The organism is Mesorhizobium sp. M0960 (assembly GCF_040319055.1).
Lineage (GTDB): Bacteria > Pseudomonadota > Alphaproteobacteria > Rhizobiales > Rhizobiaceae > Mesorhizobium.
This window is the reverse complement of the sequence record NZ_JAMYNN010000013.1, coordinates 57672-112062: the sequence shown is the minus strand read 5'-3', so window position 1 is coordinate 112062 and position 54391 is coordinate 57672. Positions and strand designations below refer to the sequence as shown.

General features: G+C 63.5%; 59 protein-coding genes (1 of these 59 running past the window's edge). 27 read left to right on the top strand and 32 right to left on the bottom strand.

Annotation, left to right across the window (positions count from 1 at the left end):
• The 6 genes from NKH63_RS21975 to NKH63_RS21950 form a co-directional block, all read right to left on the bottom strand.
• On the bottom strand, positions 1–1598 hold the 5' portion of the coding sequence (locus tag NKH63_RS21975; RefSeq protein WP_352918712.1) for an ABC transporter ATP-binding protein. The gene continues 262 nt to the left of window position 1, outside the view; 1598 of the gene's 1860 nt are visible here — the first part of the coding sequence; it begins with the start codon at positions 1596–1598; its stop codon lies beyond the left edge, outside the window.
• A gap of 119 nt (positions 1599–1717) precedes the next feature.
• Entirely contained in the window at positions 1718–2743 is a 1026-nt protein-coding gene (locus tag NKH63_RS21970; protein ID WP_023718823.1) for a glucokinase, read from the bottom strand.
• Positions 2744–2864: 121 nt separating this feature from the next.
• Positions 2865–3956, bottom strand: coding sequence for a penicillin-insensitive murein endopeptidase (gene mepA, locus NKH63_RS21965; RefSeq protein WP_352789116.1), 1092 nt, complete (start codon positions 3954–3956; stop codon positions 2865–2867).
• Positions 3957–4012: 56 nt separating this feature from the next.
• On the bottom strand, positions 4013–4921 hold the full coding sequence (locus tag NKH63_RS21960) for an SDR family oxidoreductase (RefSeq protein ID WP_352495433.1): 909 nt from the start codon (positions 4919–4921) through the stop codon (positions 4013–4015).
• Positions 4918–6078 (bottom strand): tRNA epoxyqueuosine(34) reductase QueG, encoded by a 1161-nt coding sequence (queG, locus tag NKH63_RS21955; RefSeq protein WP_352918709.1) that lies wholly within the window; start codon positions 6076–6078, stop codon positions 4918–4920. The genes NKH63_RS21960 and queG overlap by 4 nt, the downstream gene beginning before the upstream one ends.
• A complete protein-coding gene (locus NKH63_RS21950; RefSeq protein WP_023678968.1) occupies positions 6059–6751 on the bottom strand; it encodes a glutathione S-transferase family protein in 693 nt (230 codons plus the stop codon). The genes queG and NKH63_RS21950 overlap by 20 nt, the downstream gene beginning before the upstream one ends.
• Before the next feature lie 161 nt (positions 6752–6912).
• Between NKH63_RS21950 and NKH63_RS21945 the strand changes: the two genes are divergently transcribed.
• Entirely contained in the window at positions 6913–7719 is an 807-nt protein-coding gene (locus NKH63_RS21945) for an undecaprenyl-diphosphate phosphatase (protein ID WP_023718827.1), read from the top strand.
• A 94-nt stretch (positions 7720–7813) separates the two neighbouring features.
• Entirely contained in the window at positions 7814–9049 is a 1236-nt protein-coding gene (locus NKH63_RS21940) for a flavin-containing monooxygenase (protein ID WP_352592275.1), read from the top strand.
• A 115-nt stretch (positions 9050–9164) separates the two neighbouring features.
• On the opposite strand, the gene NKH63_RS21935 is transcribed toward NKH63_RS21940, so the two are convergent.
• From NKH63_RS21935 to rsmI, 4 genes are all read right to left on the bottom strand, one after another.
• The gene (locus NKH63_RS21935) at positions 9165–9440 is read right to left on the bottom strand and encodes a metallothionein (RefSeq protein ID WP_352495436.1); all 276 of its coding nucleotides are present in this window, start codon (positions 9438–9440) and stop codon (positions 9165–9167) included.
• Positions 9441–9484: 44 nt separating this feature from the next.
• Positions 9485–10444 carry a complex I NDUFA9 subunit family protein gene (locus NKH63_RS21930; protein ID WP_023718830.1) on the bottom strand — a complete coding sequence of 320 codons (960 nt, stop codon included), beginning with the start codon at positions 10442–10444 and terminating at the stop codon, positions 9485–9487.
• A gap of 294 nt (positions 10445–10738) precedes the next feature.
• Positions 10739–11116, bottom strand: a complete 378-nt coding sequence (locus NKH63_RS21925; protein WP_023718831.1) for a YraN family protein — start codon at positions 11114–11116, stop codon at positions 10739–10741.
• Complete coding sequence (gene rsmI, locus NKH63_RS21920) at positions 11109–12035, bottom strand: 16S rRNA (cytidine(1402)-2'-O)-methyltransferase (RefSeq protein ID WP_352495438.1); 927 nt, start codon at positions 12033–12035, stop codon at positions 11109–11111. Before rsmI ends, NKH63_RS21925 begins: the two co-directional genes overlap by 8 nt.
• 175 nt (positions 12036–12210) lie before the next feature.
• On the opposite strand from rsmI, the gene NKH63_RS21915 reads away from it, so the two are divergent.
• Together NKH63_RS21915 and NKH63_RS21910 are read left to right on the top strand one after the other, a co-directional pair.
• Positions 12211–12393: a hypothetical protein gene (locus tag NKH63_RS21915; protein ID WP_352918706.1), complete on the top strand. Its 183-nt coding sequence runs from the start codon at positions 12211–12213 to the stop codon at positions 12391–12393.
• Positions 12394–12400: 7 nt separating this feature from the next.
• A complete protein-coding gene (locus NKH63_RS21910) occupies positions 12401–12589 on the top strand; it encodes a hypothetical protein (protein WP_023718834.1) in 189 nt (62 codons plus the stop codon).
• Positions 12590–12779: 190 nt separating this feature from the next.
• Here NKH63_RS21910 and NKH63_RS21905 read toward each other — a convergent pair whose 3' ends face one another.
• Genes NKH63_RS21905 through rph form a run of 5 tightly spaced genes read right to left on the bottom strand, consistent with a single transcriptional unit; the run spans position 12780 to position 16103 of the window.
• Positions 12780–13100 carry a low molecular weight protein tyrosine phosphatase family protein gene (locus NKH63_RS21905; protein WP_352918704.1) on the bottom strand — a complete coding sequence of 107 codons (321 nt, stop codon included), beginning with the start codon at positions 13098–13100 and terminating at the stop codon, positions 12780–12782.
• A 5-nt stretch (positions 13101–13105) separates the two neighbouring features.
• Positions 13106–14269 carry a radical SAM family heme chaperone HemW gene (gene hemW / locus NKH63_RS21900; RefSeq protein ID WP_023718836.1) on the bottom strand — a complete coding sequence of 388 codons (1164 nt, stop codon included), beginning with the start codon at positions 14267–14269 and terminating at the stop codon, positions 13106–13108.
• Positions 14266–14943 carry an RdgB/HAM1 family non-canonical purine NTP pyrophosphatase gene (rdgB, locus tag NKH63_RS21895; RefSeq protein WP_023718837.1) on the bottom strand — a complete coding sequence of 226 codons (678 nt, stop codon included), beginning with the start codon at positions 14941–14943 and terminating at the stop codon, positions 14266–14268. The genes hemW and rdgB overlap by 4 nt, the downstream gene beginning before the upstream one ends.
• Positions 14943–15353 (bottom strand): VOC family protein, encoded by a 411-nt coding sequence (locus NKH63_RS21890; protein WP_023718838.1) that lies wholly within the window; start codon positions 15351–15353, stop codon positions 14943–14945. The genes rdgB and NKH63_RS21890 overlap by 1 nt, the downstream gene beginning before the upstream one ends.
• 33 nt (positions 15354–15386) lie before the next feature.
• On the bottom strand, positions 15387–16103 hold the full coding sequence (gene rph, locus NKH63_RS21885) for a ribonuclease PH (protein WP_023718839.1): 717 nt from the start codon (positions 16101–16103) through the stop codon (positions 15387–15389).
• 132 nt (positions 16104–16235) lie between these two features.
• Here rph and hrcA point away from each other — a divergent pair, with 132 nt between their 5' ends.
• The 6 genes from hrcA (at position 16236) to NKH63_RS21855 (ending at position 21685) form a co-directional block, all read left to right on the top strand.
• Entirely contained in the window at positions 16236–17348 is a 1113-nt protein-coding gene (gene hrcA, locus NKH63_RS21880; protein WP_352481369.1) for a heat-inducible transcriptional repressor HrcA, read from the top strand.
• Positions 17349–17381: 33 nt separating this feature from the next.
• On the top strand, positions 17382–17579 hold the full coding sequence (locus NKH63_RS21875) for a hypothetical protein (RefSeq protein WP_023718841.1): 198 nt from the start codon (positions 17382–17384) through the stop codon (positions 17577–17579).
• A gap of 101 nt (positions 17580–17680) precedes the next feature.
• Positions 17681–19033 (top strand): PQQ-dependent sugar dehydrogenase, encoded by a 1353-nt coding sequence (locus tag NKH63_RS21870; protein WP_352592301.1) that lies wholly within the window; start codon positions 17681–17683, stop codon positions 19031–19033.
• 87 nt (positions 19034–19120) lie between these two features.
• Complete coding sequence (locus NKH63_RS21865) at positions 19121–19738, top strand: LysE family translocator (RefSeq protein ID WP_023718843.1); 618 nt, start codon at positions 19121–19123, stop codon at positions 19736–19738.
• A gap of 164 nt (positions 19739–19902) precedes the next feature.
• Positions 19903–20883 (top strand): cysteine synthase A, encoded by a 981-nt coding sequence (gene cysK / locus NKH63_RS21860; RefSeq protein WP_023718844.1) that lies wholly within the window; start codon positions 19903–19905, stop codon positions 20881–20883.
• Positions 20884–21061: 178 nt separating this feature from the next.
• Positions 21062–21685 carry a glutathione S-transferase family protein gene (locus tag NKH63_RS21855; RefSeq protein WP_023718845.1) on the top strand — a complete coding sequence of 208 codons (624 nt, stop codon included), beginning with the start codon at positions 21062–21064 and terminating at the stop codon, positions 21683–21685.
• A gap of 15 nt (positions 21686–21700) precedes the next feature.
• Here the strand turns inward: NKH63_RS21855 and NKH63_RS21850 are convergent, their stop codons facing one another.
• The gene (locus NKH63_RS21850) at positions 21701–22957 is read right to left on the bottom strand and encodes an RNA polymerase sigma factor (RefSeq protein ID WP_352495443.1); all 1257 of its coding nucleotides are present in this window, start codon (positions 22955–22957) and stop codon (positions 21701–21703) included.
• Positions 22957–23310: a YciI family protein gene (locus NKH63_RS21845; RefSeq protein ID WP_023718846.1), complete on the bottom strand. Its 354-nt coding sequence runs from the start codon at positions 23308–23310 to the stop codon at positions 22957–22959. Before NKH63_RS21845 ends, NKH63_RS21850 begins: the two co-directional genes overlap by 1 nt.
• 259 nt (positions 23311–23569) lie before the next feature.
• Between NKH63_RS21845 and NKH63_RS21840 the strand changes: the two genes are divergently transcribed.
• The 3 genes from NKH63_RS21840 (at position 23570) to NKH63_RS21830 (ending at position 27171) form a co-directional block, all read left to right on the top strand.
• Entirely contained in the window at positions 23570–24535 is a 966-nt protein-coding gene (locus NKH63_RS21840) for a TAXI family TRAP transporter solute-binding subunit (RefSeq protein ID WP_023718847.1), read from the top strand.
• Between the two features lie 159 nt (positions 24536–24694).
• The gene (locus NKH63_RS21835; protein WP_023718848.1) at positions 24695–26791 is read left to right on the top strand and encodes a TRAP transporter permease; all 2097 of its coding nucleotides are present in this window, start codon (positions 24695–24697) and stop codon (positions 26789–26791) included.
• Positions 26788–27171 carry a DUF1850 domain-containing protein gene (locus NKH63_RS21830; RefSeq protein ID WP_352592309.1) on the top strand — a complete coding sequence of 128 codons (384 nt, stop codon included), beginning with the start codon at positions 26788–26790 and terminating at the stop codon, positions 27169–27171. The genes NKH63_RS21835 and NKH63_RS21830 overlap by 4 nt, the downstream gene beginning before the upstream one ends.
• Here NKH63_RS21830 and NKH63_RS21825 read toward each other — a convergent pair.
• The 3 genes from NKH63_RS21825 to NKH63_RS21815 all read right to left on the bottom strand — a co-directional run bounded on the left by NKH63_RS21825 (position 27084) and on the right by NKH63_RS21815 (position 29646).
• Positions 27084–28811 carry a saccharopine dehydrogenase family protein gene (locus tag NKH63_RS21825; RefSeq protein WP_352918702.1) on the bottom strand — a complete coding sequence of 576 codons (1728 nt, stop codon included), beginning with the start codon at positions 28809–28811 and terminating at the stop codon, positions 27084–27086. The two genes, NKH63_RS21830 and NKH63_RS21825, sit on opposite strands and share 88 nt — an antisense overlap.
• Positions 28812–28861: 50 nt before the next feature.
• On the bottom strand, positions 28862–29242 hold the full coding sequence (locus tag NKH63_RS21820; protein WP_502895944.1) for a thiol-disulfide oxidoreductase DCC family protein: 381 nt from the start codon (positions 29240–29242) through the stop codon (positions 28862–28864).
• A gap of 257 nt (positions 29243–29499) precedes the next feature.
• Positions 29500–29646, bottom strand: coding sequence for a hypothetical protein (locus NKH63_RS21815; protein ID WP_023718851.1), 147 nt, complete (start codon positions 29644–29646; stop codon positions 29500–29502).
• Between the two features lie 407 nt (positions 29647–30053).
• Here NKH63_RS21815 and NKH63_RS21810 point away from each other — a divergent pair, with 407 nt between their 5' ends.
• From NKH63_RS21810 to ligD, 3 genes are all read left to right on the top strand, one after another.
• Positions 30054–30560, top strand: a complete 507-nt coding sequence (locus tag NKH63_RS21810; protein ID WP_023718852.1) for a YciE/YciF ferroxidase family protein — start codon at positions 30054–30056, stop codon at positions 30558–30560.
• Between the two features lie 125 nt (positions 30561–30685).
• Entirely contained in the window at positions 30686–31537 is an 852-nt protein-coding gene (gene ku, locus NKH63_RS21805; protein ID WP_023718853.1) for a non-homologous end joining protein Ku, read from the top strand.
• A gap of 9 nt (positions 31538–31546) precedes the next feature.
• Positions 31547–34048 (top strand): DNA ligase D, encoded by a 2502-nt coding sequence (ligD, locus tag NKH63_RS21800; RefSeq protein ID WP_352918699.1) that lies wholly within the window; start codon positions 31547–31549, stop codon positions 34046–34048.
• Positions 34049–34272: 224 nt separating this feature from the next.
• Here the strand turns inward: ligD and NKH63_RS21795 are convergent, their stop codons facing one another.
• Positions 34273–34947, bottom strand: a complete 675-nt coding sequence (locus tag NKH63_RS21795; RefSeq protein ID WP_352481377.1) for an ArsR/SmtB family transcription factor — start codon at positions 34945–34947, stop codon at positions 34273–34275.
• 68 nt (positions 34948–35015) lie between these two features.
• On the opposite strand from NKH63_RS21795, the gene NKH63_RS21790 reads away from it, so the two are divergent.
• From NKH63_RS21790 to NKH63_RS21780, 3 genes are all read left to right on the top strand, one after another.
• On the top strand, positions 35016–35231 hold the full coding sequence (locus NKH63_RS21790; protein WP_352481378.1) for a DUF1127 domain-containing protein: 216 nt from the start codon (positions 35016–35018) through the stop codon (positions 35229–35231).
• A 95-nt stretch (positions 35232–35326) separates the two neighbouring features.
• Positions 35327–35659, top strand: a complete 333-nt coding sequence (locus NKH63_RS21785) for an NIPSNAP family protein (protein ID WP_023718857.1) — start codon at positions 35327–35329, stop codon at positions 35657–35659.
• Entirely contained in the window at positions 35656–36000 is a 345-nt protein-coding gene (locus NKH63_RS21780) for an antibiotic biosynthesis monooxygenase family protein (RefSeq protein WP_352592326.1), read from the top strand. The genes NKH63_RS21785 and NKH63_RS21780 overlap by 4 nt, the downstream gene beginning before the upstream one ends.
• Before the next feature lie 6 nt (positions 36001–36006).
• Here the strand turns inward: NKH63_RS21780 and mbfA are convergent, their stop codons facing one another.
• Positions 36007–36990, bottom strand: a complete 984-nt coding sequence (mbfA, locus tag NKH63_RS21775) for an iron exporter MbfA (protein WP_023718859.1) — start codon at positions 36988–36990, stop codon at positions 36007–36009.
• Between the two features lie 181 nt (positions 36991–37171).
• Here mbfA and NKH63_RS21770 point away from each other — a divergent pair, with 181 nt between their 5' ends.
• The 3 genes from NKH63_RS21770 to NKH63_RS21760 all read left to right on the top strand — a co-directional run bounded on the left by NKH63_RS21770 (position 37172) and on the right by NKH63_RS21760 (position 39415).
• Positions 37172–37489, top strand: a complete 318-nt coding sequence (locus NKH63_RS21770; protein WP_023718860.1) for a hypothetical protein — start codon at positions 37172–37174, stop codon at positions 37487–37489.
• Between the two features lie 202 nt (positions 37490–37691).
• Positions 37692–38669: a threonine/serine dehydratase family protein gene (locus NKH63_RS21765; RefSeq protein ID WP_352495447.1), complete on the top strand. Its 978-nt coding sequence runs from the start codon at positions 37692–37694 to the stop codon at positions 38667–38669.
• A gap of 92 nt (positions 38670–38761) precedes the next feature.
• A complete protein-coding gene (locus NKH63_RS21760; protein ID WP_352495448.1) occupies positions 38762–39415 on the top strand; it encodes a glutathione S-transferase family protein in 654 nt (217 codons plus the stop codon).
• Between the two features lie 36 nt (positions 39416–39451).
• Here NKH63_RS21760 and NKH63_RS21755 read toward each other — a convergent pair whose 3' ends face one another.
• From NKH63_RS21755 to NKH63_RS21740, 4 genes are read right to left on the bottom strand one after another with little or no spacing between them, the layout of a single operon-like run.
• Positions 39452–40588: an ABC transporter permease gene (locus tag NKH63_RS21755; protein ID WP_023718863.1), complete on the bottom strand. Its 1137-nt coding sequence runs from the start codon at positions 40586–40588 to the stop codon at positions 39452–39454.
• Positions 40589–40596: 8 nt separating this feature from the next.
• Positions 40597–41517, bottom strand: a complete 921-nt coding sequence (locus tag NKH63_RS21750) for an ABC transporter ATP-binding protein (protein WP_352592329.1) — start codon at positions 41515–41517, stop codon at positions 40597–40599.
• On the bottom strand, positions 41514–42467 hold the full coding sequence (locus NKH63_RS21745) for an HlyD family secretion protein (protein WP_023718865.1): 954 nt from the start codon (positions 42465–42467) through the stop codon (positions 41514–41516). Before NKH63_RS21745 ends, NKH63_RS21750 begins: the two co-directional genes overlap by 4 nt.
• Positions 42464–43180 (bottom strand): CerR family C-terminal domain-containing protein, encoded by a 717-nt coding sequence (locus NKH63_RS21740; protein WP_023718866.1) that lies wholly within the window; start codon positions 43178–43180, stop codon positions 42464–42466. The genes NKH63_RS21745 and NKH63_RS21740 overlap by 4 nt, the downstream gene beginning before the upstream one ends.
• Positions 43181–43268: 88 nt before the next feature.
• Between NKH63_RS21740 and NKH63_RS21735 the strand changes: the two genes are divergently transcribed.
• From NKH63_RS21735 to NKH63_RS21725, 3 genes are read left to right on the top strand one after another with little or no spacing between them, the layout of a single operon-like run.
• Positions 43269–43742, top strand: coding sequence for a CYTH domain-containing protein (locus NKH63_RS21735; RefSeq protein ID WP_023718867.1), 474 nt, complete (start codon positions 43269–43271; stop codon positions 43740–43742).
• Entirely contained in the window at positions 43739–44683 is a 945-nt protein-coding gene (locus NKH63_RS21730; protein WP_023718868.1) for a CHAD domain-containing protein, read from the top strand. The genes NKH63_RS21735 and NKH63_RS21730 overlap by 4 nt, the downstream gene beginning before the upstream one ends.
• 41 nt (positions 44684–44724) lie before the next feature.
• The gene (locus NKH63_RS21725) at positions 44725–45537 is read left to right on the top strand and encodes a C40 family peptidase (RefSeq protein ID WP_023718869.1); all 813 of its coding nucleotides are present in this window, start codon (positions 44725–44727) and stop codon (positions 45535–45537) included.
• 109 nt (positions 45538–45646) lie between these two features.
• Here the strand turns inward: NKH63_RS21725 and NKH63_RS21720 are convergent, their stop codons facing one another.
• Positions 45647–46441: a DUF6647 family protein gene (locus NKH63_RS21720; protein WP_156948065.1), complete on the bottom strand. Its 795-nt coding sequence runs from the start codon at positions 46439–46441 to the stop codon at positions 45647–45649.
• Between the two features lie 345 nt (positions 46442–46786).
• Positions 46787–47590, bottom strand: coding sequence for a helix-turn-helix domain-containing protein (locus tag NKH63_RS21715; protein WP_023718872.1), 804 nt, complete (start codon positions 47588–47590; stop codon positions 46787–46789).
• A 115-nt stretch (positions 47591–47705) separates the two neighbouring features.
• On the opposite strand from NKH63_RS21715, the gene NKH63_RS21710 reads away from it, so the two are divergent.
• Positions 47706–48566 carry an SMP-30/gluconolactonase/LRE family protein gene (locus NKH63_RS21710; protein ID WP_023718873.1) on the top strand — a complete coding sequence of 287 codons (861 nt, stop codon included), beginning with the start codon at positions 47706–47708 and terminating at the stop codon, positions 48564–48566.
• A 13-nt stretch (positions 48567–48579) separates the two neighbouring features.
• Here the strand turns inward: NKH63_RS21710 and NKH63_RS21705 are convergent, their stop codons facing one another.
• From NKH63_RS21705 to NKH63_RS21690, 4 genes are all read right to left on the bottom strand, one after another.
• A complete protein-coding gene (locus NKH63_RS21705; RefSeq protein WP_352848288.1) occupies positions 48580–50292 on the bottom strand; it encodes a SulP family inorganic anion transporter in 1713 nt (570 codons plus the stop codon).
• A 181-nt stretch (positions 50293–50473) separates the two neighbouring features.
• On the bottom strand, positions 50474–50743 hold the full coding sequence (locus tag NKH63_RS21700) for a helix-turn-helix domain-containing protein (RefSeq protein ID WP_023718875.1): 270 nt from the start codon (positions 50741–50743) through the stop codon (positions 50474–50476).
• Positions 50744–51061: 318 nt separating this feature from the next.
• The gene (locus NKH63_RS21695; protein ID WP_352848291.1) at positions 51062–51763 is read right to left on the bottom strand and encodes a phosphatase PAP2 family protein; all 702 of its coding nucleotides are present in this window, start codon (positions 51761–51763) and stop codon (positions 51062–51064) included.
• A gap of 14 nt (positions 51764–51777) precedes the next feature.
• Positions 51778–52116 (bottom strand): hypothetical protein, encoded by a 339-nt coding sequence (locus NKH63_RS21690; protein ID WP_352918696.1) that lies wholly within the window; start codon positions 52114–52116, stop codon positions 51778–51780.
• A 202-nt stretch (positions 52117–52318) separates the two neighbouring features.
• On the opposite strand from NKH63_RS21690, the gene NKH63_RS21685 reads away from it, so the two are divergent.
• On the top strand, positions 52319–54310 hold the full coding sequence (locus NKH63_RS21685; protein ID WP_352918694.1) for a PhoX family protein: 1992 nt from the start codon (positions 52319–52321) through the stop codon (positions 54308–54310).
• Positions 54311–54391 lie beyond the last annotated feature (81 nt).

The following is a 54391-nucleotide window of genomic DNA, read 5'->3' as shown; positions in this document are numbered from 1 at the left end:
TGGGTCAGCGCTTCCTGGACGCGGGCCTCGGCCTCGTTGTCGAGCGCCGAGGTGGCTTCGTCGAGCAGCAGGATCGGCGCCTGCCGAACGATGGCGCGGGCAATCGATACGCGCTGGCGCTGGCCGCCCGACAGCGTCACGCCGTTCTCGCCGACGGGCGTGTCGTAGCCTTGCGGCTGCTGGCGAATGAAATCGTCGGCTGCGGCCTGTTGGGCGGCGCGTTCAATCTCGGCGGCGGTGGCGCTCAGCCTGCCGTAGCGGATGTTGTCGCGGATGGTGCCTTCGAACAGATAAGGCTGCTGCGAAACATAGGCGATCGAGCCGCGCAGCGAATGCTTGGTGACCTTTGAAATGTCCTGGCCATCGATATCGATGCTGCCCGACTCGACGTCGTAGAAGCGCTGCAGCAGCGCAACCAGCGTCGTCTTGCCGGCGCCCGAAGCTCCGACGATGGCGGTCACCTTGCCGGCAGCGGCGACAAAGCTCAGATCCTGCAGGACCGGCGCCTCTTCGACATAGCGGAAGGACACATTGTTGAAGCGCACTTCGCCAGAGGTGAATTTCGCCTCGGCGGCTCCCGGCACGTCACCCTGCTGCGGCTCGAGGTCGAGAAGCTCGTAGATCATGCGCGCATTGACCAGCGACTTTTCCATGCCGACCTGCATACGCGCCAGCCGCCTGGCGGGGTCATAGGCAAGCAGCAGGGCGGTGATGAAGGCAAACACCGCGCCCGGCGGCTGGCCGCCGACAGTCGCCCGGTAGCCGGAATAGGCGATGACGCCGGCGACGGCGAAGCCGGCCAGCATTTCGGAGATCGGCGTCAGCCGTTCCGAGACGCGGGCGATCTTGTTTGCCCGCTGCTCGGCGCCGGCGACGAGGCCGCCGATGCGCCGCGACAGCTCGTCCTCCAGGGTGAAGGCCTTGACGATAGCGATGCCTTGCGTCGCTTCCTGCATGGCGCCGATCAGCCGCGAGTTGATCTGCACCGATTCGCGAGTGATGCGACGTACCCGGCGCATCAGATAGGTGACACTGTAAATTAAAGGCGGCCCGATCAGCAGCGACATCGCCGAGAGCACCGGGTCCTGCCAGATCATGACGCCGACCAGCGCGACAAGCGATACGGCATCGCGTGCCAGCGATGTCAGCGTCATCGACAGGAGATCGCGGATGCCGTTGACGTTCTCGTTGATCTGCGCGGCGAGCCGGCCCGAACGGGTGTCGTTGAAGAAACTGACGCCGAGCTTCATCAGGTGGTCGAAGATGCGGCGCTGATAGCGCGCCACCAGATTGTTGCCGATCTTGGCCAGCGTCACTGCCTGGCCGTAGCTGGCCAGCCCGCGCAGCATGAAGGCGGCCAGAATCGACACGCTGATCAGCGCGATAAGATCGCCGCGCTGCTTGTAGAAGATCTGGTCGATGACATCCTTCATGATCCAGGCGGTGAAGGCGGTCGTCGCCGCGATCGTCACCAGGCACAGCACGGCAAGAACATAGTACCAGCGGTAATCGCGGCTGTTCTCGGCGATGATGCGGCGGATCACCGCCACGATCTCGCCGGGCCGGACTTTCCCTTTGGTTGGTGCTGGAAGTGTCAAGTTGGAGCGCTTTGTGGTTTTGGTTCGGCCGGGCTGCAATTCGGCAACGTCTTAACGCCGCAATGACGGCTTGCCTATGGCCGAGAATGGCGAAACTTCGTCGCGGCGCAGCGTGTATCCTAGACCCGCCAGCGCCGCCCCGCCGTCTGCACGCCGAACAGCGACGGATTTCTGGCATAGGCGGCCAGCCCTAAAAGCGCCGCCAGCGGATGGGTGATGACATAGACCGGCATGCTGCGCATCAGGGCACTGTGCGGCGCCTTGTCCTCGAAGGCGGCGCGGAAATTGCCGGTCCGCAGCGCCGGCAGGATTTTTTGCGCGATGCCGCCGGTGAGAAACACGCCGCCGCGGCTCATGAACACCAGAGCGAGGTCACCGGCGGTGCGTCCCAGGCAGGTGACGAAGATCGACAGCGCCTCTTCGGCCACCGGATCGTTCTTTGCCAGCGCCGCGGCGGTGATCTCGGCGGGCGTGGTAAAGGGCGACGGCTTGCCGTCCGCCTTGGCCACCGCCCGGTAGGCATTGACCAGGCCGCGCCCGGACAGGATCTGTTCGCCGGAGATGCGGCCCTCGAGCTTCTCGATATGCGGAAACACCTGGAAATCGCGCGGCGAGCGCGGGCCGATATCCATATGGCCGCCCTCGCCGGGCACCGGTATCCAGTGATGCAGCGCATAGACCAGCCCGGCGACGCCGAGCCCGGTTCCCGGGCCGAGCACTACCCGCCCGGAATTCGGTTCCGGCGCGTCACCGCCGATCTTTTCCATATGCTCTTCGCCGAGCGCGACGACGGCCAGCGCCTGCGCCTCGAAGTCGTTGAGCACCACGACGTCGCTGAGACCGAGACTGGCGAACATCTGTCTCGGCTTGACGATCCATGGGCAATTGGTAAGCGGGATCTCGTCGCTTTCGACAGGACCGGCTACCGCCAGCACAGCTGAATTCGGCCGGACCGACGAGCGGTCGAGCACGGCCGACTGGATCGCCTCGTCGATCGTATTGAAGTTGGCGGTCTGGACGATCGTCGGCTCGCCGGCTTCGGAATTCGCGTCAAGCACGATCGAGAAGCGCGCATTGGTGCCGCCTATGTCGCCGATCAGAATCGGAAACCGCAACAGAGTGTCGTCATCGCTTACGCCTGGCATGCTCTCGTCCGTTCCCGACGCGTATCGCCGTTCTCTCGTTGACTAGCGCATGACCGCAAAAAGGGAAATCGGTTTTCGAAGTGGAGATGCACGGATGCAGACAGCGAACACGCTGCCCGCATCAGTGCCCCGGTCGTGGCCGCGGCAGCGGAATGCGGATCTCGGGGGTCGCCACAAAGGCGTTCGCCGAGGCCGGAAGCGCTGCCGCGCCGGCTGCGACCGTCGGCGGCGGCGAAGGCTCTGCCGCGGGAGCGGGTACGGCCGCGATCGGCACGCCGTCGCCATAATAGGTGACTGCTTCCGCCGAGGCCGGAGCCAGCGCGTCGAGCACGAACTGGCATTGCCTGGGCAGGTTCGCCATCGTCATCACGTCGCGTGCCTTCGGCTTGTCCGGATTCTTGTTGGGGCGCCACGGCTCCTCGGTGAACCACCAGGCCAGCGCCTGGTCGCAGCCATCGCCTGGCGCCGTCGCTTCCTGCGCCTTGCAGTCGGGTGACCCAGGCTGGCAGCCGATACGAATGTGGAAGTGGTAATCGTGGCCCCAGAACGGCCTGACCTTGCGCAACCAGCTGCGGTCGCCTTTGACCGTGTCGCAGAGCTTCTTCTTGATCCCTGGATTGACCAGGATGCGCTCGACTTCGGGATAGCTCGCGGCGCGCCTCAACAGCCGCGTGTGCATCGGCGTCCACAGGCCATCCTTTACCAGATGGGTCTTTTCATCGACCATCAAGGTAGCGCTGATGTTTTCGCGCTCTTCGGTCGAAAGCTTGCGGTCGGGCATCGGCGTTAGCCAGATGTCGGCGTCGAGGCCGATCTGGTGCGAGGCATGGCCGGTAAGCATCGGTCCGCCGCGCGGTTGCGAGATGTCGCCGATCAGCAGGCCCGGCCAGCCGTCGGCTGCAGCATCGCGTGATAGTTTCTCGATTAGCGCGATCATTGCCGGATGGCCCCAACGGCGGTTGCGCGACGGTCGCATCACCTCCCAGTGCCGGCCGTCCATGGGCAGCGCGACGCCGCCGGAAAAACAGCCTTTGGAATAAAAGCCGATCGATTGCGCTGCTGCGAGTGCCGGCAGCTTTTTGGCGCCGAACAGCTCTTTTGCCCGTTGCTCAGCGCTCGCCGTTTGCGCGGCAAGCGTTAGGCCGGCGACGGCCAGTGCTGCCGTCAGCAGCAGTGTTTTTCCCGGCAAGGCTCGCTTTAACGTCTTCCCCAAGCTGGACCCCTCCGCGATTTGAACCGCATCATACCACGCCCCGCGCAACGTATCGATCACGACCGTTTCATCGGACTGCGCGCCTCGCCGTCGCGCCAGTCGCCGCTCGCCCACATGGCGTCGAGAGCCGAGCGGTAGTCGGGGAAGCGAAAGCCATAGCCGGCCGCCTTGATCGCCGCGTTGGCGACACGCTTGTTCTCGCCATAGAAGGACCGCGCCATGGGCGAAAGTTGGGCGGTCTCGAACGGAATTTCGGGCGGCGGCTCGATGCCCATCAACCTGGCGGCATAGGCGACGACGTCCTGCGGCGGCGCCGGCAGGTCGTCGGTGACGTTGAAGATGCCGCCGCGATCGCCTTCGGCTAGATGCCAGAGAGCGCCGGCAATATCGTCGCAATGGATGCGGTTGAACACCTGGCCCGGCTTGACCAGTCGCCGGGCGGTGCCGTTTTCGAGATTGACCAGGGCGTTGCGGCCCGGCCCATAAATGCCGGAAAGCCGCAGGATCGCCACCGGCCGGTGGATGTCGTGGCCCAGTTGCAGCCAATCCTGCTCGGCTGCGACACGCATCACCGACCGCTTCGACAACGGCCGGCATTCGGCGGCCTCGTCCACCCAGTTGCCGCCATGGTCGCCATAGACGCCGACGGTGGAGAGATAGGCGATCCATTCGAGCTCCGGCATGTTGGCCACGATCACCTCGCGTGCCGCGCCCAGCACCGGGTCGCCGGCCTCGTCCGGCGCGACCGAGACGACGAGATGGGTTGTCTTCCCAAGCGCATCGCCGATTTCGGAAGTCAGCGTGCCATCGAAACGCAGCGGCACGATACCGGCTTGCCGCAGCGCCGCGAATTTTTCCAGCGACCGTGTTGTACCGAAGATCGTTGTGTCGGCATCCCTGTTGGCGCCGGCGAAGGCCCTGCCCGAATAACCGGCGCCGAAGATGAAAATCTGCTTTTTTGTCATATATGGGCCTCGATCGGCTTTGGCAGGGCCAGAAGCCATTCGCCTCTTACCGCCTCGTCACCTTCTACTTGCAAAGCGGCTGCGGCACGTTCGGCAAATTCCTGACCCGGCACTAGCCGCGACAGCGCGCATACCGCGGCGCCGCGAACCAGCGGCGAGGCATCGTCGAGCAGCGCGCGGACGGCGCCGGCCAGCGACAAGTCCTGGGAATTGCCGGCCGCGATCAGCACGTTGCGGATAAAACGGTCACGGCCGATGCGCTTGACCGGCGAGCCCGAAAAAAGCGCGCGGAAGGCAGCGTCGTTCAGGCAAAGCAGCTCGGCGAGCGGCGGTTCGCGCAAGTCCGCGCGGGCGGCAAGCTTAGCCTCGGAGGCAGCTTGGGCGAACTTGTTCCACGGACAGGCGGCCAGGCAGTCGTCGCAGCCATAGATGCGATTGCCGATCTTTTCCCGGAACTCATGTGGGATCGGTCCTTTGTTCTCGATGGTGAGGTATGAAATGCAGCGCCGCGCATCGAGCCGGTAAGGCGCCGGAAAGGCGTCCGTCGGGCAGGCGTCGAGACAGGCGCGGCAGGAGCCGCAATGATCGTCCTCAGGCGCGTCCGGCACCAGCTCGGCCGTCGTGAAGATGGTGCCGAGGAACAGCCAGGAACCATGGGCGCGGCTGACCAGGTTGGTGTGCTTGCCTTGCCAACCGAGGCCGGCCGCCTCGGCCAGCGGCTTTTCCATCACCGGCGCGGTGTCGACAAACACTTTGACGTCGCCGCCGGCGCGCGCAACAAGCTTGCCGGCGATCGCCTTCAGCCGGCCTTTCATGACGTCATGATAATCGCGGTTCTGCGCATAGGCGGAGATCGCGCCGCGATCGCGTTTTGCCAGGATGTCGCGCGGGTCGCGGTCGGGGCCGTAATTCATCGCCAGCACGATGATCGAGCGGACCTCTGGCCAGAGCGCCGCTGGTTTGCCTCGCCGCTCGAGCGTTTCGGCAATCCAGCCCATCGAGCCGTGAAAGCCGTCGGCAACGAATTCGGCCAGCCGTTCCGGCGCCCGCGGAATCGCATCGGGCGTTGTGACGGCGACGGCGTCAAAGCCGGCGTTCCGCGCCTCGCGGTCGATCAGCGCGCGCAGCTTTGCCGTATCAGAAATCGAGGTCCGCATAATGTGACACCGGCGACAGGCCACGCACCCGGTCGGACAGAAGCGGCCGGAACGAAGGCCGTGATTTCACCCTTGTATACCATTCGCGCGCGGCGCTGTGTTCGCGCCAGTCGATCTCGCCGAGATAGTCGAGCACCGACAGTGCCGCCGCCGCCGCGAGATCGGCATAGGTGACCTTGTTGCCGGCCAGCCAATGACGGGTGCCGGCCAGCCAGTTGGTGTATTTCATGTGCTGGCGGATATTGGCGCGGGCGGCGCGGATCGCCGCCGAATCGGGCGAGCCGCCGCCCGCTGTTTCCGGCATGACCGGCTTCAGAACGCGCTCGCGCACCAGATGCCGGGTAACCTCGCTTTCCGCCTTGTTGAGGTACCAGTCGGTCAGCCGGCGGATTTCGGCGCGTTCCATCGGGTCTTCGGCGAATAGCCGCTTGTCGCGCTTGAGTACGCCGCGCGTCTCGTCGAGATATTCGGCAATGACCACTGCGCCAACAATCGGCACGTCGCCCTCGGCAAGCAGGATCGGCAGCGTGCCGGCCGGGTTCAGCGCCAGGAACTCCTTGCGCCGCGTCCACGGCTTCTCTTCGATCAGTGCCAGTTCCTCGCCATACTCGCCAAAGGCGAGGCGGACGAAGCGGCAGCTGGCGAACATCGGATGGTGGAAAAGCGTTAGCATGGTCCCGCGATAATAGAGCGCACTGGCAAATCGCCGGCTGCGCCGGTAAGTCTTGGCCGCCCGATTCAGGGGCTGTCAGGGTGCTGCGACCTATAGGGGGAGTTCCGCGCCGTGACAAGCAAGCCGTTTTCTCAAGCCCTCCCTCCAACGCCGAGGTTGCCATGGAAAGCCAGACCGTCGTCGAAGCGCTGCTGCTCGGCATGCTCGAGGGCCTGACCGAGTTTATTCCGGTGTCTTCGACCGGTCATATCCTGCTCGCCGGCCATTTCCTCGGCTTTCATTCGACCGGCAAGGCCTTCGAGATCCTGATCCAGCTCGGCGCCATATTGGCGATCCTCAGCGTCTATTTCCACCGGCTCTGGAAGATGCTGCTCGAACTGCCATACGATCGGCTGACGCGGCATTTCGTCCTTGGCATTCTCATCGCGTTCCTGCCGGCGGCCGTCGTCGGCGCGCTGGCGCATGATTTCATCAAGACGGTGCTGTTCGAATCGCCGCGGCTGATCTGCATCATGCTGATCATCGGCGGCGTCATCCTGCTGCTGGTCGATCGCATGAAGCCGAAGCCATATTACCACGATGTCGAGCGGTTCCCGACCAGGCTCTATCTGCAGATCGGGCTGTTCCAGTGCTTGTCGCTGATCCCCGGCACATCGCGCTCGGGTTCGACCATCGTCGGCGCGCTGCTGCTCGGGGTCGACAAACGGGCGGCGGCGGAATTCTCCTTCTTCCTTGCCATCCCGACCATGGTCGGCGCCTTCGCCTTCGACCTGTTCAAGAACCGCAATGTGCTGAGCAGTGCCGACCTGCCTATCATCGCCGTCGGCTTCGTCGCCGCCTTCGTCACCGCGCTAATCGTCGTGCGCTTCCTGCTCGACTATGTCTCGCGCCATGGCTATGCGCTGTTCGGCTGGTGGCGGCTGGTCGTGGGCATCGTCGGCCTGGCGGGGCTGGCAATCTGGGGGTGAGCCGGCGCGGATAGCGCAATCCCAGCCGGAACTCTGTTCTTGCCCGAAGCCGAGCCATACGATCTTGTGGACGTATGGTTCGCAGGGGGAATGCATGAGCGAAGTTCTTGACGCCCTCGTTATTGGCGCCGGTCCGGCGGGGCTCGGCGTCAGCTACTTCTTGAAACGGCAGGGCCGCGACCACCGTGTGCTCGATCGAGGCCGGATCGGCGAAACGTGGCGAACGCAGCGATGGAATTCGTTTCGACTGAATTCGCCGACCATTCGCTCCATCTTACCCGGTGATTCCTACGAGGGGCCGGAGCCCTGGGGCGCGATAACCCACCACGAATTTGTCGCGTATCTCGAAGGCTATGCCGAGCGGCACCGCCTGCCGGTAAGCACCCAAACTCCGGTTCAAGAGCTGACGAGAGACGATGGGATCTTTCGCGTCACTACGGCGGCTCGTGGCGTGCTTCTGGCGCGCAATGTGGTGATCGCCACCGGCGACCAGAACCGACAGGTCCGGCCACCAGGGTCGGCGGACTTGCCGGCGGCAGTTCGCCAAGTCGATTCTTCGGCTTATCGCAACCCGGCCGAGTTCGAGAATGGCGCGGTGCTGGTGGTCGGCAGCGGCCAGTCGGGCGGCCAGATCGCCGAGGATCTGGCGGTGGCCGGACGTGCGGTCTTTTTGGCGACCAGCCGCAACGGCCGTTGGGTGCGGCGCTACCGCGGGGGCAACATACTTAAATGGCTGACGCTGTCCGGTTTTCTCGACGTTCCGCGCAAGGAACTCGTCCTCCCCTCCGGCAAGCTGCAGGCCCGCGCGCTGGTCGGCGCGACCCATACAATCAGCCTGCAATCGCTGAGTGCACAGGGCGTGGTGCTGCTCGGCCGCTTCAGGGGCGTGGAGAATGGCAGCCTCGTCTTCGGCGACGAACTCGACGACCATATGCGATTTGCCGACGAGGTTTCGGCGAATGCCAAGCGCCTGGTCGACGAGTACATTGAGCGCGCCGGCCTCGATGCGCCCCTGGCCGAGGATGATCCAGCCGAGACGGTTGCCCCGCGCTTGCCCGATCCTCCGATCCGCTCCCTCGACTGGACGGCGAGCGGCATCAGATCAGTGATCTGGTGCACGGGTTTCACCGGCGATTTCTCATGGGTCCGGCTTCCTGGCGCGCTCGATGCGGCCGGCCAGCCCGTCCACGAGGATGGCGTCGGCGCTGTTCCAGGTCTCTTTTTCGCCGGCCTCGATTTCGGGTCGACACGGAAATCGGGCACCATACCGGCCATTCCAGAGGAGGTGGCTGGCATTGTGGAGCGACTTGTCCAGGTGCGGCGGCCTTGACCTCGGCGCGTCTGGACCTCGGCTGGTCGTCGTCGGGCTGACAGCACTGGCCATATGGGGATGAGCCGGCGCAGTCATTCGGAATGGTCGCCCTGGAGACGCCAAAGGAGGTGCATCAAGGCGCGCGATCGGTCAGCGCGCTCGCACCTTCCTCAGCGGCGCAATGTGCGCAGCAGTAGATGATGTCATCCTGTTCGACGCCATGTCCGATGATCCGGCATCCGCAATGCGGACACGTCGGAGCAAGTTTCTGGACCGCGCATTCGAAGCTGTCGAATGTGTAGGTCTCCTCGGCCATCGTCACTTTGAAAGCCTTGTCGTAGTCATTCCCGCATTGATCGCATCTGGCCATGGTTCTTTTCCTTCTTTCATTGGCTTCAAGCTCGACCAACCTGTCGCGCGGCGATAGGTTCCCGCCAGGATCAGAGGGCCGTCCTAAGGCGGAGACGAGCGCGAGCCTACGCCACGGCGCTGTTCGATCACGCGGATCACCTCGTCGATATCCCGCGGCTCGATGTCGAGTTCCTTCAGGCCCGGCGCGTCGATTGCTGCCACATTATCCTGACGCATAAGATCGATCTGGTTGCGCGTTATGGGGGCAGCCGGGAGGAGTTCCGCGACGCCAGCCAAGGCGTTCCATACAGCAAACGGCACCGGCATCAGCTTTACGTGCGTATCGAGCTGTCGGGCGATCTCCCGAAGCAATTCCTTATAGGTATAGATACGCGGGCCCCCGAATTCGAATATGGATGAACCCTTGTGGCTTCGCCCGTCGATCAGCCGGCTCACTGCTTCCGCGACGTCGGCCACATAGACCGGCTGAAGCCGTGTGCCACCATCGCCGAACAGCGGATAGACCGGCAGGAGGCGTATCAGCCTCACAATGGTCGTGAGGAAAGCGTCGTCAGGTCCTGTCATGACGGCGGGACGCACAATGAAAGCGCCGGGAAATGCGTTTCCCACGGCAACTTCTCCGCGCCCACGTGCCCTTATATAATTCGAATCCGATTGAGGATCGGAGCCGATCCCTGAAATCTGGACGAACTGATCGATCTCGACCTTGCGCGACACGGCAGCGAGATCGGCCGCGGCTTTCACATGGACGCGTTCAAAGGTCTGGACGCCCTGCTCGACGTAAAGACTGATAGCATTCACGACCGCCTGTGATCCGGTAATGGCCGACCCAATCGAGGACGCATCCAATATATCCGCCTCGACTGCTTCGGGCATCCTTGTAATCGAGGAAAAGACCAGGGCCACGCGAGCCGGATGGCGAGATGCGGCGCGCACCGTGAAACCCCTTTCCAGGAGCCGCGTCACGATCCTGCGCCCGAGAAAGCCAGTTCCGCCGAACACGGTGACGATCCGTTCCTGGTTGAGATCGTCAGGATCCATTTGCCTCGCCATCCCTTGTCCTCGCACGCCTGCCACGAGGACTGCCCTGATCGGCATTTGAACCAGCCCGTCGAACATCAGGACGGTTGGAGAACAACGCAGGAACGCTTTTGTTCCAGTCAGTGCTGGGCGGAGACCAGGTCGACAAACCGATCGATTGAGCGAATCCAGGTGAGCGTCGGCACATGATCCAGGCGGCAAATGGCGCTACTTGCTTGTTCCCATCGACGAGACGACAGGCAATCGAATCTGAACCGGAGATCGCGGCAAAACCGACCCCACTTCGGGAATGACCTAGTTCCCCCCGTAAAAAACGTTCTCGACATGCACCGGCCAGCGCCACGGCAATACCGCCACCATGTCGAAGCGCACCGATAATTTTCCGTAGTCGGATTGGCGCGACAGCCAGAAATCGGCCGCGCCTTCGATGCGGCGCTCCGATTCGCGGCCGACGGCCTCCATCGCCTCGATCAGCGTACGGCGTGCCTTGACCTCGACGATCAGCACCAAATCGCCACGCCGCGCGATCAGGTCGATCTCGCCAAACCTGGTACGGTGGCGGCGGGCAAGAATCCGGTAGCCCTTCAGCATCAGCGCCGCCGCCGCCAGCCATTCACCGTGATGGCCGCGCCGGTAGGCCTTTTGCCGGCTGGCGCTCCGCCGTTCAGCCATCGCGGTCTCCGCCGGCCCCGTCTCTTCCGGCATTCCTGAGGTCGAGCAGCCGTCGGTAGAGCGTCTGTTTTTGGCCACCCGTCATCTTGGCGGCTTCCGCCGCCGCCTTGGAGGCCGGCATCTCGGCCGCCAGCGAAAGCAGCAGCCGGTCGATGTCTTCAGGCTCATCAGCGACCGCATCGGCCGGGCCGACGCAGATGACGATTTCGCCCTTAGGCGTATCGGCTGCCGCGTAATGGCCGGCGAGTGACTGCAGGGTGCCGGTCCGCATCTCCTCGAAAGTCTTGGTTAACTCGCGGCCGATCGCCGCCTTGCGGGCGCCGCCCAGCACCTCGACCATGGCACTGAGCGTCTCGGCCAGCCGGCGCGGCGATTCGAAGAAGATCAACGTTGCCGGCACCGCCTTCAGCGCTTCCAGCCGCGTCAGCCGCTGGCCGGTCTTCACCGGCAGGAAGCCGGCAAACAGAAAGGCGTCCGAAGGCAGGCCGGATGCCGTCAGAGCGGCAAGTGGCGCCGACGGTCCGGGGATCGGCACGACACGAATGCCGCGTTCCAGCGCCTCGCCAACCAGCCGGTAGCCGGGATCGGAGATGAGCGGTGTGCCGGCATCAGAGATCAGCGCTACGCTCTGCCCGGCCAGCAGTGCCGCGATCAGCTTCGGCCCGGCCTCGGCGGCATTGTGCTCGTGATAGGCGGTGGTGCGGCGGCGGATGCCGTAGCGGTCGAGCAGGACGCGCGAAACACGCGTGTCCTCGCAGGCGACGATATCTGCGGCGGCGAGCGTTTCCAGCGCGCGCAGCGTGATGTCGGCGAGATTGCCGATCGGCGTAGCCACCAGATAGAGCGCCGGCTCGAGCGGCCGGGCGGCGATCTCGGTCTGCCCGACCACATAACTGCGTTTGGCCAATTCGCCGGTCACCTGCACAACTCCGTTCGACCCTGTTTGGCACGGCTCACGCCTGGTTGCAAAAGCCTGGGTTGCAAACGCCCGGTTCCAAACGGGGTCCCGACGTGAACCGGCCGCCATGCCTTTGCCATAGTAGGGAACGAAACCGTTGCCGGCGAATTTTAACCCTGATCTCGGGAGGAGCAGGATGGACAGCCTGACGATACAGGACGTTTTCGAACCCTATTATGCCGGCCGCAAGCGCTTCGCCGCGCCAGGCGACAAGAGCCTGCGTGGCAAAGCGGATGGCGAGGCCAGGAAACCGCTCGCACGCCAGCCATTGGCAGAGAGCAAGCCCGTAACCGAAACCGACAGCACGACGGAGCACTGACCGGACGATGCCCAATCGCTTCGATATTTTCATCACCCGTCTCGAAACAAAAAGCGCCCGCGATGGCGCAGCATCACATCCCACAGGCGACCAGCATTCTGCTCCGCGCGACAAGAGCGAGATCAAGCAGACCCGCTCCGGAGAAGCGCATGCCGAGAAGGACCGCGGCAAGCGTCGTTTCAAGCACGACGCTTGATCCTCTTTTCGTCATCCTGGGACGGAGCAAGGAGCGCAGCGACGCGGCGCAGACACCCGGATCCATGCCGTAATATTCAAGCGTTTCGACAGTTCAGAATTATTCTACCGCAGCATTCTTCGACAAGGGTAGCGGCATGGATCCTCGGGTCAAGCCCGAGGATGACGAAGGCGCAGTAGCGCGACAGCCTTCAGAGAGATCGCGATACCTTCACCGCCAGCAACCGGACCAGTTCCGGGTCCATGAATTCATAGTCGTCGGGAATATCGAGGCAGATCACCCGAGCCTTCCTTAGACTGGCCCTGAATTTCTGCTGCAGTTTGCCGCGGTGCGCCTTTTCCATCACGAAGATGATATCGGCCCAGGCGACAAGTTCGTGCGTCAACGGAGTGTCGGCATCGTGATTGGTGCCGGCCGAAGCGACCTCGATGTCCCTGCGACCGGAAAACACCTGCTCCGCCGTCGGGCTGCGCAAGCGATTCTGGCTGCAGACGAAGAGAACGTTCTTCACCGGTACTATCTGGCCAGATCCGCCACGACGGCATCGAGCACGATCATGCCGGCCGGCGTGGCGCGCAGGCGGGCATTGCCGATCGGCGCCACCAGGCCTTCGTCCTGCAGCACCGACAGCCGTGCCGTCGACAGGCCGCGCCCGGAAAACGCCTCGTAGCGGGAAAGGTCGATGCCTTCCGCCAGCCTCAGCCCCATCAGCAGGAACTCGTCGGCTTCTTCCGATCGCGTTAGGATCTCGCCGCCGGTGACGCCATGGCCCTTGGCCTCGACCAGATTGGCCCAGGTCTCCGGCATTTTCTCGGCGATTGTCACCACGCGCCGCCCGCTCTCGACGAAACGGCCATGCGCGCCGGGACCGACGCCGACATATTCGCCATAGCGCCAGTAGGTGAGATTGTGCCGGCTTTCAGCGCCGGGCCTGGCGTGGTTGGAAATCTCGTAGGCCGGCAGCCCGTGCGCGGCGGTGATCTCCTGCGTCAACGCATAGAGATCGGCGGCAACATCGTTGTCTGGAATGATGAATTTCCTTGCTGCATGCAGTGCATGGAACGGCGTGCCTTCCTCGATGGTCAGCTGGTACAGCGACAGATGGTCGGCGGCGTGGCCGATCGCCTGCTCGAGTTCCGTCTGCCACGCTTCAGGCGTCTGGTCCGGCCGCGCGTAGATCAGGTCGAAGGACAACCGTGGGAAAATCTCGCGCGCCAGGCCGATCGCATGCAGGGCCTCATCGACATTGTGCAAACGGCCGAGAAAGCGCAGATCCTTGTCGTTCAGCGCCTGCACGCCAAGCGACACCCGGTTGACGCCCGCCGCGCGATAGCCGCGAAAGCGCTCGGCCTCGACCGAGGAAGGATTGGCCTCCAGCGTCACCTCGATGCCATCTGGTACCGTCCAGTTCTTCGCCACGGCATCCAGCACCGCCGCCACGGTCTGCGGCTTCATCAGCGACGGCGTACCGCCACCGAGAAAGATGCTTGTCACCTCGCGCGGCCCGGTGCGGCCGCGCATGGTCGCCAACTCGGCCTCGAAGGCGCGCGCAAAACGCTCCTGGTCGACCGGCTGGTGGCGGACATGGCTGTTGAAGTCGCAATAGGGGCACTTGGCCGCGCAGAACGGCCAGTGGATGTAGACGCCAAAACCCGGGCTGCGGTCGAGCAGCATGGTCATGCCGCGGCCAATCGGGCTTGCGCGAATTTCTGGAAGGCGCGGGCGCGGTGCGACAATGCTGTCGGCTGGCCCGGCTTCCAGCCATGTTTTTCCTCAGCGGTCATCTCGCCGAAGGTTTTTTCGAACCCGTTGGGCAAGAACACCGGGTCGTAGCCGAAGCCGAGTTCGCCGCGCGGCGGCCATACCAGCGTACCTTCGACCTCGCCGCGAAAATATTCAGCCTGGCCGTCGGGAAAGGCTAGGCAGATGACCGCGACAAAGCGGCCCTTGCGCTGAGCAGGCGCGATCGCGCCAACTTCCTGCAAGGCCACTTCCGTGCGCTGCATGGCCATGCCGAAGTCGCGGGGGCCGTCCGGCGTCTCGGCCCAGTTGGCAGTGTAGACGCCGGGTGCGCCGTCGAGCGCATCGACACATAGGCCGGAATCGTCCGACAGCGCCGGCAATCCAGTGGCCTTGGCAGCGGCCAAGGCTTTTATGAGCGCGTTCTCCTCGAAAGTGGTGCCGGTCTCGTCCGGTTCCGGCAAGCCGTATTCCTTGGCGGACCTCGCTTCTATGCCGAACGGCGCCATCAGATCGGCGAATTCGCGCAATTTGCCGGCATTGTGGCTTGCGACGACGATCTTATGCCCATCAAGCGAATGAACAATTGGCGAATGAACAGTCTGCGAATGCATCAGATGCCCCAGATTCTTGGCTCGGCGAATTCGATCGAATTGCCCGAGGGGTCGCGAATATAGATCGAGCGGCCGCCTTGCGGCCACTCGAACTCGCTTTCGATGGCGATGCTCTTTGCTTCCAGGTGCGCTTTCCAGCGCACGATCTCGTCGGCGCTTGCGGCGAAACAGAGATGGCCCTCGCCGACGGCGCCATGCGGCGGCACTGGCAGCCTGGCGTCGGCCGGCGGCGGCACTTTCGTCGCCTCGGCATTGAAGATAAGCAGCACGCCGTCGCCGCAGCGGAAGAAGAGATGCCTGCCCTCGACCTTGCCGAGCGGATCGAGCCCGAGGACGCCCGAATAGAACCGTTCCGCGGCAGCGAGATCCGTCACGTAGAGTGCTGATTCCAGGATTGCGGAAGGAGTCACAGGATCGTCACCCTCATCGTCATAACCTGAAGATCAGTCCACCGCCATCTGCTGCAGGCTGACCAGGCGCTGAATGCCTTTCTTGGCCAGCCCCATCAAGGCCGCGAACTGCTCTTCCGAGAACGGTTCGCCCTCGGCCGTGCCCTGGATCTCGACGATGCCGCCCTTGCCGGTCATGACGAAATTGGCGTCGGTTCCGGCCGAGGAATCCTCGATATAGTCAAGGTCGATGACCGGCTGACCATCATGGATGCCGCAGGAGATCGCCGCAACGTGATCCTTCAGCACCTTGCCCAGGCTCGCCATTTGGCGGGCTTCCATCCAGCGCAGGCAATCGTAAAGCGCCACCCAGCCGCCGGTGATCGAAGCGGTGCGCGTGCCGCCATCGGCCTGGATCACATCACAGTCGACGGTGATCTGCTGCTCGCCGAGCGCCTGCAGATCGACCACGGCGCGCAGGGAGCGGCCGATCAGCCGCTGGATCTCCAGCGTGCGGCCGCCTTGTTTGCCGGCCGAAGCCTCGCGGCGCATGCGCTCGCCGGTCGAACGCGGCAGCATGCCGTATTCCGCCGTCACCCAGCCCTTACCGGAGTTGCGCATCCAACCCGGCACCTTTTCCTCCAGGCTGGCCGTGCACAGCACATGCGTGTCGCCGAACTTCACCAGGCACGAGCCTTCCGCATGCTTGGAGACGCCGCGCTCGAAGGAGATGGGGCGCATTTCGTCGAACTGGCGTTTGGAAGGGCGCATTCAGGCTTCTTTCTTTCTTCGGGATCTTGGCCGGCTTGTAGCCGCACGGGGCGTGAGGCGCAAAGGAAAATGGACCGGTTGCGCCGACGCCGCGGAAGTCTATATCTTCGCGCCGGAGGTTTTTGGCTCGAAATGACCAAGGCAGTCGATCCCGGTTCGCAATCGCACGTGCTCCCGTCGCACGCGCTGCAATCGCCCGCGCTTCAATCGCTCGACATGCGTTCGCGCGACATCTTCCGGCGCATCGTCGATTCTTATCTGAGGGATGGCGAGCCGGTCGGCTCGCGCAGCCTGTCGCGCATCCTGCCGTCGTCGCTATCGCCGGCCACCATCCGCAACGTGATGAGCGACCTCGAGCATCTCGGCCTGATCTATGCGCCGCATATTTCGGCCGGCCGTCTGCCGACCCAGGCTGGCCTGCGCTTCTTCGTCGATGCGTTCATGGAACTCGGTGACCTCTCCGACGAGGAGCGCCGCACCATCGAGGCGCAGGTGCGCGCCTCCGGCTCGGGCGCGACGCTGGAGCATATGCTGACCGAGGCCAGCCAGATGCTGTCCGGCATGTCGCGCGGCGCCGGCCTTGTGCTCGCCGCCAAGAACGAGGTGGCGCTGAAGCACATCGAATTCATCCAGCTCGAGCCGACCAAGGCGTTGGCCGTGCTGGTCTCGCAGAACGGCGACGTCGAAAATCGCGTCGTCGATCTGCCCGCCGGCATCACCGTCTCGCAATTGCACGAAGCCTCCAATTTCCTCAACGCCCATATTCGCGGCCGCACCCTGGCCGAAGCGCGGGTCGAGATCGCCCGCATCAAGGAAGAGACCAGGGCAGCCCTCGATACGCTTTCACAGGATCTGGTCGAGAAGGGCCTGGCGGTCTGGGCAGGCGCCGAAAGCGGGGTGCCTGGGCGGCTTATCGTGCGCGGCCGCGCCAATCTCCTGGAAAACGTCACTGCCCAGGCCGACATCGAATTGCTGCGGCATCTCTTCGAGGATCTCGAAACCCAGGACGGACTGATCCAGCTCCTCGACCTCGCCGAGGAGGGCCCGGGCGTGCGCATCTTCATCGGTTCGGAAAACAAGCTGTTTTCTCTGTCGGGCTCATCACTGGTGGTGGCACCCTATCGCGACAAGGACGCCCGCGTCGTCGGTGCGCTCGGCGTCATCGGGCCGACGCGGCTGAATTATGCGCGCATAGTACCGATGGTCGACTATACCGCGCAGCTGATTTCGCGCATGCTGCGCTAGGAGCCGCCGCGGCCTGCCGCAAGGAGAAAAAGAATGGCGCTGGAATCGTTCAAGGCCCAGATCAGCCTGCTGCTCGAAGAAATGATCAACCAGCCAGAGGATCAGCACGAGGTGCAAGAGCAGTTGCGCGAGAAGCTGCAAGAGATGCGGGCCATGGGCTTGCCGCTGCCGGCCGATCTGGTCGCGCTGGAAAAGCGCCTCGACGACGATTTCTACGCCGCCGGCAAGTGAATCGGGGTTCGGCTTCAAATCCTCGTGTGCTGGACGGCCGCTTGGAACGACCAATGCCTCATCCCGTTTGCCCTTTTCGAGGCGAATCCCGGAGGACGTTGATGATCCGATCTGGCGGCTTTGCGGCCATTGCCGCTGCTCTCCTTGTTGCGACACCGGCAGCCGCCCAGCAGGCGGATCAGAAGGTGCTCAAAGGCGAAGCCGCTTTTGGCGATTGGCACGCCGACAGGCCTGGCACCCGCCGCCTGATCGGGGCGCAAGACATGCCGCCAGCCGATCCCGCCCAATCCGCTTCGAACGGCGCCGGCGTGGCGGAACGGCCCGAAAGCGCCAAGCCAGATTTGCCGCCGGGCTTTTCGGCCGAACTGATCGCATCCGGCATCGTCAATCCGCGCGTCGTGCGCGTCGCTCCGAATGGCGACCTGTTCGTTGCCAACAGCCATGCCGACCAGATACGTGTCTACCGTCTCGCCGAGGACAGCGCCAAGCCCATCGAGAAAGCGATCTTCGCCAAGGGGCTCAGTTATCCCTACGGCATCGCCTTCTATCCGCCAGGAGACAAGCCGCAATGGGTCTATGTCGCAAACAGCGACAGCATCGTCCGCTTTCCTTATCGCGACGGCGACCTGAAGGCATCCGGCAAACCAGAAACCATTGTCGCGGAAATCCCGTCGGGTGGTCACACGACCCGCGACATCGCCTTCTCGCCGGACGGCAAGACGCTTTATCTGTCGGTTGGCTCCGCGTCGAACGTCGGCGAGGACATGGAGGAGCCGGATGATGGCTTGGACGCCTGGGTGAACTCAAAGCCGCTCGGTGCGGCCTGGGGCTCCGAGGACGGCCGTGCCGATGTGCTCGCCTTCGACCCGGATGGGAAAAATCCCCGAACTGTCGCCACCGGCCTGCGCAACTGTACGGGCATGACCGTGCAGCCCGCCACCGGCGCATTGTGGTGCGTCGTCAATGAGCGCGACGAACTCGGCGACAATGTGCCGTTCGAATTTGCAACTGCAGTCAAGGACGGCGGATTCTATGGTTGGCCTTGGTACTACATCGGCAATCACGAGGATCCGCGCCATCAGGGCGAGCGGCCCGACCTCGCCGGCAAGGCCACTGTCCCCGACGTGCTGATGCAGGCGCATTCGGCGCCGATGAACATAGCCTTCTACGACGGCAACAACTTTCCGGCGGATTATCAGGGTGACGCCTTCGTCACCATGCATGGTTCGTGGAACCGTGGCGCCAGGACCGGCTACAAGGTGGTGAGGCTCAAATTCAGGGATGGCAAGCCGACCGGCGAATATGAGGACTTCATGACCGGCCTCGTTATCTCGAACGACGCCGTCTGGGGCCGCCCGGTCGGTATCGCCATCGCCAAGGACGGCTCGCTGATCGTCACCGAGGACGGCAACGGCACCATCTGGCGCGTTACCTACGAAGACGGCCGCTCTTGAACGGCGGTGTCGCCTGCTGCGCTGGCGCAATCGAATCCGGGCCGAGGGAATTCACCCAACTTCCACATTGTGCGACAAGAGCGAATCATGACGCTCACCGGGTTCCTCGCCTATAGTGCTGCCCTCGGCATCGCCGCAGCCATCCCCGGCCCCGGCGTCACCGCACTCGTTGCGCGTGCGCTGGGTTCCGGCTTCCGCTCGTCGCTGGCCATGTCCTTCGGGCTGATGCTCGGCGACCTGACGTATCTCACGGCCGTGGTGCTCGGCCTCGCTTTCGTCGCACAGACCTTTGGCATGATCTTTCTGATCATCAAATGGCTGGGCGTCGCCTACCTCGCTTTTCTTGGCTGGCGTTTCTGGACGAACGGCATCACGCCCGAGACGGTGGAGGCGAAGAAAGGCAAGGGCGGCTTGGCATCCAGCTTTGTAGCCGGTCTCGCCGTCACGCTCGGCAATCCGAAGACGATGATCTTCTATCTAGCCATCACCCCGACCATCGTCGATCTGAAGACGATCACGCTGGCCGATTACGGCATCCTAGTTGCGCTCACGATCGTCGTCCTGCTTGTGGTGCTGGTGCCTTATCTGGCGCTCGCGGCCAAAGCGCGCTGGTTCCTGAAGTCGCCGCGGGCGCTGAGGGCACTCAACCGCACCGCCGCCGGTTTCATGATCGGGGCAGCGGCAGCTATCGCCGCCCGCCAATAGACCTCTTTCGCCAAGCCGGCCAGGAATTGTCACACCTTTCCAAGGCGGGGTATTCGGCACGAACTTCACTCGGATATTTTCGATCGACAGCCTATCTTGCGCGGCGGATGGCTCTATCTTATGCCCGCCCGACTCTTGCCGCTTGACCTCTGGGAGGAAAATCAATGAACAAACCCGCCACCCCCACACACGTGCCCGGCCGCGGCCGCATCTATAATTCGATCACCGAGACGATCGGCGACACGCCGTTGGTGCGGCTCGACAAATTCGCCAGGGAGAAGGGTGTCGTCGCCAATCTGCTGGCCAAGCTCGAATTCTTCAACCCGATCGCCTCGGTCAAGGACCGCATCGGCGTGTCGATGATCGAGGCACTGGAGGCTTCTGGGAGGATTACGCCCGGCAAGACCACGCTTATCGAGCCGACCTCGGGCAATACCGGCATCGCGCTCGCCTTTGCCGCCGCCGCCAAAGGCTACAAGCTGATCCTGACGATGCCGGAAACCATGTCGGTCGAGCGCCGCAAAATGCTGGCGCTGCTCGGCGCCGAGCTGGTGCTGACCGAAGGGCCGAAAGGCATGAAGGGCGCCATCGCCAAGGCCGACGAGCTGGCCGCGACGCTGCCCGATGCCGTCATTCCGCAACAATTCGAGAACCCGGCCAATCCGGAAATCCATCGCCGCACCACAGCCGAGGAAATCTGGAACGACACCCATGGCGAAGTCGATATCTTCGTTGCCGGCATTGGAACCGGCGGCACCATCACCGGCGTCGGCCAGGTGCTGAAGAAGCGCAAGCCCTCGGTGCATGTCGTCGCCGTCGAGCCGGAGGCCTCGCCGGTACTGTCCGGCGGCCAACCCGGCCCGCACAAGATCCAGGGCATTGGCGCCGGCTTCGCACCAAAAATCCTCGACACGACGATCTACGACGAGATCGTCAAGGTCTCGAACGAGGATTCGGTCGCCAATGCACGGCTCGTCGCCCGTCTCGAAGGTGTACCGGTCGGCATCTCGTCGGGTGCCGCCCTGCAGGCGGCGATCGTCGTCGGCTCGCGGCCGGAGAACAAGGGCAAGAACCTCGTCGTCGTCATCCCCTCCTTCGCCGAGCGCTATCTCTCCACGATCCTATTCGAGGGATTGGGTGCTTAGAGTCTGGACAGGAGTTTTTGGCCGGTTCGTAGCGATCCTTCGCGCTGCCCCTCCGGCATAAAAAGTTCTGTTTCGACGCTTCGGCGTGGACTGCTGAAAAACCACCTGTGGCGGGCGTCGTTCGCTTGAGCGGCGAGTCACTTCCAAATCGTCGCTGCACCGGCAGGTGGAGGACTTCATGTACAAGCTCTATACGCGTGCCAATACCGGCGGCTTTGTCGTCGAGGCGGCGCTTGCTTTAGCGGGAGTGCCTTTCGACCAGATCGATGTTCCAAAAGGCCGACCCAACCAAGCCTTCCTCGACATCAATCCCTTGAACCAGGTCCCGGTCCTGGTCTTGCCGGATGGGCATTCGATGACCGAGTCGGCGGCAATCTGCATCCTGCTCGCCGAACGCTATCCGGAAGCAGCTCTAGCGCCGGCAGCGAACACACCTGACCGCGCCGACTTCCTGCGCTGGATGTTTTTCATGTCCTCCGTCATCTATTCGGCTGACCTGCGGTTCTTCTACGCTCATCGCTACACGACAGATCCCGGCGGCGTGGAAGCCGTCAAACAGGCGGCGGTCTCGGAAATGGATCGCGGCTTCGCCATTCTCGATGCCGCCCTCGAAGGCCGCGACTGGCTGGTCGGCGACCGGCTCTCGCTGGCCGACATCTATCTCGTCATGTTGGTGGCTTGGCATCCCGAGGTCGCGAAGATTCCAACCGCTTGGCCGAACATCGAACGCCTGTGGGCCAATTTGCGGGAACATCGGGTGATAAAGAGGCTGAATGCTTCCCACGACATGTGGCCGGCCTAAGCACTCCGCCTTGTCTCAGTGTCTTTCCGCGCGGTCGAGACCTGCCCGTCGTTCCTGCAGGAACCGGCGCACGGCCGGATCGCGTTCGAGGCCGATAGCCCGGTCATAGGCCTCGCTCGCTTGCGGAACTCTGCCGAGTCTTGCCAGCAGGCCCGCTCGGGCGGCCCAGTAAGGTTGATAGTCATACAGCCGCTTGTCGCCGCTGAGTTGATCAAGGGCGCCCAATCCTGCCGAAGCACCTTCGGCCTCGGCAATCGCCACCGCACGGTTGATCGACACCACCGGCGAGCCGGCAATCACCGACAGCGCGTCGTAGAGCTCCTTGATCGCGACCCAGTCGGTGCCGCCGGTCAGCCGCCTTGTCGCATGGGCTGACTGCACGGCGGCCTCGAGCTGGTAGCGGCCGACCACGCCCTTGGCAGCGGCGCGCCCGAGCAGCATCTCCGCTTCGTCGATCATTGTATCGTCCCACAGTGCAAGATCCTGCTCCGCTAGCGGCACATAGTCGCCTGCCGCATTGCGCCGCGCTGCGCGCCGCGCTTCGGCGAACAGCATCAGCGCCAGCAGGCCGAGTGCTTCCGGCTCATCCGGCATCAGCGAGGCGACCAGCCGGCCGAGCCAGATGCCTTCGGTCGCGAGATTGCGCCGCTGCGCTTCGGTGCCGGCGGGGTCGGACCAGCCTTCGGCAAACGCCGCGTAGATCGCTTCCAGAACGGTGCCCAGCCGCTCGCCGAGTTCGGCCCGCTCCGGCACGCGGAACGGAATGCCGGTCTCGCGGATGCGGGCCTTGGCGCGCACCAGGCGCTGGCTCATCGTGGCCGGCGAGACAAGAAAGGCCGAGGCGATGGTCGCTGCGTCGAAGCCCAGAACCGTCTGCAGGATCATCGGCGCGCGGATACCGGCCTCGATCGCCGGATGAGCGCAAGCAAACATCAGCCTGAGCCGCTCGTCCGGCAGGTCTTCGTCGGCCATGCGTGCCTCCATCTCCTCCGCGATCAGCCTGAGGTGGTCGCGGCCCGCCTCGCTTGTCAGCCGCCGTCTGAGCGCGTCGACGCGGCGCCGGCGCGCCACCGCCAGCAGCCAGGCTTCCGGCTTGTTGGGCACGCCCGCCTGTGGCCAACGCTCGAGCGCCGCTGCAAAGGCATCGGCCAAGGCGTCCTCGGCAGCGGCCACGTCGCGCGTGCGTGCGGCGAGATAGGCGACCAGCTTGCCGTAGCTTTGCCGGGCGGCCGCTTCCGCCGCCGCCCGTGCGGTGTCGGGCAGTTCAGGCATCACATGGTGAGTTCCCAGATCGGCCGCACCTCTACCGTGCCGGTGCTGGCGCCCGGGCAGCGCGCCGCCCAGGCAATAGCCGCGTCGACGTCCTCCGCTTCGATCATATAGAAACCGGCAAGCTGCTCCTTGGTGTCGGCATAGGGGCCGTCGAGCACGTTGGTCTTGCCATTGGCCATCCGCACCGAGGTAGCGGATTGCGTCGGCTTCAGCCGGTCGCCGGCGAGCCAGGCGCCGGATTTCTTCAACGCTTCGGTGTAGGCGACGTACGCGCTCGACATCTGTGTCACCGCATCTGCCGGCGCCGCTGCCATCCCCGCTTCGTTTCCGTAGATCAAAAGCATATATCGCATGGTCTTCTCCCGTTTCTCGAAGGCCGCATCGTTGCGAGCCGGACTTATGTCGCGCGGCCCTGCCGGATTTCGACAGGTGCTGGAAAAATCTTTCTGCCGCGACGCGACCTCGCGCAAGCGCCAACCTGTTGCGGCATTGCTTAGCCGTTCGTCTAATCGCTGCTATTGCGGGTTGGCATTTCCCGCCCGCTGTCTAAACTCGCTTCGCTTCGTGCCGCAGAGGAGGGCACGGCGGCGAGTTTTTCAGGGAGGAAATCGCATGCTCAATTTCAGGACGAAATTTGTTGCAGCCGGCGCGCTGGCGCTGTCGCTTGGCCTTGGCGCGGTATCGGTCAAGGCACAGGAATTCATCAACGTGCTGACCGGCGGCACGTCGGGCGTCTACTATCCGCTCGGCGTCGCGCTATCGGAGATCTATAGCAAGGGCATAGAAGGCGCGCGCACCCAGGTGCAGGCGACGAAAGCGTCGGTCGAAAACCTCAATCTCTTGCAGCAGGGCAAGGGCGAGATCGCTTTCGCGCTTGGCGATTCCGTCAAGCTGGCCGCCGAGGGCAATACCGAAGCCGGCTTCCCAGGCAAGCTCGACAAGCTGCGCGGCATTGCCGCCATCTATCCCAACTACATCCAGATCGTCGCCAGCAAGGAGTCCGGCATCAAGACGCTCGCCGACCTCAAGGGCAAGAGCCTGTCGGTCGGCGCGCCGGCCTCGGGCACCGAGCTCAACGCCCGCACGATCTTCGCCGCTGCCGGGCTGAAATACGAAGACCTCGGGCGGATCGAATATCTGCCCTTCGCCGAATCGGTGGAGCTGATCAAGAACCGCCAGCTCGACGCCACGCTGCAATCGGCTGGCCTGGGCGTTGCCTCGATCCGCGACCTCGCCACCTCGGTCCCGGTCAACATCGTTGCCGTGCCGGCGGAGGACGTCGCCAAGATCGGCTCGCCCTATCTTTCCGTGGTCATCCCGAAAGGCACCTATGAGGGCCAGACCGATGATGTCGCGACCGCCGCCGTCGGTAATTTCCTGATCACCAGCGCCGATGTCTCCGACGAGACCGCCTACCAGATGACCAAGCTGCTGTTCGAGCATCTCGACCAGCTCACCGCTGCCCATGCCGCCGCCAAGGCGATCGACCCGGCCAAGGCGCTCGACGGCATGCCGGTGCCGCTGCATCCAGGCGCCGAGAGGTATTACAAGGAAAAGGGCGCCATCCCTCCCCCTTGAGGGGAGGGTGGCCCGCAGGGCCGGGAGGGGTCCTCGGCGACGCGCTCCATCGTTCAGGCAAAGGTCGAGGCAGTTGAGGTTACCCCACCCGTCCATCCGCCTTCGGCGGCTGTCCACCCTCCCCTCAAGGGAGAGGGACGCCCCCCAGGAACCCCGCCAATGACCGAAACCCCGACCGTTCTTTCCACCACAGCCGAAATCCCTGTCGAAGGCCTGCCACCGGGCTTCGGCGAAGGCATCGCCGGCAAGGCGGCTTTTTTTATCGCCGTCGCCTTCTCCATCTTCCAGATCTACATCGCCGCCTACGGCAGCCTGCCGAGCCAGGTCGTGCGCGCCATGCATGTCGGCTTCCTGCTGCTGCTCGGCTTTGCCCTGATCGCCAATCTGCGTGCCAAAAGCGTCCCGGCGAAAGCAGTCTTCTGGACTCTCGGCGTGCTCGGCTTCGCCACCGGTCTGTACAACTGGGTATTCTATGCCGACCTCATCCGCCGCTCTGGCTTCCTCACCACGCCTGACCTGATCGTCGGCGCGGTGCTGGTCGTGCTGGTCTTCGAGGCGGCGCGGCGGTTGATGGGACTGCCGCTTGCCGTTATTGCGTTCATCTTTCTCGCCTACGCATTTGCCGGCAATCATCTGCCACCGCCTTTCATCCATCGCGGCTATGATTTCGCCCAGCTCGTCGACACCTTCGCCTATGGCACCGAAGGCATCTACGGCACGCCGATCTATGTCTCGGCCGCCTACATCTTCATCTTCGTCGTCTTCGCCGCCTTTCTCGAACGCGCCGGCATGATCGCGCTGTTCAACGATTTTGCACTTGGCCTGGTCGGCTCATGGCGCGGCGGCCCGGCGCAGGTCTGCGTGCTGTCCTCGGCGCTGATGGGCACCATTTCCGGCTCCGGCGTCGCCAACGTGGTGGCCAGCGGCCAGTTCACCATCCCGCTGATGAAGCGCTTCGGCTTCCGCTCGGCCTTCGCCGGAGCCGTCGAGGCGACCTCGTCGATGGGCGGCCAGATCATGCCTCCGGTGATGGGTGCGGTTGCCTTCATCATGGCCGAGACGCTGAACATTCCCTATGCCGCGGTGGTCAAGGCGGCGATCATTCCGGCACTGCTCTATTTTGGCGCCTGTTTCTGGCAGGTGCATTTGGAGGCCGGCAAGGCCGGCCTGCACGGCATGGCCAAGGCCGACCTGCCCAATCCGTGGGATGCGGTGAGACAACACTGGCCGCTGGTACTGCCGCTCGCAGCACTGATCTATCTGCTGTTTGCCGGCTACACACCGGTCTTCGCCGGCACCATGGGCCTGGCGTTGACCATTGTGCTTATCCTCGGCACGCCGCTGGCGGCATCGATCGGGCCGCTCGCCTTCCGCGTCGTCTTCTGGCTGGCGCTCGGGCTTGCCGCCGCTTCCTTCATGAAGTTCGGCGTCAACATCCTCAGCCTGGTCATCGCCGTGCTGGTCGTCGCCTGCCTCACCTTCAAGGGCGGGCGCGAGACACTGCGCATATGCGTCGATTCCCTTGCCGAGGGAGCAAAGAACGCGCTGCCGGTCGGCATTGCCTGCGCCATCGTCGGCATCGTCATCGGCACGCTGACGCTCACCGGCATCGCCTCGACCTTCATCGGCTGGATCATCTCGATCGGCGAGAACAATCTGTTCCTGTCGCTGCTTTTGACCATGCTCACCTGCCTGGTGCTCGGCATGGGCATCCCGACCATTCCCAATTACATCATCACCTCGTCGCTAGCCGGGCCGGCGCTTCTGTCGCTCGGCGTGCCGCTGGTGGTCAGCCATATGTTCGTCTTCTATTTCGGCATCATGGCTGATCTCACCCCGCCCGTGGCGCTGGCCGCCTTCGCCGCCGCACCCATGGCCAAGGAAAGCGGCCTCAAGATCGGCATCCAGGCCACCAAGCTTGCCATTGCTGGCTTCGTGGTGCCGTTCATGGCGGTCTATACCCCGGCGCTGATGCTGCAGGACCCCGGCCCGATCGCCGCCCAGTTCGGCTATCCCGTCGAGGTCGCCTACATCGTCATCAAAGCCTGCATGGGCATCGTCCTGTGGGGCGCCGCCGCCGTCGGCTTTCTCGCCCGGCGCATGGCCTGGTGGGAACGCCTCGTCGCCTTCGCCGCTGGCGTGCTGCTGGTTGCGGCGCTGCCGCTCACCGACGAGGCGGGCTGGGCGCTGTCTCTTGCCTGGATCGGGTGGCACTGCTGGCGCGCGCGGCAGGCGTCACTGGCCAATTCGGCATGAGCCTCTGCATCGTCGCGGCCGGCAAGACGATGACGCTCGCGGTCGCCGCCTTCACGCTCTCCTGGACGCATTCTGTGGAGAAGACCCAGTGGCAGGAAGACTGGAAGGTGCTGCCGTCCGGCCTGCAACTCGTCGAGGCACGAATCAAGGGCTCGGGCGCCGGCATGGAGCCGCCGCAAGGCTCGGCGCTGCGCGACGGCTGGTGGGTCTATGCGCCCCGGGTCGGGCCACAGCGGCGCCTGGTGCTCGCCGCCTCGGGCGCCACGGGTCAAGGCTGGACGCTGTGCACGGCTCAGGACTGCCGCGAATTTGGCAAGGTGGCAGGCGACACGATCTCGCTGGAGCCGTGCGGGTCGGAAGGCTCTAGCCAGCCACGGTAGCGGGCGATCATGCCGGCAAGCGGATGCGAGATATCGACATGGAAGCGGAAGCGGCCATCCTCCACCGTTTCGTAGGAAGTCGAGCGTGGACCGAGCCAGATCGGCAGCGGCAAGCCAAAAAAGCTCCAGCGGCGCAAGACCAGTGCCAGCCGGCCGTCCTCGGCAACCAGTGCCATCGCGAAGGTCAGCGGGCCGAAGCGTTCGCACAGCAGGCGCTGCGATCGACCCCGGCCTGCGAACTGTAGGCTCGAAAAACGGTGCTTGCCGAATGTCCGCGTCCAGGTCTCGCCGTCCTTGTCGGTGTCGAAGCGGACATGAACCGGGATGTCCTCGCTTGCTCCGGGGAAGCCGACCATCCAGGCCATTAGCCGGCCAAGAACATTGTGCCCGCGTTCTACGCTAGCGCGGCCTGCGGCCGTGATCGTACGGTCATGCATTGACCGAATTGCCTCGGGAAGGCCTTGCCAGGCGGCACCGAGCAGCTCGGTATAGAGCGGCTTGTCCTCGTCCGCGGCCCCGTTCCTGAAGCCGGTGTAGATCGTCCGCCCGGCGAACAGGGCCTCATAGTCCCGGAGCTCTAAATCGCGCACCGCCGCCCGTGCGCCCGGCGCGGGCTGATGTCCGGCCAGCACTTTGCGGACCAGCGCTTCAACCGCCATCGACGGGATCAGCGGCCCATCGTTGCCCTCGGCCAAGAGATGCCACGAGCGCTTGCCGGTGGCGCCCGCGCGGTCCGATCCCTCCACCTCGACGAACATGCCGCCGCGATGCTCGCCCCAGCGCAGCCGGTTCGTCGCCTGATGCATCAGCGGCGCCAGCGGCGAAAGCGAACCGATCAACCCGGCGCGCACCAGCCAGGCGAGGCCGATCAGGGCGCGGTGCAGCACCTCGGGTACCGGCCCGGCTCCCATCCAGATGGTCCTCGCCTCCGGCCAAAGCTCGGCCAGAGCACGCAGGTCCGGAACGTCGACCAGCGAGAACAGCGTGTTTCGAAGCGGCAGCTGGCCCGGCGGCGCGATAGTGTAGCGCAGCTGCTCGGTAAACGGACAGCCTTGTTCGGGACGGCCATTACGAACAAGGCGCACCGGCTGACCGGTGTAACCGGCGATAGCGCGAATGACGTTTCCGCCGACACCGGCGAAGGGCGACGGCGCGATGCCGCCGCGAATTCCGTCGACCCGCGTCAGGTCCGAAGACAGGCGGCGCACAACCGCCGCCGTCAGCACCGGAAAGCTCGAGACTCCGGATAGCACGAAGACGCCGGCGTTTCGCGCCGCCTCGTCGAACGCAGAGACACCGGCGACGAAATCCGAGCCGTCGGCAAGATCGAGATAGTTGACGCGCCGGGCGATGCATGCCTCGATCAGGCCATAGCGTCCCTCGCCATAGGCCTGGAACGGACCGCTCGCGTCGACCACAATATCAGGCTCAAATGCAGCGAGTTGCACGGCGAGATCGCCGTCACGGTCGAACAGTGACGGCAGCAGTTGCGCTGCCGTCGGGGCGCGCTTCTTGCAATACGCGTCAGCCTTGGCGAGCGAGCGCCCGGCGACGAACAGGATCAGATGGGGCTCGCCCTCCAAAAGCTCGACGGTGCGACCGCCAAAGGTGCCATAACCGCCGACGACAAGAACCTTCATCCGCAGTTCCCCCAAAATGCCCCGCGCCGCTCCCGGCCACGGCGATGAGCCTAGCCGATCAATCTTGCCCTCACCTCGGCGGAAGGGATTTCACAATTGTCCTTCTTGCCGAACAGGGCGTAGCGGTTCTTTGCGATGCGATCGTAGAGCCAGTCGCGAAGCGGGCGCGGCAACAACAGCAGGATCCGCGCCGCTCGCCATGGCCAGGCGAGTTCGGCCATGACGGCAACGAAACTGTCCAGGCGTGTGAAAGCCGCGCCATCGATGATGACGAGATTGGTCTCGTAGCGATCCGTCTGCAGCCCGTATTTCTTGAACAGCATCTCGCCGAGCGGCGATTGCGCCGTTACGAAATGGAAGTGGCCCTTGCGGTCGAGCTTTACCACCGTCCGCACAAAACCCGAGCACAACACGCAGACGCCGTCGAACACGATCAACGAGCGACTTGATTCGAATTCTGGCGGCTCAGGAGAATGGTTCGGCTTGACGATCACGTGGCGCCCGGCAGCTGGTGTCAGGCGACACTAAGCCTGCCGGCGGCTGGATCAAAGCCCGGAATGTTAGAGGCTTGGCGTTGTCGCCCGCCGTCTGTCGGTCAGCGCAGGGCGCTCGGCGCGATAGGTCGTTGACCGGTTGTCGGCGTCGGGCCGGCAGATACGGCTGTCGTGACGGCTTTCCATGGTCATCATCAGTGCACGCTGATCCCAAGCGTGTTGCCACGGCGTGCGCAGGCGGGGCCTGGGCCGCGCATGTAATAGCGCTCGGGCCGATAGGTCGGCGCGACGAATTCGCGGATGGCGGCGGCATAGCCGGCGATTTGATTCCAGAAGCTCATTTTACTCGGTCCCTGTCCCGTTTCGGATGTCCCTTCCGAATTGCGGGGATCATAGCGTCCAGGCGTGAATAGTCGGTGAACGCGATGTTAATCTCTGGTCGAAAATGCCTTTGTTCATGGCTGCAATGCGGCTGATTCGCGGTGTTTCCGTGCTGTCCGTCGGCATTTCGCCCAGTGTGACTTTTGCATCACATATGTTTCGCCTGAATGTCGCCGAGGCGCGCGTTTGTTTCACTTTTGCTGCCACCGCGAAATTTCCGTGCACGTGGTCGAAAAACCAGGAACCGGCCCGTCAGCCGCACGTTGATTTCCCAGTGCCGGGACGAACCGGCTGCGCGGGCTGCAGCTTCCGGCTGAAGCCGCAGCCAAAAATCCGAAACAGCAAGAGCAATGGAAAGGCAAAGGCCATGGGCTTCTTTTCGAAGGACATCAAAACACTCGACGATCTCTTCGTGCACACGCTGCGCGACATTTATTACGCCGAGAAACAGATCGAGAAATCGCTGCCGAAGATGATCGACAAGGCGAGTGATCCGCAGTTGAAAGCCGGCTTTGAGAAGCATCTCGCCCAGACCAAGGGTCATATTCAGCGTGTCGAGCAGGTGTTCGAGCTGCACGGCGTGAAGGCCAAGGAAGTCGACTGCCCGGCCATCGATGGCATTCTCGAAGAGGCCGATGAGGTCAGCGGCGACATCGCCGACAAGGAGGTCCTCGACGCTGCACTGATCGCGTCCGCCCAGGCGGTCGAGCATTATGAGATGACCCGTTACGGCACCTTGATTGCCTGGGCCAAGCAACTGGGCCGCAGCGACTGCGCCAATGTGTTGGCCAACAACCTCAAGGAGGAACAGGCAACCGACCGCAAGCTTACCGAGATGGCGGAAAGCAAGATCAACCTGCAAGCCGCCGAGTAGGGCCGCGATCGAGAATGGAGTTCAGGCAAGGCTGGGCCGAAAGCCCGGACTTGCCTTTTGCGCCGCCGGAACCGGAACGGACTTTGCCCGTTCTCGGTTGAACGTTGTCGCGCAGGGAGTTTGTCATGGCGCCGCGCCCCGCCTGGAGAGGGTATCTCAAGCTTTCGCTGGTCACCTGCGCGGTCGAAGTGACCAATGGCGTCACCCAGGCCGAAAAAGTTTCGTTCCGCGTGCTCAACCGCAAGACTGGCAACACTGTCAGGCGCGTCTATGTCGATTCGGCAAGCGGCAAGCCGCTCGATGAAGGCGACGAGATCAAGGGCTACGAGATCGGCGACGGCGACTTCGTCCAAATCGAGGAGGAGGAGATCGAAGCCGTCCAGATCGAATCCTCGCATACGATGAGCCTCGACGGGTTCATCGAAAAATCTTCGATCCAGCAGATCTATCTCGACACGCCCTATTATGTGACGCCTGCGGACGATGTCTCGGAAGAGGCTTTTGCCGTCATCCGCGACGCCATGGCCGCCAAGAAGACGGCGGGCCTTGCCCGCATCGTGCTCTACCGCCGCGAGCGTCCGGTGGTCATCGAGCCGCTGGGCAAGGGCCTGCTGCTGACGACGCTGCGCTATGGCGATACGGTGCGCAGGCCGGAGATGGTGTTCGGCGACATTAAGCCGGTGACGACCGACGCCGAGATGATCAGGCTGGCCGAACACATTGTCGATGAGAAACAGGCGAAGTTCGATCCTTCCGAATTCGAGGACAAATACGAAAACGCGCTGATCGAGTTGGTCCGCGCCAAGAAGGCCGGCAAGAAGGCACCGAAGACCAAGGCAGAACCGCGACCCTCCAACGTCGTCAATCTCTTCGATGCACTGAAGAAGAGCCTTTCGTCGGAGGCCAGCCCGCCGGCAAAGGCCAGACGCCCGGCAAAAGGCGCCAAGTCCAAAGCCGCCCGGCGCAAATCGGCTTAGGATCAGACCATGGCCGGCCTCGAGCAATATCACGCCAAGCGCGATTTCAAGAAGACCGTCGAACCGGCCGGTAAGCTCGCGCGCGGCAAGAAAGCCGTGCCGGGTGGCATTTTCGTCATCCACAAGCATGCCGCCACCAGGCTTCACTACGACCTTCGCCTTGAGCATGGCGGCGTGCTGTGGAGCTGGGCGGTGACGCGAGGCCCGAGCCTCGACCCGCATGAGAAGCGGCTCGCCGTGCATGTCGAGGACCACCCGATCGACTATGCGCCGTTCGAAGGCACCATCCCCAAGGGCCAATATGGCGGCGGCTCGGTCATTGTCTGGGACGAAGGCACGTGGGTCCCCGAAGGCGACCCTGCCAAAGGGATGAAGAAAGGCCATATCAATTTCGAACTGCATGGCCACAAATTGCATGGCGCCTGGCATCTGGTGCGGCTGAAGCCGCGGCCCGGCGAAAAACGCGACAACTGGCTGCTGATCAAGTCCGACGATGCCGCCGCGCGTCCCGGTGAGGACATTTTGCAGGAGGCGCCGCAATCGGTGAAATCCGGCCTGACCATCGAGGAGGTCGGCGAAGGCAAGACCGCCGACGGCAAGAAGCCAAGCGTCTGGCAGTCCGACAGGCCGGCCGCCGGCAAAGCGAAGGCTGTCGCGGCAAGGCGGCTCGAATTCGTCGAGCCGGCGCTCGCCACGCTGGAGCGGGACGCCCCGCCCGGTAAGGACTGGCTGCATGAGGTGAAGTTCGACGGCTATCGCATGCAGGCGCAGCTTGCCGGTACCGAGGTGCGGCTTTTGACACGCACCGGCCTCGACTGGACCCACAAATTTGGTGGCTCAATTATCGCGGCACTTGGCGGCCTGAAATGTACCGATGCCGTCATCGACGGCGAAATCGTCGTGCTGGCGGATAATGGCGTGTCGTCCTTTTCGCTGCTTCAGCAAGATCTGTCGGCGGGCCGTACGGACCGTTTCATCTACTATGTCTTCGACCTGTTGCAGCTCAATGGTCAAGACATCCGTTCCGAGCCGCTGGTCGAGCGCAAGGAAAGGCTGCGCAGCCTGCTCGCCGGACAGACCGAAGAGCAGGCCGTGCGCTTCAGCGACCACTTTGCCGAGCCCGGCAAGATCATGCTGGAGCATGCTTGCCGCCTGGGCCTCGAAGGCGTCGTCTCCAAGCGTGCCGATGCGCCCTACCGCAGCGGGCGTGTTCCCTCGTGGGTGAAGTCGAAATGCACGGCGCGCCAGGAATTCGTCATCGGCGGCTACATGCCGTCGGACAAGACCGGGCGTGGCCTGCGCTCGCTGCTGGTCGGCTATCACGAGGGCGGCAAGCTGCGTTATGCCGGCCGCGTCGGCACCGGCTTCACGGCCAAAAGCACCAACGAGTTGAAGAAAAGGCTTGATGCGCTGAAGACGACAACCTCGCCCTTCGACAGCGCGGTGCCAAGGGGCAAGGGGCTGGTCTGGGTCAAGCCCGAACTTGTCGGCGAAGTGGAGTTTCGCAGTTGGACGTCGGACCGTATAATACGCCACGCGTCCTTCCAGGGATTGCGCGAGGACAAGCCGGCGGAGGAAGTCGTGCAGGAGAAACCGAAAGCACGCTCAGCCACGGCAGAGCCGAAGCCAAAGCCCACCAAAACCGCAGGCGCGGCGAAAACCTCGGTTACGCTGTCCCGCCCTGACAAGCTTCTGTGGCCCGAGGAGAACGTATCGAAGCAGGATCTGGTCGATCACTACGCGCTGGTCTGGCCGCGCATGAAGCAGTTCGTCATCAATCGGCCGCTCAGCCTCGTGCGGGCGCCGGACGGCGTCGGCGGCCAACGCTTCTTCCAGAAGCATGCCTCGGCCGGCATGCACGACAAGATCGCCGTGATGAAGGATCCGACCGACGGCGAGGAGATATTGTTCATCCGCGATTTCGACGGTCTCGTGGCACTGGTGCAACTGGGCGTCGTCGAGATCCATATTTGGGGCTCGACCACCGACGAGCTGGAAAAGCCCGACCAGATCATCTTCGATCTCGATCCCGACGAGGGCGTCGACGTGAAGGCGGTGCGCGCGGCGGCACTCGACATCCGCGGCCGGCTCGACGAACTGTCCCTGCCGAATTTCGTCAAGACCTCGGGCGGCAAGGGCTACCACGTCGTCGTGCCGCTGAAGCCGTCGGCGGATTGGGACGAGGTCAAGGGCTTCGCCCATGAGTTCGCCCGAGCGCTCGAACAGGCCGCACCCGACCGCTACACGGCGACGCTGTCGAAGAAGGCACGCACGGGCAGGATTTTCGTCGATTATCTGCGCAACGGCCGCGGCGCCACCACCGTCGCCCCCTATTCGTCGCGCGCCAAAAAGGGCGCCACGGTATCGATGCCGGTGACCTGGGCGGAGATCGAGGCCGGATTGCCGCCCAACGCCTTTCCGATCGGCGACAAGACGACGCTGAAGCGGCTCGGGCAAGCCGACCCCTGGGCGGATTTTTTCAAGCAGGCCAAGCTGCTCAAGCGCGACTAGTGCATGTCGCGCAAAAGTGTGCAGCGGTTTTGCGATAACGACATGCATCAAAACAAGGACCTAAAGCGCATCGCATGAGGCCGGTCGAACGCGACGCGCTTTAAAGCAATTCCAGGAAAAGTATGAAAAGGTTTTCCGCCCGGAATTGCGTCAAAACAAAAAGACAGAGCGGTTCGGCGTTTCCGTGAAACGACGAATGCGTACTAGCGCGTGGAAGCGATCTGTCAGGCGAGAAACGTGTTCTCGAAGGCCTGCTTGCCTGCCGGTGAAAAGATCACGGCACGGCTGTCCTTCTCGCGCCGCGCCCATTTCTCGGCGAGGATCTTGTCGAGAATGGCGGCGCCCAGCGTGCCGGCAAGGTGCGAACGCCGCACGCTCCAGTCGAGGCACGCCCGGCACACCGGTCGCCGCGCTTTGGTATGGATGTCGATGCCGATCGCGGCGAAATGCGAGGCGGCCGACGGCCCAAGCTGGATCTCCTTGTCGTCGCGCAGGAGCACTTGTCGAGCGACAAGACGGTCCAGCATCGCCACCGCCTGCTCGCCGGCGAGGTGGTCGTAGCAGACCCGCGCCACGCGCATGGCCGCGTCGCGAGGGCCGGGTCGCACCCTCTGCGGCCCGACAGCAGCAGCGACGCCGGTGATGGCTTCGATCATTCCTGCCACCTGCGGGCCGGCGAGGCCGTAATAGCGGTGCCGTCCCTGGCTCGCCAGCGTCAGCAGCCCGCCTTCCATCAGCTTCGATAGATGGGAGCTCGCTGTCGGAAGCGACACGCCGGCTTCGAGTGCCAGTTCGCTCGCCGTCAGTGCTGTGCCGCCCATCAGTGCGGACAGCATGTTTGCCCGCGCCGGATCGCCGACCAGGCTGGCAATGCGGGCTATGTCAGGGCCTTCGCGCATAGTTCGTTCCTCATCGAAGCATCCTCGTCAGACAAGCATTAATCTCGATGCAAATCAAGGAGACGACGATGCCTGCAAGGACCATTCTCAGCGCCGCGCCTGCTCGCCGGCCGTTCCCGTTAATTGTCTTGCGCCGCTTGCGGCTGTGGCTCCTGAAGCGGTGGTACGACCGTCATTCGCAGCGCCTCGATCTCGCCGAAATCGACGATCATCTGCTGCGTGACCTTGGCCTGACACCCGAAGACGTCCGTCGCGAATACGCGAAATCCTTCTGGCAGGCATGATCAGCGAGGGATTGCCTAGCATATCGATCTTCGGAACGTTTCGACCCGGCTCGAACTGTGGTCGCAAGAAACATCCACCCGCCAAGGAGGCGAAAATGACCATTACCTGCTTCATCCGCTACGAGATCGATCCGTTCGGCAAGGCGGCGTTCGAGGAATATGCCCGCAATTGGGGGCAGGCGATCCCGCGCTGCGGCGCCGATCTGATCGGCTATTTCGCGCCGCACGAAGGCTCGGCCACCACGGCTTATGCCGCCTACAACATCGACAGTCTTGCGGCCTACGAAGTCTACCGCGCCCGGCTCGCCGCCGATCCCGCCGGCAAGGCGAATTACGAGTTCGCCCGGCGGGAAAAATTCATCCTGAAGGAGGATCGCATCTTCCTCAAGCTGGCCTCCGCGCCGCATGGTCCTTTGGTGAAGCCATGATCGCCGTCATCTTCGAGGTCGAGCCGGCGGCGGGCAAGCGCGAAGCCTACCTCGGCATCGCCGCCGACCTGCGGCCGCTGCTCGACGGCATCGACGGTTTCCTGTCGATCGAGCGCTTCCAGAGCCTTGCCGATCCGAACCGCATCCTGTCGCTGTCCTTCTGGCGCGACGAGGAAGCGGTGAAGGCCTGGCGCAACACGCAGGAACATCGGCAGGCCCAGAAAGCCGGGCGCGGCGGTATCTTTGCCGACTATTGTTTGCGCATCGCCCACGTCGTGCGCGACTACGGCCTGACCGAACGCGCCGAGGCGCCAGCAGACAGCCGGGTGGTGAACGGATAGGGGCTGCTATGCATTCCCGATCAGCACCCCTGCCGCAAACACCAGCGCGCCACCCAGCACCACCTGGAAGGCGGCGCGCCAGAATGGCGTCTGCATATAGCGGTTCTGCACGAAGGCGATCGCCCACAGCTCGAAGAAAACCACCACGGCGGCGACAATGGTCGCCGTCCAGAAAAGCGGGATGAGATAGGGCAGCGCATGGCCGAGCCCGCCCAGCGTTGTCATGACGCCGACGGTCAGACCGCGTTTTGCCGGCGAGCCGCGGCCCGACAACTTACCGTCGTCGGAGGCCACTTCGGTGAAACCCATCGAGATGCCGGCGCCGATCGAGGCAGCAAGCCCGACCAGAAAGGTCTGGAACGTGTCGTGCGTGGCAAAGGCGGCGGCAAAGATCGGCGCCAGTGTTGACACCGACCCATCCATCAGCCCCGCCAGCCCCGGTTGTACGTAGGTCAGGATGAACTGGCGCTGCTCGGCCGCCGCCTCTTCGTCCTTGACCGCGCCCGGCACATGCTTTTGTTCGAGCCGCTGCGCTAGTGTCTCGTGGCCCTGTTCTGCGATCGCCAGATCGTCGAGCAGCTTTCGCGTCGACGCATCGCCTGTGCGCTTGGCCGCCTCGACATAGAACAGGTAGGCCTGCCGCTCCATGGCCTCGGCTTGGCTGCGCACATGATCGACGCCGAGCGGCCTCACCAGCCAGTCCGGTTTGCGCTCGTAATAACCCTTCACATGTTCGCGCCGGATCAGCGGTATCCGCTCGCCGAAACGCTTGCGGTAAAGCTCGATCAGTGAATCGCGATGGCCGTCCTCTTCCTCCGCCATCTCTTCGAACACTTTGGCCGATTGCGGAAAGCTTTCCGCCAGCCCGTCGGCATAGGCGCGATAGATGCGCCCGTCATCCTCCTCGGAGGAGATGGCGAGCGCCAGGATCTCCTGCTCCGAGAGCGATTCAAAGGAACGGCGGCCGAGGCCGAAAACGCGGGAAAGCATGAGAAATTCACCCTAGTTTAGAATAGTTCTAAACTATGACCTTGCACGTCGCCGGTCAATCGTGCGTGCTCCACTCATGCTCAAAAGCTACAGATTTCGAAACCTCGAGCAGGTCGTCGTTTGCTATCGGTGAACGTTCACTTATATAACCGAATCTGAACCAAGAGAAAGGAACCCGCAGATGCCGGAAAAACAGCAGCCGTTTGATCCCAAACCAGTCCTCGACCTGATCGCCAACATCGAGGCGGATCTGCAGCGCCTGAAAGGCCTGGTCGAGCAGCAGGTCGAAAAATTCGATCCCGCCAATCCGCACAACAAGGCTCCCGATGGCAAGTTGACTGAGGAGGGTGTCGAGTGCTGCTATCGCCTGTTCGACGAGGGCAAGTCGCGCTATTCGGTCGCCCAGCAGATGAAGATCTCCTTCGCCGCCGCCACCCACCGCTTCAACACCTGGCGTAAGATGGGCGGTCCCAAACGGCAAAAGACGCTGTTGGGGTGAGGAGCGGCGGCCAAGCCGGTCAATCGGCAACGATTTGTCGATTGAAGCGACGACCGCATGGCGGAGAGACGAGGAGGCGGCAGGTGGCAGGCACGCTCCTCTCCTGCCTGCAAGACGAATTGTAACCGTCACATTTTTTCATTGGTGCGCGGCCTCCCTTTCCGTGCACCATAGGCGGTCTCATTTCTTGCAGGACCTCGCCATGACCACCCCTCCCGGCATCGCCGATATCCGCAGCGCAGCAGCGCGATTGTCCGGCCTGATCGTCGAAACGCCGCTGATCGAATCGCCGGAGCTGAACAAGCGCTTCGGCGCCAGGATCCTGTTCAAGCCCGAGACGTTGCAGCGCACCGGCTCCTTCAAGTTCCGCGGTGCATACAACAAGCTCTCCTCGCTCTCGGCGGAAGAACGCGCTGGCGGCGTCGTCGCCTTCTCGTCGGGTAATCACGCGCAAGGCGTTGCCGCCGCAGCGGCGATGTTCGGCGTCAAGGCCGTCATCGCCATGCCCACCGATGCGCCGGCGATGAAAGTCGGCAATGTCAGGAAGATGGGCGCGGAAGTGATCACCTTCGACCGGGTCCGCGACGATCGCACTGCCGTCGTCCGTTCTTACGTGGAAAGGGGCATGGTCCTGGTGCCGCCCTACGACGATCCGGCCATCATCGCCGGCCAGGGCACGATCGGCCTCGAATTGATGCGCCAAGCAAGCGCGCTTGGCGTCAGCCTGGATGCGGTAGTCGTTCCCTGCGGCGGTGGCGGCTTGAGCAGCGGCATTTCGATCGCGGTCAAGGACGCCTCACCGGGCACCGCCGTCTGGGCCGTGGAACCCGAGCATTTCGATGACACACGCCGCTCGCTGATCAAAGGCGCCAGGGTGTCGAACGCGCCCGGCCACACCTCGATCTGCGATGCCCTTCTCGTCGCCGAGCCGGGCGCGATCACTTTCGAGATCAACCGCAAGAATCTCGCCGGCGCCATTACCGTTTCCGACAAGGCGGTGGCACAGGCGATGCGCGATGCCATGGCTTGCCTGAAGCTGGTCGTCGAACCTGGCGGTTGCGTCGGCTTGGCCGCGCTGTCGTCAGGCGAGATCGACCTTGCCGGGAAATGCATTGCCGTGGTGCTCTCCGGTGGCAATGTCGATCTCAGCACCTATGCCGAGATCATTGCTGCCGGCTAGGATAGCAACCAGTTCCAGGTCATGTGCCGATTCGAGGTGCTTGAGCGTCCGTTGCGCCCGGTCGAACCGGTACCCTTCAAAGACTGAGATCAATGAAACTGTTCTTCAGCCGCAATCCCAATCCTCGCCTCGCGGTCGCGGTGGCACGGTATCTCAAAGCCAAGGTCGAGTTCGAATTCGCCTCTCCCTTCGCTCCGGGGCAGGCCGAGCGCTTTCGGCCGCTCAATCCAAATCTTTCATTGCCTATCCTTGTGGGCTTGGGAAAAAGCCTCTGGGAGGCCGACGCCATAGCCTGCCGGTTTTCACGCGACACGCATTCGCATTTCTGGCGCACCGGCGACGACGAGCCCGAGATGATCCGATGGCTGAGTTGGGGCAAAGAGAACTTCGCAAGAGCCTGCGACGTCGTGCATTTCGAACGCGGGACCAAACAGCGCTATGGGCTCGGCCCGATCGATCAGGCGCGGGTTGAGGAGGGCCTGAGCGACTTCAGCACCGCCGCCGCAATACTTGATGCCGAGCTTTCCGAGCGAGATTGGCTGGTCGGAAGTTCGGTTTCCTATGCCGACTTTCGAATGGCGACGTTTCTGCCCTTCAACGACGTCGCCCGATTGCCGCTCGATGATTATCCTTCTGTCGGTCGCTGGTATCGGCAGCTTGAAGAAATCGACGCCTGGCGCGATCCCTTCGAAGGGCTCAATGCGCCTGAATTGGCGCCGGTCCCGGGTCAGGCCAAGCCGGTGTGAATCTCGGTCATTTGCACAAGCGGATCGAGTTCGACCCTAATCCAACGTCCGGCGGAACCGCACCAGCGCCACGCCGGCGAACAGCGCCACGAACACCACCAGCCAGCCGATCTCCGTTGCCACCGCCGGCAGCTCGGCGCCCTTCAGCATCACCGCGCGGATGATGCGCAGGAAATGCGTCAGCGGCAGCACCTCGCCGAAAATCTGCGCCCAGTCCGGCATGCCGCGATAGGGGAACATGAAACCGGACAGCATGATCGACGGCAGGAAGAAGAAGAAGGTGAGCTGCAGTGCCTGCATCTGCGTGCGGGCAATCGTCGAGATCGTATAGCCGAGCAGCACCAGCGCCAGCACGAAGATCAGGACGGCCGTCAACAGCAGCGACATCGATCCGGTGAAGGGGATGGCGAACAGAAGCTTCGATGCCGCCAGCACCACCAGCACCTGCACGGCGCCGACCGCCAGATACGGCAGCACCTTACCCAGCATGATCTCGAGCGGGCTGGACGGCATCGCCAGAAGGTTCTCCATCGTGCCGCGCTCGGTCTCACGCGTCAGCGCGATCGAGGTCATCATTACCATCGTCATCTGCAGGATGACGCCGAGCAGGCCGGGCACGATGTTGTATTGCGATACGGCTTCCGGATTGTAGCGCCGGTGCACTACGACCTGGAGCTGGCCCCGGGCAGCTTCGGCCGCTGTCTCCTGCATGCCGCGCGCCCTGAGCAGCGCCTGGTTGGCAACGGTGCCGAGCGTCGAGATGGCGCCGCTGGCGACGGCCGGGTCGGTCGCATCCGCCTCGATCAGGATCTGCGGGCTGTCGCCACGCTCGACCCGTCGGGCGAAATCGGCGGGAATGGTGACGACGAAGGCAACGTCGCCGCGCGCCATCAGGAATTCGGCTTCGGCGGCACTTTGCGCGACATGGTCGAAGCGGTAATAGCCGGTGGTCTGCAGCGCCGAAACCATGGCTCGCGTGTAAGGATCGCTGCTCATCGCCACCAGCGCTGCCGGCAGGCTCTTCGGATCGTTGTTGATGGCATAGCCGAACAGCACCAGCTGCATCAGCGGCACGCCCAGCATCATGGCGAAGGTGATGCGGTCGCGCCGCATCTGGATGAACTCCTTGATCAGCAGCGCACCGAGCCTGGCGAAGGAAAAGACGCTGTTTATCCCGTTCTTCATCCCATATTGTCCTTCGAACCGGACATGAACTGGATGAACACATCCTCCAGGCTGGTCTCGCCGGGCGAGACCCTGACGCCCTTGTGGTCTTTCTCGACGTCGGCGAGCGCTGCCTGAAGCGCCGTCCTGTCGGAGCCGACTACATGCAGCGCCGCGCCGAACGGCGCCACCTGGTCGACGCCTGGGCGGCCATGAAGTGCGGCAGCGACCTGATCGAGCCGCGGCCCTTGCAGGACGAAGGTGGTCAGCCCGGCATTCCTCACCACGTCCTCAACCGTGCCGGTGGCCAGCATCTTGCCATAGGAGATGTAGCTGATGCGGTGGCAGCGCTCGGCCTCGTCCATGTAATGGGTGGAGACCAGCACGGTCAGCCCGCCGCTCGCCAGCCGGTGGATCTCGTCCCAGAATTCGCGCCGCGCCTTCGGGTCGACGCCAGCCGTCGGTTCGTCGAGCAGCAGCAGTTTCGGCTTGTGCATGATGCAGGCGGCCAGCGCCAGCCGCTGCTTCCAGCCGCCGGACAAGGTGCCGGCCAGTTGGTTTCTGCGTGATGTCAGGCCGAGCTCCTCAAGCGTCTTGGCCACATGTTCGTCGAGCGGCTTCAGCCGGTAGAGCCGTGCCACGAATTCGAGATTCTCGCCGATGGTGAGGTCTTCGTAGAACGAGAATCTCTGCGTCATGTAGCCGACTTCGCGCTTGATCCGCAGGCTGTCGGTGCGGATGTTGAAGCCCAGAACCGTGCCTTCACCCTCATCGGGCGTCAGCAAGCCGCACATGATGCGGATGGTCGTCGTTTTGCCCGAGCCGTTCGGCCCGAGGAAGCCGACGATCTCGCCCTCGGCCACGGTCATCGTCACATGGTCGACGACAGTCTTGTCGCCGAAGCGTTTGACCAGGCCGTGCACGTCGATGACGTTCATTTTCCGATGTCCGCCAGATCGACGTCGACGATCTGCCCGGGCTGCAATGCGCTGGCGTCGCCTTCCGGCCGCGCTTCGACCAGATAGACCAGCTTTTGCCGGGTCTCGAGCGAGTAGATCACCGGCGGCGTGAATTCCGGATCCGGCGACACATAGCTGACGCGTGCCTTCACGCCCGATCCGCAACCATCGCAATGGACGTTGAGCAGCGTGCCGACCTCGACCGAGGAGAACGCGCTTTCCGGCACATAGACGCTGAGCTTCACTGCGCCGTCCGGCAGTATGGAGATGACCGGCGCGGTCGGCCCGGCTGTATCGCCGGGATAGCGGATGACATCGTTGACCCTGCCGGGCGAGGGCGCCGTGAGCACACGCTTCGACAGTCGCCATTGCGCTTGCTCCAGCGCCGATTGCGCCTGCCTGACCTGATTGTCGGCGGCCTTGATCGTCTCCGGCCGTGCCGGCAGGCCGCCGACAGCGAGATTGGCTTCCGCCTGGCCGACCTGCGCGTTGGCCGTCTCCAGCGCCGCGGAAGCCGTATCATAATCGGCCTGCGTGCCGGTGCCGCGTTTGAACAGATCGCTGGCGCGGCTGTATCTGCGTTTGGCGTCGGCGGCCTGCGCTTTGGCCATGTCGACCTGCGCCCTGAGCACTGCAATCTCTTCCGGCCGCTTGCCGACCTGCAGGTCGGCAAGTTGCGCCTGGGCCTGCGCGAGGGCCGCCTCGGCCTGCGCGATGGCGATCTTGGCGTCGGCGTTTTCCAGCGTCACCACCGGCGTGCCGGGCGCTACGCGGTCGCCGCGCTTGACCGCAATCGTCTCGACCTGGGCCACCTCGATCGGCGCCAGCAGCACATAATCGCCCTCGACGTAGCCGACGGCGAGCGGTGCTGCCGGCGCGCAGGCGCTGAAAAGCTGGGCGGCAAGCGGCAAAGAACAGAGCAGGCTCATGATCCACGATCCTTCCGGACAGCCAAATCGCGCCGAGCTAAAATCGCGCTGAGATTGTCGGTTACTGTTGCCGCGATCTTGCCGGCCTCGTCATCGCCGATCTCGCGCCAGCCCATCCGGCGCATAACCGCCTCGCGGCCGATGCGGAAATAGACGACCTGGCCAATCAGCGTGAATACGGTGAGTTTAGTGCGCTCGCTCTCGGCCGGCTCGCCCGTCGACTGTTCCCAGATCAGGCAGAGCCGGTGATGCGCCGGTTCGAACACGCCGTCATAGATACGGTCGAGCGCGGCGGTTGGATGCGACAGCTCACGCAGGACGAACTGTACAATCTCGCCGGCTTCCGGCCTTGCCGCGATGAAGGCGACCATCCGCTCCAGTGCGACGGCTAAATGTGCCCGCGCGGCCTCGGTGTCCGCCAATGCCGCGGGCGGCGCTTGCAGATTGCCGATCGCCTGGCCCGCAATGGTCTGGATGGTGTCTACGATGTAGTCGGCCGCCGCGTTGCGGAGCCCTTCCTTGCCGCCGAAATGATAGGCGATCGAGCCGATATTGGCCTTGGCCTCAGCCGCGATCTGGCGCGTCGACGTGCCGTCGAAACCCTGGCGTCCGAACAGCTTCAGCGCCGCGCGCACGAGGGCCGTCCGCGTCATATCCGCGGCAGTCTTGGGCGCTTCATGAGGAAGGCCGCTGGCACTGGGCGATTTGATCATGGTCTATACTTTAATCAATCGAATGATTAAAGTCAACTGCGGTCAAGCGGCTTGCCAACTCTGGCCGTGCGCGCTTTAGTGCCTCGCCATGGGCAAGGAAATCGAGCGTAAATTCCTGGTCTCAGGTGAGGAATGGCGGGGAATGGTCAAGGCGGACATTCATATCCGTCAATTCTATCTTGTCGCCGAGCCTACCCGCACGGTGCGTGTGCGCATCAGCAATGATGCCGCTGCCAAGCTGACGCTCAAGTTCGGCAGCCAGGCCCGCGAGCGCGATGAATTCGAATATCCGGTGCCTTTGGCGGAGGCGCAAGAGATGCAGGCCTTTGCCATCGGACGTGTCATCGAGAAGACACGCCACCATGTTAGACACCGCGGCTATCTCTACGAAGTCGATGTCTTCGGCGGGACGCTTGCGGGGTTGGTGATCGCCGAGCTCGAGACGCAGGAGGATGTACCGGACGAAATGCTGCCAGATTGGCTCGGCCGCGAAGTCACCGGCGAGCCGAGATTTTACAACGCGTCGCTCGCCCTTGGGGGGATTCCGGAGATCGTCGCATGAGCTTTCGTATCGATCCGCGCATGTCGCTGACCGGCGAGGTCAGGCGCATCCTCGCCGAGGAGATCGGCAGGGCGCTCGTTCATCTGGACGCGGCGCATGACAGGCCCGAACAGGCGCTGCACAAGTGCCGCAAGCGGTTGAAAAACGTCCGCGCTTTACTGCGCCTAGTTCGTTCCGGGGACGAAACATTCTGCGTGACCGAGAATCAGTGCTACCGCCAGGTGGCGGCCCTGCTTGCCGGTCCGCGTGAGGCGACTGCGCTGGTCGAAACAATCGACCGGCTGGCGGCAAGCTTTCCCGAGCAAAGTGCCGGCGGCGGTCTCGGTGCCGTCCGCGACAGGCTCGTCGCGCGCCAGCATGAGCTGCATGTCGGAGCGGGCCTCGACGCTGCGATAGGCGCGGCGGTTGCCGCTTGCGAGGAAGGTGTCGTCCGCATCGACAAGCTCGCTTTGCCCGACCAGCCGGAGCAGGCTGCCGACGTGCTCGCCGAAGGCGCGCGCATCACTTTGCGCCGCGCCAGGAAAGCGCTGGACAAGGCCGCTTCGCGCGGCGCGGCCGATGATTTTCACGATCTGCGCAAGGCGGCCAAGACGCATGGCATGCATCTGTCGCTGCTCGGCAGGCTGTGGCCGACGCCGATCAAGACGCGGCGCAAGGCCGTCGACGAACTGGGCGAGCGGCTCGGCGAACTGCACGATGTGCTCGTCATGCGCGCGCTTCTCGATGCCGAGGACCAGCCGCTTGGCCCCGCTGAGGAGACGCGGTTGCTTGGCAAGCTGCTGAAGCGCTCGGAAAAGGGCCTGAAAAAAACCTGCCTCGCCGAGGCGGCCGAGCTTTTCGGCGACAGTCCGAAGCGCTCGACGAGGAAGCTCGCCCGTAAGGTGCGCGAGGATCTCATAGCGGTACCGCACGAAGACGCCGGCGCGCCTGGCGTGGGCTGATCATGGTCTAATTTGTCGCCCTGTGGTAATCGCCGTCTGGCATGACCGAGCCCGGCGACACGCTTCTGGACCGACTTGGCCGCTGGCTTGCCGGCCGGCTGCAGGAGGAATCGTCCGGCTACGAGCCTTACACGCCGTCGGACGCCGAAACGCTACGCCGCACGCTCGAGCCCGGCGACATCCTGCTCATCGAAGGCAACCAGAAGATCTCGGCGGCGATCAAATACCTCACCCAGTCGACCTGGTCGCATGCCGCCTTTTATGTCGGCGATGCATTGCCGGAGCCCGAGGACGGGTCGGAACGGCGGCGCCTGATCGAGGTCACGCTCGGCGATGGCTGCATCGCCGTGCCGCTGTCGCGCTACCGCAGCTACAACACCCGCATCTGCCGGGCGAGCGGCCTGGCTCCCGACGATCGCGAAGCGGTCGTCGCCTTCATGATCGGCAGGCTGGGTCTCAGATACGATCTCAAGAACATATTCGACATGCTGCGCTACTTCTTGCCGACGCCGCCGGTGCCGGTGCGCTGGCGCCGCCGCATGCTGGCTTTCGGTTCCGGCGACCCGACGCGCGCCATCTGCTCGTCGCTGATCGCCGAGGCTTACGGCCAGATCCGCTACCCGATCCTACCCGAGATTACCCGCGCGCCCGGCCGTGCCTCGGCCCAGTCGAGCTATTCGCGCAAGGAAATCCTGCACATCCGCCATCACTCGCTCTACACGCCGCGCGACTTCGACCTGTCGCCCTATTTCCGCATCGTCAAGCCGACGCTGGAATACGGCTTCGACTACCGGCAGATGGTCTGGGATGACAAGGCGGTCGCGGCCGCTCCGGAGACGAAGACCGCCGGATAGCCGCTCGATCTTGTGGTTTGAGCATGGGGCCTCCGAGAACCGGTTTTGCGGCCGATACTCTGGGGTAAGAAGCTCAGTCAGACTGGCTGCCCCCGAAGCGGCTTCAGCATCAATACAGGCAGTTCGTGCGAACCAACAGCGTGAAAGGATCGAGCTCAAATTCCTTCAGAAGGTCGCTGCCGAACAAGGCAAGCCACCGCTCTTGCGCCTCAAAGGCCGCCTTCTCGCGTTCTTCCGCGCATGCAAACTTCAGCCCGGCCACGGTTTGGACGTGATGGACCAACTCATGCACAAGTACCGACAGCTCCGCCGGGGTGCCGCCTGTCCAGCCCTCCGGCAAGAAGATAGTCCGTGCTTCGTCATCGTAGATAGCAATAACAGTGGGCTGCTTGCCAACATTGTCCGGACTGGCAAAATTGGGGCTGCTGTTCCAGCGATCCGCCGCCACGTCGCGAAACCGCAAACCTGCCATCCTGCGCGCAGGTACGAAGCTTACCGCCGGGGGCTCTTCGATCGACGGAAGGCCGAGTTCAGACGAAAGCCATACCGCTATTGCCATTAGCGCGGCCGGCTGCGAGCGGTCAGACATCTTCATGGGAGCAAGAGCACCAGGTGCGCCGGGCAATTGGATGCCGGGCCGGGCGGGATCGGGTCCCATAAGCTCCGAGTCGCCCGCGGGCGCGGCAAGCGTCGCTGATGCTACTACACCGGGTGCGCTGAGCAATTCGATATAAGGCAGGACCAACGGCGGCAATCCTGAGCCTGGATCGGCATTGGGTCCTCTAAGCTCCGGCTCGTCCGCGGACGCGGCAAGTGTCGCCGCCAGGATCACGCTTAGGACGCAAGGCAAGCATGCCCTTAAGAGCGCGCTCATGGTCACGACCTCCTTGATCGGCAGCGCCATCAATTTGGGAGACACCGCCGTGATGAAGAAACAACGCCACGAAAGAGCGTTCAGGTTTGCATTGCGGTCAACGAATGCGACGGCTTCGCGACGTGCTCCCGTAACCTGCGAAGCGATGCATAAATTACTGGCCGGTGTCCCGTGCGCACCTCCTGACGCCGGCCCCGGACTGCAAAGCAGCCTGGATAATCACAGGCTCACCCTACGCAAGCCGATGTCCATGCACATCGGCACGGTCACCCAATTTATAGGCGCCGCTTGCCTAGTGTTCGCGGCTTACAAGGCGTCTGTGGAGGACAGCAGCCTAAACCCAAGAATCCGACCTCAGTCGTTCCGTGATTTGACCTAGGCCGGCAGACGTCGTCCGTTTGCGGCGGCCGCAACTCGATTGTCCGTCCGCGCGCCTGCGTCGCGCGGATGTGGCCCGATCGGCATGATCACCGGGAACGGCGTTGCGCCGAACGCAAACGTCCATTTGTAGCCGACCAGCCCGTCTTCGGGCGTCGTGTGCTGGTCGTGATGAGCAAGCAATTTGGCGCGCTCCGCCAATTCCTCCGCCTCGCGCCTGACCATTTCCGCCGTTTCCGGCCGCATCCGCCTGGAGAAGCTGACGAATGTCGCCTCGCGCTCAAGATGGGTGATGGCCCAGCCGATGAAATTCTTGTTGGTCATCTCGAACAGCGGCCGCAATGGCCCGTCGAAATTCCACTGGATCGGCGCCTCGACCAGCAGCCTTGCCGACAGGCCGCCACCAAGCGCGACTAGGCCGAGTTCCTCGAGGTCGCGCAGATAGAGGAACATCGAAGCCTCGCTCAACCCTTGTGAGCGCATGATGCCTTCTGGCGTGAATTTCTCGGAAAGCATGACGAATACGAACAGCAGTGCCGGCCGCCCGGCGAGCCTGCGCTCGATCTCCGGCGCGATCCGGTTGGCAGGTCCCGGTCCCCTGTTCATCGAGCCGAGCACGTTCTCCAACTCCACGCCGGCGGCATCGCAGATCTCGATCAGCCGGTCGAGCTTGCAGTTGCGCTCATGGAAGATGCGCTTCACCGTCGGCTCGGAAACGCCCATCCGCTCGGCAAGGACACGGTAGGTCACGCCCTTGGCCTTAAGCGTCCGCTTCAGCGCTTCGAAGATCGGGCCGTTCATGGGATGCACCTCTTTTACGCGATTTGGTATCAGCCTTCGGTACTAGTCCCGATACATCTTCCCGAAAAGTATCGAAAAGCCTAGCTCTCCCCCATTCCATTACAGGAGACTAGCCATGAAGAGCCTCTTCACCTCGATACTTCTCGCTCTGGTCGGCATCGCCGCCGCGCCGGCAGTTCAGGCGGCCGAACTCTGGCGCGCTACCGGGCTTGAGCAACCGGAATCGGCGCTGTTCGATGCCGCCGGCAAACGCATCATCATCTCCAATATCGTTGGCAATCCCGGCGACGCCGACGGCAATGGATACCTGTCGGTCCTGTCTGTGGACGGCAAGATGGTTACGCAACATTGGACCGACGGCATGGACGCGCCCAAGGGCATGGCGATTGCCGACGGCAAACTCTACGTCGCCGACCTCACCCATGTGCGCGTCGTCGATCTCGCAAGCGGCAAGCTAACATCGACGATCGACTTGCCGAACGCGGTCTTCCTCAACGACGTGACCGCCGACGCGTCCGGCAAGGTCTACGTCACAGATATGCTTGCCGATACGATCTATCGCATCGACGGCGACCGGCCCGAACTGTTCGTCAGGGATGCGGCGCTTGCTTCGCCGAATGGCATCTTCGCCGATGGCGGCCGGCTGATCGTCGCTTCGTGGGGCAAGGGCATCAAGCCCGATTTCAGCACCGCGGAGCCGGGCGGCCTGCTCTCGGTCGATCTCGCCACCAAGGCAATTGCGTCACTGCCCGGCGCAGAAAAGTTCGCTAACCTCGATGGCGTCGTCGCCATCGGCGGCAGCGTTTACGCCACCGCGTATATGACCGGCACGCTCTACAGCTACAAAGCCGGCGGCACGCCGCAAGCGGTTGCGACGTTCAAGCCGGGCAGCGCCGACATCGGCACCGACGGCAAGTCGACAATCTTCGTGCCGCTGATGAACGACGGCGAGATCGCGGCATTAGGCCTCGACTAAGCCAGCCATCGGCTCAGGCGGCGGGCGCGGCTTTCTTCAGCTGCGCCCGCGCATCCGTGATCGAGGCGGCATAAGTCACCAGCGGCCGCTTGACGCCGTGGTTGATCAGCATGCGGCGTGTCTGCGGTGAAGCGCCTGCGATAATGAAGCGAACGCCGGCGCGCTTGGCCTTGTGGGCCGCGCCCTCAATAACATTGGCCGCCGTCGAATCGAAGAACGGCACCGCCGAACAGTCGAGGATGAAGTTCCTGCGCTGGTCGGCGATGCGGTCCAGCACCGTGCCGACGGTCGAGGCGGCGCCGAAGAAAAAGGCGCCCGATATCCGGTAGACCACGGTATCGGCATCGCTCGCCTCGCTGGAATCATAAGCGCTGGCGCGGTCGGCAACGTCTTCCTGGACCAAGGATTGATGGTCCGCCTCCACCGCGATGCTCTTGGCCATGCGGTCGATGAACAGCATCGAGCCCAGCGCAAAACCGACGACGATGCCTTCGGTCAGGTCGCGGAAGATGACGATCAGGAACGTCGCCAGCAGTACCAGCGCATCGCCGCGCGAGGCGCGCAGCAAGGTGGCGAAGGCCTGTTTCTCGAACATGTTCCAGCACACCACCGCCAGCACGCCGGCAAGTGCCGCAAGCGGGATATAGCTGGCCAGCGGTGCCGCCACCAGCATCAGGGCAAGCAGGATGGCCGAGTGCATCATGCCTGAGACCGGTCCATGCGCGCCGGCCCGTACATTGGTCGCGGTGCGGGCAATGGTGCCGGTGGTGCAGATACCGCCGAACAAGGCGGAGGCGATATTGGCGAAGCCCTGCGCCACCAACTCGCAATTGGAGCGATGCCGCCTTCCGGTCATGCCGTCAGCGACGACGGCCGACAGCAGCGATTCGATCGCCCCGAGCAGCGCAAAGGCGATGGCGTCCGGCAGCACGTCGATTATCCTGTCGAGGCTGAGCGGCGGGAAGGCCGGCCATTGCAGGCTGCGCGGGATGCCGCCGAAGCGCGTGCCGATCGTTTCGGCCGGCATGGCGAGCAATGCCACGACGAGTGATGCCAGCCCGATGGCAATCAGCATGGCCGGCCACTTCGGCCGAAACCGCTTCAACAGCGCAATGGTGATGATGGTCAGTGCCGCCACCGCGGTTGCGGCGAGGTTGATCGTTCCGGCCGCCTCGCCGATGGCCATCAGCTTCGGCACCAGCGGCCCCGGTTCCTTGCCGGCGAGCTTCAGCCCGAAGAGTTCGACGATCTGGCCGGAGAAGATGATGACGGCGATGCCGGCGGTGAAGCCGACGGTCACCGGATAGGGGATGAACTTGATGTAGGTGCCAAGCCTGAGATAGCCGATGGCAAGCAGGAACAGGCCGGCCATCATCGTCGCCAGCAGCAAGCCGTCGACGCCAACTCGCGCCACCGTCGCAGCCACCAGCACAATGAAGGCGCCGGCCGGGCCGCCGATCTGGAAACGGCTGCCGCCAAGCGCCGAGACCAGGAAGCCGCCAATGATCGAGGTGTAGAGCCCGCGCTCCGGCGTCACGCCTGAAGCAATGGCAATTGCCATCGACAGCGGCAGCGCCACGATGGCGACAGTCAGCCCGGCGATGGCATCCGCCTTGAAGTGCGCGAGCGTATAGCCCTCGCGCAGCACCGTCACCAGCTTCGGCGTGAACAGTTCGGAAAATGTCGGCCGTGCCGATTGATGCACTGCCCGCCGGGTCTGATCCATCGAGTGCCTTCCCCATGAAACCAAGGAGGCGGCGGGATCGTCGGCAGGACTGTCGGCGGTCGCCGTCGCGACTTGGAGCGGCGTGCGTCCAAATCGACGCACAGGTACACTCCAACACTTTTGAACCGCGCATTGGACTATCCGAAAATCGATTTCGATTTTCGGCGATGCGGCAGTACCGTCAGCCTTGCGGGTTCTGCGGCGTGACAGGCTTGAGGCGAACGCCCCTGCCGCCACGCTCGCTCGCCTGGTTGTCGCCGATCAGCTCGACCCCGGCCTCTTCAAGGGCCTGGATGACCTTCATCAGCGTATCGACCACGCCCCGGACCACGCCGTCGCTCGCTTCCATGCGCTGAATGGTTGGAAGCGAAACCCCGGCGCGCTCGGCGAGCGTCTTCTGATCGATGCCGGCCAGCGCCCTCGCGGCACGCATCTGCGCGGCAGTGATCATCGGCCAAAACCCCCGTCTGAGTCTGCGATATCACGTATAATACCTTCATTATGATGGTTCAAGCATCATCTTGCATATGTGAAACATGCAGCACTCTTTGCCAGCCGATGCGCTAGCATGCTACAATTTCGGCATCGTTTGGCGGGACATCCATTGCGATCCCGATTTCACAGGCAACGACTCAAAAAGGATGAGCAGGTGAAGATATTCAATGCGTTGGCGACCTCGACAGCCTTGCTGTCGATGGTTTTCCTGCTGGCAGGCTGCGGCCATGGCCTGATCAACAGGCTGATTTGACCGCAAATCGACTGACATGAGTCAGGTGCCGCCGGCCCGCCCGAGCCATCGCTGCAGGAACCGGGCCGCAAGCCAGCACAGCATCGCCCAGGCAAAGCCGGCGCACCAGCCGGCCAATACGTCGGACGGCCAGTGGACGCCGAGATAGATGCGGCTGATGCCGACCACCACCGTCGTCAGCACCGCCAGCCCGAGCACATAGATCTTCGTTGTCCGCCCGGGCAAAAACCGCGCCGCCATGCTGCCCAGCGTCAAATATGTCACCGCCGACAGCATGGCGTGGCCGCTCGGAAACGAAAGCGATGCCACGTCGGCGAGATGCGAGACCAGATCGGGGCGCGGCCGGTCTATATCGAACTTGAGCACGCTTGACAGGATCTGGCCGCCCGCTACCGCGATGAACATGAGAAGCGCCGCGCCTGGCCTGCGGATGAGGAGCAGATAGACGATCATTGCTGCCGTGATCAGCACCAACACGCTGGCGCTGCCGAGGCTGGTGATGTCGCGCATCGCTCCTTCCAGCCACGCCGGTCCGATCGGATTGTCGGGTTGGCCGGCCTTGCGGAAGGCAAGCAGGATTTCGGTATCGAAGGCATGCGGCGTGGTGGCCCGCGCCATCTCCATTAGCTCCTCGAACCCCCACAGCCCGCCGGCAATGATCAGCCCGGCCAGCAGAACCGGGAACTCCAGCCAGTTGCGCAGTCTGCTTGCGGTCTTCTTCATCGGCCCGATCGCAGTTACAGCCTTTGCAGATAGGGCCCGAGCGTGATCAGCGCCACAGCTGCGATAGCAAGCACGATGCCGGTTGCCTGTAAGGCATTGACGCGCTCGCCGAAGAAGACCAGCGCCACCACATTCACCGACACCAGCTGGATCACCGCTGACAGGCTGAACGACACCGACATGCCGAATTCTCGGATCAGCCTCAGCATGATCAGATTGCCGAGCGAATAGAGCGCTAACGTCAGCACGATCTTGCCGAGGCTCGGCGCCAGTCCCCATTGCTTCGCCGCCGTCGCCGCCAGCAGGAAGATCACTGTCGAAATGCAGAGCTGCCCAAGTCCCCAGAAACTCACTTTTTGCTCCTCCCGATGCGGTCCTTACGCGCCTGCCGCAGCTCTTGTTTCCGAAGCGCCGGTCGCGGTCAAGCGGGCCGATGTTGGATACGAAATCGCAGGTGGCAATTAGCCGGCATGTCATCAAACTGTGACCTGCCGGCGATACCGGATTGGCCAGGCAACACGCTCCAGCAATCCATCCAGCCAGAGGCAGGCCCCTATGACCGAACATCGCACCCCTGACGCCCATTTCCGCACCAGCCTGCTCGAGGAAAACGATGGGCCAGGAGCCAATCCCAGCGACAACCGCACCATGGGTGAGATCATCGCCGCGCGGTTCTCGCGCCGCGGCTTCCTCAAGGGCTCGCTTGCCGTCTCGGCCATAGCCGCTACCGTCAGCCCGCTGGCGCTGATCACCGCCGACAACGCCCGCGCCGCCGAAGGCTCCGCCTTCGCTTTCGACGAGCTCGAGGCCGGCATCGACGACAAGCATCACGTCGCACCCGGCTATGACGCCGACGTGCTGCTGCGCTGGGGCGATCCGCTGTTCGCCGATTCGCCGGAATTCGATCCGACAAAACAGTCGGCGGAAGCCCAGGCCAGACAATTCGGCTACAACAATGACTATGTCGGTTATATCCCGATCGACGGCTCGGCCGAGCACGGCCTGCTGGTCGTCAACCACGAATACACCAATCCGCACCTGATGTTTCCGGGCCTCGTCACCATCGTCGATGGCAAAGCCAAGCAGGCGCCTCTCAGCAAGGAACAAGTCGACGTCGAGATGACGGCGCATGGCGGCACCATTGTCGAGATCCGCAAGGAAGCCGGCAAATGGCAGGTCGTTCGCGACGGCAAGCTCAACCGCCGCATCACCTCCAACACTGAGATCGCGCTGTCCGGCCCCGTCGCCGGCCATGACCGAGTCAAGACCAGCGCCGACCCGAGCGGCACGAAAGTTGTCGGCACCGTCAACAACTGCGCCGGCGGCGTCACGCCGTGGGGCACCTATGTCATGGCCGAGGAGAACATCCACGGCTATTTCTCGGGCGAGCTGCCGCAAGGCCACAAGGAAGCCGCCAATTACAAGCGGCTCGGCATTCCCGAAGGTGCTTATGAATGGGCAGCGCATTACGACCGTTTCGACATCGGCAAGGAGCCGAACGAGCCGAACCGCTTTGGCTGGATCGTCGAGGTCGACGTCCAGGATCCGACTTCGGTGCCGAAGAAGCGCACCGCAATGGGCCGCTTCAAGCATGAGGGCGCCGAATCGATCGTCGCCAAGGATGGCCGTGTCGTCTTCTACCTCGGCGACGACGAGCGCTTCGACTATGTCTATAAGTTCGTCACCACAGGCAAGTTCAATCCGGACGACCGCGCCGCCAATATGGATTTGCTCGACGACGGCACCTTGCATGTCGCCAAGTTTGCCGACGACGGTTCGGTCGAATGGCTGCCGATCGTCTTCGGCCAAGGGCCGCTGACGGCGGAGAACGGCTTTGCCAGCCAGGCCGACGTGCTGATCGAGACGCGCCGCGCCGCCGACCTGCTCGGCGCCACCAAGATGGACCGCCCTGAAGACATCCAGCCCAATGCCGCCAACGGCAAGGTCTATGTCATGCTGACCAACAATTCGAAGCGCAAGGCCGATCAGGTCGACGCCGCCAACCCGCGTGCCGAAAATGCCTTTGGCCACATCATCGAGATCGTCGAGGACGGTGGCGATTTTGCCGCCACCAAGGGCAAGTGGGAGGTGCTCTTGAAATGCGGTGATCCCTCGGTTGCGGCAGTCGGCGCCACCTTCTCGACCGCAACCACGGCCAATGGCTGGTTCGGCATGCCGGACAATTGCGCGGTTGATTCGACCGGCCGCCTCTGGGTCGCCACCGACGGTCAGGGTCCGAAGGCCACTGGCCGCACCGACGGTCTGTGGGCGGTCGATACGGAAGGGCCGGCGCGGGCGACCTCAAAACTGTTCTTCCGCGTGCCGATCGGCGCCGAAATGTGTGGTCCCCTGTTTGCGCCGGACGACCAGACCGCTTTCGTTGCCGTCCAGCATCCAGGCGACGGTGGCGAGGACTGGGAGGCTTTCGGCCGTCCGTCCTACTATGAGGATTTGTCGACCCGCTGGCCCGACTTCAAGCCGGACATGCCGGTGCGGCCGGCGGTCGTTGCCATCACCAGGCAAGGTGGTGGCAAGATCGCGGTCTGACACGCAGCAAGGTCTTGCAGTCTCAAGGAAGGATTTCGGCGATACGAAATCCTTCCTTTCCCGATGCGGGATGCATCCATG

Coding starts and splice junctions, on each gene's coding strand:
- NKH63_RS21705 (WP_352848288.1), bottom strand. CDS start 50,292: ATGGATCAGACCCGGCGGGCAGTGCATCAATCGGCACGGCCGACATTT.
- NKH63_RS21730 (WP_023718868.1), top strand. CDS start 43,739: ATGAGCTTTCGTATCGATCCGCGCATGTCGCTGACCGGCGAGGTCAGG.
- hrcA (WP_352481369.1), top strand. CDS start 16,236: ATGACCAAGGCAGTCGATCCCGGTTCGCAATCGCACGTGCTCCCGTCG.
- NKH63_RS21910 (WP_023718834.1), top strand. CDS start 12,401: ATGCCCAATCGCTTCGATATTTTCATCACCCGTCTCGAAACAAAAAGC.
- NKH63_RS21855 (WP_023718845.1), top strand. CDS start 21,062: ATGTACAAGCTCTATACGCGTGCCAATACCGGCGGCTTTGTCGTCGAG.
- NKH63_RS21945 (WP_023718827.1), top strand. CDS start 6,913: ATGGAAAGCCAGACCGTCGTCGAAGCGCTGCTGCTCGGCATGCTCGAG.
- NKH63_RS21960 (WP_352495433.1), bottom strand. CDS start 4,921: ATGACAAAAAAGCAGATTTTCATCTTCGGCGCCGGTTATTCGGGCAGG.
- rdgB (WP_023718837.1), bottom strand. CDS start 14,943: ATGCATTCGCAGACTGTTCATTCGCCAATTGTTCATTCGCTTGATGGG.
- NKH63_RS21780 (WP_352592326.1), top strand. CDS start 35,656: ATGATCGCCGTCATCTTCGAGGTCGAGCCGGCGGCGGGCAAGCGCGAA.
- NKH63_RS21915 (WP_352918706.1), top strand. CDS start 12,211: ATGGACAGCCTGACGATACAGGACGTTTTCGAACCCTATTATGCCGGC.
- NKH63_RS21765 (WP_352495447.1), top strand. CDS start 37,692: ATGACCACCCCTCCCGGCATCGCCGATATCCGCAGCGCAGCAGCGCGA.
- NKH63_RS21790 (WP_352481378.1), top strand. CDS start 35,016: ATGCCTGCAAGGACCATTCTCAGCGCCGCGCCTGCTCGCCGGCCGTTC.
- NKH63_RS21715 (WP_023718872.1), bottom strand. CDS start 47,590: ATGAACGGCCCGATCTTCGAAGCGCTGAAGCGGACGCTTAAGGCCAAG.
- NKH63_RS21685 (WP_352918694.1), top strand. CDS start 52,319: ATGACCGAACATCGCACCCCTGACGCCCATTTCCGCACCAGCCTGCTC.
- NKH63_RS21870 (WP_352592301.1), top strand. CDS start 17,681: ATGATCCGATCTGGCGGCTTTGCGGCCATTGCCGCTGCTCTCCTTGTT.
- ku (WP_023718853.1), top strand. CDS start 30,686: ATGGCGCCGCGCCCCGCCTGGAGAGGGTATCTCAAGCTTTCGCTGGTC.
- NKH63_RS21930 (WP_023718830.1), bottom strand. CDS start 10,444: ATGGATCCTGACGATCTCAACCAGGAACGGATCGTCACCGTGTTCGGC.
- NKH63_RS21845 (WP_023718846.1), bottom strand. CDS start 23,310: ATGCGATATATGCTTTTGATCTACGGAAACGAAGCGGGGATGGCAGCG.
- queG (WP_352918709.1), bottom strand. CDS start 6,078: ATGCGGACCTCGATTTCTGATACGGCAAAGCTGCGCGCGCTGATCGAC.
- NKH63_RS21835 (WP_023718848.1), top strand. CDS start 24,695: ATGACCGAAACCCCGACCGTTCTTTCCACCACAGCCGAAATCCCTGTC.
- NKH63_RS21785 (WP_023718857.1), top strand. CDS start 35,327: ATGACCATTACCTGCTTCATCCGCTACGAGATCGATCCGTTCGGCAAG.
- NKH63_RS21940 (WP_352592275.1), top strand. CDS start 7,814: ATGAGCGAAGTTCTTGACGCCCTCGTTATTGGCGCCGGTCCGGCGGGG.
- mbfA (WP_023718859.1), bottom strand. CDS start 36,990: ATGCTTTCCCGCGTTTTCGGCCTCGGCCGCCGTTCCTTTGAATCGCTC.
- NKH63_RS21875 (WP_023718841.1), top strand. CDS start 17,382: ATGGCGCTGGAATCGTTCAAGGCCCAGATCAGCCTGCTGCTCGAAGAA.
- NKH63_RS21825 (WP_352918702.1), bottom strand. CDS start 28,811: ATGAAGGTTCTTGTCGTCGGCGGTTATGGCACCTTTGGCGGTCGCACC.
- NKH63_RS21750 (WP_352592329.1), bottom strand. CDS start 41,517: ATGAACGTCATCGACGTGCACGGCCTGGTCAAACGCTTCGGCGACAAG.
- cysK (WP_023718844.1), top strand. CDS start 19,903: ATGAACAAACCCGCCACCCCCACACACGTGCCCGGCCGCGGCCGCATC.
- ligD (WP_352918699.1), top strand. CDS start 31,547: ATGGCCGGCCTCGAGCAATATCACGCCAAGCGCGATTTCAAGAAGACC.
- NKH63_RS21925 (WP_023718831.1), bottom strand. CDS start 11,116: ATGGCTGAACGGCGGAGCGCCAGCCGGCAAAAGGCCTACCGGCGCGGC.
- NKH63_RS21720 (WP_156948065.1), bottom strand. CDS start 46,441: ATGGCGCTGCCGATCAAGGAGGTCGTGACCATGAGCGCGCTCTTAAGG.
- NKH63_RS21695 (WP_352848291.1), bottom strand. CDS start 51,763: ATGAAGAAGACCGCAAGCAGACTGCGCAACTGGCTGGAGTTCCCGGTT.
- NKH63_RS21950 (WP_023678968.1), bottom strand. CDS start 6,751: ATGCTAACGCTTTTCCACCATCCGATGTTCGCCAGCTGCCGCTTCGTC.
- NKH63_RS21810 (WP_023718852.1), top strand. CDS start 30,054: ATGGGCTTCTTTTCGAAGGACATCAAAACACTCGACGATCTCTTCGTG.
- NKH63_RS21830 (WP_352592309.1), top strand. CDS start 26,788: ATGAGCCTCTGCATCGTCGCGGCCGGCAAGACGATGACGCTCGCGGTC.
- NKH63_RS21735 (WP_023718867.1), top strand. CDS start 43,269: ATGGGCAAGGAAATCGAGCGTAAATTCCTGGTCTCAGGTGAGGAATGG.
- rph (WP_023718839.1), bottom strand. CDS start 16,103: ATGCGCCCTTCCAAACGCCAGTTCGACGAAATGCGCCCCATCTCCTTC.
- NKH63_RS21770 (WP_023718860.1), top strand. CDS start 37,172: ATGCCGGAAAAACAGCAGCCGTTTGATCCCAAACCAGTCCTCGACCTG.
- NKH63_RS21850 (WP_352495443.1), bottom strand. CDS start 22,957: ATGCCTGAACTGCCCGACACCGCACGGGCGGCGGCGGAAGCGGCCGCC.
- NKH63_RS21710 (WP_023718873.1), top strand. CDS start 47,706: ATGAAGAGCCTCTTCACCTCGATACTTCTCGCTCTGGTCGGCATCGCC.
- NKH63_RS21740 (WP_023718866.1), bottom strand. CDS start 43,180: ATGATCAAATCGCCCAGTGCCAGCGGCCTTCCTCATGAAGCGCCCAAG.
- hemW (WP_023718836.1), bottom strand. CDS start 14,269: ATGACCATGCTGCTCGACCGCAGCCCGGGTTTTGGCGTCTACATCCAC.
- NKH63_RS21745 (WP_023718865.1), bottom strand. CDS start 42,467: ATGAGCCTGCTCTGTTCTTTGCCGCTTGCCGCCCAGCTTTTCAGCGCC.
- NKH63_RS21840 (WP_023718847.1), top strand. CDS start 23,570: ATGCTCAATTTCAGGACGAAATTTGTTGCAGCCGGCGCGCTGGCGCTG.
- NKH63_RS21725 (WP_023718869.1), top strand. CDS start 44,725: ATGACCGAGCCCGGCGACACGCTTCTGGACCGACTTGGCCGCTGGCTT.
- NKH63_RS21970 (WP_023718823.1), bottom strand. CDS start 2,743: ATGCCAGGCGTAAGCGATGACGACACTCTGTTGCGGTTTCCGATTCTG.
- NKH63_RS21700 (WP_023718875.1), bottom strand. CDS start 50,743: ATGATCACTGCCGCGCAGATGCGTGCCGCGAGGGCGCTGGCCGGCATC.
- NKH63_RS21795 (WP_352481377.1), bottom strand. CDS start 34,947: ATGCGCGAAGGCCCTGACATAGCCCGCATTGCCAGCCTGGTCGGCGAT.
- NKH63_RS21815 (WP_023718851.1), bottom strand. CDS start 29,646: ATGAGCTTCTGGAATCAAATCGCCGGCTATGCCGCCGCCATCCGCGAA.
- NKH63_RS21865 (WP_023718843.1), top strand. CDS start 19,121: ATGACGCTCACCGGGTTCCTCGCCTATAGTGCTGCCCTCGGCATCGCC.
- NKH63_RS21760 (WP_352495448.1), top strand. CDS start 38,762: ATGAAACTGTTCTTCAGCCGCAATCCCAATCCTCGCCTCGCGGTCGCG.